This window comes from Amycolatopsis saalfeldensis (genome assembly GCF_900110575.1).
GTDB lineage: Bacteria > Actinomycetota > Actinomycetes > Mycobacteriales > Pseudonocardiaceae > Amycolatopsis > Amycolatopsis saalfeldensis.
This window is the reverse complement of the sequence record NZ_FOEF01000009.1, coordinates 227040-283594: the sequence shown is the minus strand read 5'-3', so window position 1 is coordinate 283594 and position 56555 is coordinate 227040. Positions and strand designations below refer to the sequence as shown.

General features: G+C 69.9%; 54 protein-coding genes and 1 pseudogene (2 of these 55 cut by a window edge). 31 read left to right on the top strand and 24 right to left on the bottom strand.

What is annotated here, in order from left to right:
• Positions 1–622 carry the start of an APC family permease gene (locus tag BMY97_RS22180; RefSeq protein ID WP_245787432.1) on the bottom strand. Its footprint begins 1082 nt before the window's first position, so the window shows 622 of its 1704 coding nt (coding positions 1–622); the start codon lies at positions 620–622; its stop codon lies off the left edge, out of view.
• Between the two features lie 293 nt (positions 623–915).
• Here BMY97_RS22180 and BMY97_RS22175 point away from each other — a divergent pair, with 293 nt between their 5' ends.
• Both BMY97_RS22175 and BMY97_RS22170 read left to right on the top strand, forming a co-directional pair.
• Positions 916–1587: an RraA family protein gene (locus BMY97_RS22175; protein ID WP_091619065.1), complete on the top strand. Its 672-nt coding sequence runs from the start codon at positions 916–918 to the stop codon at positions 1585–1587.
• Positions 1584–2879 carry an MFS transporter gene (locus tag BMY97_RS22170; RefSeq protein ID WP_091619063.1) on the top strand — a complete coding sequence of 432 codons (1296 nt, stop codon included), beginning with the start codon at positions 1584–1586 and terminating at the stop codon, positions 2877–2879. Before BMY97_RS22175 ends, BMY97_RS22170 begins: the two co-directional genes overlap by 4 nt.
• Positions 2880–2908: 29 nt before the next feature.
• On the opposite strand, the gene BMY97_RS22165 is transcribed toward BMY97_RS22170, so the two are convergent.
• Positions 2909–4108 (bottom strand): IS110 family RNA-guided transposase, encoded by a 1200-nt coding sequence (locus BMY97_RS22165; RefSeq protein WP_091619061.1) that lies wholly within the window; start codon positions 4106–4108, stop codon positions 2909–2911.
• Positions 4109–4314: 206 nt separating this feature from the next.
• On the opposite strand from BMY97_RS22165, the gene BMY97_RS22160 reads away from it, so the two are divergent.
• Both BMY97_RS22160 and BMY97_RS22155 read left to right on the top strand, forming a co-directional pair.
• Positions 4315–5130, top strand: a complete 816-nt coding sequence (locus BMY97_RS22160) for a carbon-nitrogen hydrolase family protein (RefSeq protein WP_091619059.1) — start codon at positions 4315–4317, stop codon at positions 5128–5130.
• Positions 5127–5825 carry a GntR family transcriptional regulator gene (locus BMY97_RS22155; protein ID WP_091619057.1) on the top strand — a complete coding sequence of 233 codons (699 nt, stop codon included), beginning with the start codon at positions 5127–5129 and terminating at the stop codon, positions 5823–5825. The genes BMY97_RS22160 and BMY97_RS22155 overlap by 4 nt, the downstream gene beginning before the upstream one ends.
• 360 nt (positions 5826–6185) lie before the next feature.
• Here BMY97_RS22155 and BMY97_RS22150 read toward each other — a convergent pair whose 3' ends face one another.
• From BMY97_RS22150 to BMY97_RS22125, 7 genes are read right to left on the bottom strand one after another with little or no spacing between them, the layout of a single operon-like run.
• A complete protein-coding gene (locus tag BMY97_RS22150; protein ID WP_143086254.1) occupies positions 6186–7781 on the bottom strand; it encodes a M61 family metallopeptidase in 1596 nt (531 codons plus the stop codon).
• Entirely contained in the window at positions 7778–9829 is a 2052-nt protein-coding gene (locus tag BMY97_RS22145; protein WP_177231485.1) for a S9 family peptidase, read from the bottom strand. The genes BMY97_RS22150 and BMY97_RS22145 overlap by 4 nt, the downstream gene beginning before the upstream one ends.
• Complete coding sequence (locus BMY97_RS46070; protein ID WP_177231484.1) at positions 9826–11253, bottom strand: S10 family peptidase; 1428 nt, start codon at positions 11251–11253, stop codon at positions 9826–9828. Before BMY97_RS46070 ends, BMY97_RS22145 begins: the two co-directional genes overlap by 4 nt.
• Complete coding sequence (locus tag BMY97_RS22140) at positions 11250–13286, bottom strand: amidohydrolase family protein (RefSeq protein WP_177231483.1); 2037 nt, start codon at positions 13284–13286, stop codon at positions 11250–11252. Before BMY97_RS22140 ends, BMY97_RS46070 begins: the two co-directional genes overlap by 4 nt.
• Positions 13279–13662 (bottom strand): RidA family protein, encoded by a 384-nt coding sequence (locus BMY97_RS22135; RefSeq protein ID WP_091619049.1) that lies wholly within the window; start codon positions 13660–13662, stop codon positions 13279–13281. The genes BMY97_RS22140 and BMY97_RS22135 overlap by 8 nt, the downstream gene beginning before the upstream one ends.
• 7 nt (positions 13663–13669) lie before the next feature.
• The gene (locus BMY97_RS22130) at positions 13670–14731 is read right to left on the bottom strand and encodes an aminotransferase class V-fold PLP-dependent enzyme (RefSeq protein ID WP_091619047.1); all 1062 of its coding nucleotides are present in this window, start codon (positions 14729–14731) and stop codon (positions 13670–13672) included.
• Between the two features lie 46 nt (positions 14732–14777).
• Positions 14778–15569, bottom strand: coding sequence for a helix-turn-helix transcriptional regulator (locus BMY97_RS22125; RefSeq protein WP_143086252.1), 792 nt, complete (start codon positions 15567–15569; stop codon positions 14778–14780).
• Between the two features lie 89 nt (positions 15570–15658).
• On the opposite strand from BMY97_RS22125, the gene BMY97_RS22120 reads away from it, so the two are divergent.
• The 7 genes from BMY97_RS22120 to BMY97_RS22090 all read left to right on the top strand — a co-directional run bounded on the left by BMY97_RS22120 (position 15659) and on the right by BMY97_RS22090 (position 25037).
• A complete protein-coding gene (locus BMY97_RS22120; protein WP_091619043.1) occupies positions 15659–17296 on the top strand; it encodes an ABC transporter substrate-binding protein in 1638 nt (545 codons plus the stop codon).
• Positions 17293–18258 (top strand): ABC transporter permease, encoded by a 966-nt coding sequence (locus BMY97_RS22115; protein ID WP_091619041.1) that lies wholly within the window; start codon positions 17293–17295, stop codon positions 18256–18258. Before BMY97_RS22120 ends, BMY97_RS22115 begins: the two co-directional genes overlap by 4 nt.
• A gap of 56 nt (positions 18259–18314) precedes the next feature.
• Positions 18315–19121 carry an ABC transporter permease gene (locus BMY97_RS22110; RefSeq protein WP_091619188.1) on the top strand — a complete coding sequence of 269 codons (807 nt, stop codon included), beginning with the start codon at positions 18315–18317 and terminating at the stop codon, positions 19119–19121.
• On the top strand, positions 19118–20932 hold the full coding sequence (locus BMY97_RS22105; protein WP_245787431.1) for a dipeptide ABC transporter ATP-binding protein: 1815 nt from the start codon (positions 19118–19120) through the stop codon (positions 20930–20932). The genes BMY97_RS22110 and BMY97_RS22105 overlap by 4 nt, the downstream gene beginning before the upstream one ends.
• An 813-nt stretch (positions 20933–21745) precedes the next feature.
• Entirely contained in the window at positions 21746–23089 is a 1344-nt protein-coding gene (locus BMY97_RS22100) for an ABC transporter substrate-binding protein (RefSeq protein WP_218156829.1), read from the top strand.
• A 66-nt stretch (positions 23090–23155) separates the two neighbouring features.
• Positions 23156–24124 (top strand): carbohydrate ABC transporter permease, encoded by a 969-nt coding sequence (locus BMY97_RS22095; protein ID WP_218156828.1) that lies wholly within the window; start codon positions 23156–23158, stop codon positions 24122–24124.
• Position 24125: 1 nt separating this feature from the next.
• On the top strand, positions 24126–25037 hold the full coding sequence (locus BMY97_RS22090) for a carbohydrate ABC transporter permease (RefSeq protein WP_091619033.1): 912 nt from the start codon (positions 24126–24128) through the stop codon (positions 25035–25037).
• 126 nt (positions 25038–25163) lie between these two features.
• Here BMY97_RS22090 and BMY97_RS22085 read toward each other — a convergent pair whose 3' ends face one another.
• Positions 25164–26786 (bottom strand): GMC oxidoreductase, encoded by a 1623-nt coding sequence (locus BMY97_RS22085; protein ID WP_091619031.1) that lies wholly within the window; start codon positions 26784–26786, stop codon positions 25164–25166.
• Between the two features lie 152 nt (positions 26787–26938).
• Here BMY97_RS22085 and BMY97_RS22080 point away from each other — a divergent pair, with 152 nt between their 5' ends.
• The 3 genes from BMY97_RS22080 (at position 26939) to BMY97_RS22070 (ending at position 30062) form a co-directional block, all read left to right on the top strand.
• The gene (locus BMY97_RS22080) at positions 26939–27880 is read left to right on the top strand and encodes a sugar phosphate isomerase/epimerase family protein (protein ID WP_091619029.1); all 942 of its coding nucleotides are present in this window, start codon (positions 26939–26941) and stop codon (positions 27878–27880) included.
• Between the two features lie 86 nt (positions 27881–27966).
• Positions 27967–28626: a TetR/AcrR family transcriptional regulator gene (locus BMY97_RS22075; protein WP_091619027.1), complete on the top strand. Its 660-nt coding sequence runs from the start codon at positions 27967–27969 to the stop codon at positions 28624–28626.
• 5 nt (positions 28627–28631) lie between these two features.
• Positions 28632–30062, top strand: coding sequence for a gluconokinase (locus BMY97_RS22070; RefSeq protein ID WP_143086251.1), 1431 nt, complete (start codon positions 28632–28634; stop codon positions 30060–30062).
• 139 nt (positions 30063–30201) lie between these two features.
• Here BMY97_RS22070 and BMY97_RS22065 read toward each other — a convergent pair whose 3' ends face one another.
• Positions 30202–30891 carry an orotidine 5'-phosphate decarboxylase / HUMPS family protein gene (locus BMY97_RS22065; RefSeq protein WP_091619023.1) on the bottom strand — a complete coding sequence of 230 codons (690 nt, stop codon included), beginning with the start codon at positions 30889–30891 and terminating at the stop codon, positions 30202–30204.
• 122 nt (positions 30892–31013) lie between these two features.
• On the opposite strand from BMY97_RS22065, the gene BMY97_RS22060 reads away from it, so the two are divergent.
• The 3 genes from BMY97_RS22060 to BMY97_RS22050 are packed head-to-tail and all read left to right on the top strand — an operon-like array spanning position 31014 to position 34139.
• Positions 31014–31955, top strand: coding sequence for a sugar phosphate isomerase/epimerase family protein (locus BMY97_RS22060; protein ID WP_177231481.1), 942 nt, complete (start codon positions 31014–31016; stop codon positions 31953–31955).
• A 37-nt stretch (positions 31956–31992) separates the two neighbouring features.
• Positions 31993–33063: a lactonase family protein gene (locus BMY97_RS22055; RefSeq protein WP_091619019.1), complete on the top strand. Its 1071-nt coding sequence runs from the start codon at positions 31993–31995 to the stop codon at positions 33061–33063.
• A gap of 38 nt (positions 33064–33101) precedes the next feature.
• Entirely contained in the window at positions 33102–34139 is a 1038-nt protein-coding gene (locus BMY97_RS22050) for an NAD(P)-dependent alcohol dehydrogenase (RefSeq protein ID WP_245787430.1), read from the top strand.
• Positions 34140–34299: 160 nt separating this feature from the next.
• Here the strand turns inward: BMY97_RS22050 and mftR are convergent, their stop codons facing one another.
• Entirely contained in the window at positions 34300–34977 is a 678-nt protein-coding gene (gene mftR, locus BMY97_RS22045) for a mycofactocin system transcriptional regulator (protein ID WP_091619017.1), read from the bottom strand.
• Between the two features lie 131 nt (positions 34978–35108).
• Between mftR and mftA the strand changes: the two genes are divergently transcribed.
• The 8 genes from mftA to BMY97_RS22005 are packed head-to-tail and all read left to right on the top strand — an operon-like array spanning position 35109 to position 41024.
• The gene (mftA, locus tag BMY97_RS22040; RefSeq protein ID WP_425425311.1) at positions 35109–35201 is read left to right on the top strand and encodes a mycofactocin precursor MftA; all 93 of its coding nucleotides are present in this window, start codon (positions 35109–35111) and stop codon (positions 35199–35201) included.
• Positions 35191–35484: a mycofactocin biosynthesis chaperone MftB gene (gene mftB / locus BMY97_RS22035; protein WP_091619013.1), complete on the top strand. Its 294-nt coding sequence runs from the start codon at positions 35191–35193 to the stop codon at positions 35482–35484. Before mftA ends, mftB begins: the two co-directional genes overlap by 11 nt.
• A complete protein-coding gene (gene mftC, locus BMY97_RS22030) occupies positions 35484–36665 on the top strand; it encodes a mycofactocin radical SAM maturase (RefSeq protein ID WP_091619011.1) in 1182 nt (393 codons plus the stop codon). The genes mftB and mftC overlap by 1 nt, the downstream gene beginning before the upstream one ends.
• Before the next feature lies 1 nt (position 36666).
• Positions 36667–37347 (top strand): mycofactocin biosynthesis peptidyl-dipeptidase MftE, encoded by a 681-nt coding sequence (mftE, locus tag BMY97_RS22025; protein WP_091619009.1) that lies wholly within the window; start codon positions 36667–36669, stop codon positions 37345–37347.
• On the top strand, positions 37344–38129 hold the full coding sequence (locus BMY97_RS22020) for a mycofactocin-coupled SDR family oxidoreductase (protein ID WP_091619007.1): 786 nt from the start codon (positions 37344–37346) through the stop codon (positions 38127–38129). The genes mftE and BMY97_RS22020 overlap by 4 nt, the downstream gene beginning before the upstream one ends.
• Positions 38126–39544, top strand: coding sequence for a mycofactocin biosynthesis glycosyltransferase MftF (gene mftF / locus BMY97_RS22015; protein WP_091619005.1), 1419 nt, complete (start codon positions 38126–38128; stop codon positions 39542–39544). Before BMY97_RS22020 ends, mftF begins: the two co-directional genes overlap by 4 nt.
• Entirely contained in the window at positions 39544–40755 is a 1212-nt protein-coding gene (mftD, locus tag BMY97_RS22010; RefSeq protein WP_091619003.1) for a pre-mycofactocin synthase MftD, read from the top strand. The genes mftF and mftD overlap by 1 nt, the downstream gene beginning before the upstream one ends.
• A 32-nt stretch (positions 40756–40787) precedes the next feature.
• Complete coding sequence (locus BMY97_RS22005; protein ID WP_091619001.1) at positions 40788–41024, top strand: hypothetical protein; 237 nt, start codon at positions 40788–40790, stop codon at positions 41022–41024.
• A gap of 575 nt (positions 41025–41599) precedes the next feature.
• Here the strand turns inward: BMY97_RS22005 and BMY97_RS47140 are convergent.
• Entirely contained in the window at positions 41600–41740 is a 141-nt protein-coding gene (locus BMY97_RS47140; protein WP_177231480.1) for a hypothetical protein, read from the bottom strand.
• 211 nt (positions 41741–41951) lie between these two features.
• On the opposite strand from BMY97_RS47140, the pseudogene BMY97_RS49595 reads away from it, so the two are divergent.
• The 3 genes and pseudogenes from BMY97_RS49595 to BMY97_RS48495 all read left to right on the top strand — a co-directional run.
• Positions 41952–42080 (top strand): annotated as a pseudogene (locus BMY97_RS49595) (helix-turn-helix domain-containing protein); the annotation flags it as partial.
• 292 nt (positions 42081–42372) lie between these two features.
• Positions 42373–42594 (top strand): hypothetical protein, encoded by a 222-nt coding sequence (locus BMY97_RS48500; protein ID WP_143086249.1) that lies wholly within the window; start codon positions 42373–42375, stop codon positions 42592–42594.
• Between the two features lie 149 nt (positions 42595–42743).
• Complete coding sequence (locus BMY97_RS48495) at positions 42744–43358, top strand: TetR/AcrR family transcriptional regulator (RefSeq protein WP_143086248.1); 615 nt, start codon at positions 42744–42746, stop codon at positions 43356–43358.
• 4 nt (positions 43359–43362) lie between these two features.
• Here the strand turns inward: BMY97_RS48495 and BMY97_RS21995 are convergent, their stop codons facing one another.
• Positions 43363–44331, bottom strand: a complete 969-nt coding sequence (locus tag BMY97_RS21995; protein WP_091618997.1) for a helix-turn-helix transcriptional regulator — start codon at positions 44329–44331, stop codon at positions 43363–43365.
• 91 nt (positions 44332–44422) lie between these two features.
• Between BMY97_RS21995 and BMY97_RS21990 the strand changes: the two genes are divergently transcribed.
• On the top strand, positions 44423–44890 hold the full coding sequence (locus BMY97_RS21990; RefSeq protein WP_091618995.1) for a nucleoside deaminase: 468 nt from the start codon (positions 44423–44425) through the stop codon (positions 44888–44890).
• Between the two features lie 9 nt (positions 44891–44899).
• Positions 44900–45862: an isopenicillin N synthase family dioxygenase gene (locus BMY97_RS21985; RefSeq protein ID WP_091618993.1), complete on the top strand. Its 963-nt coding sequence runs from the start codon at positions 44900–44902 to the stop codon at positions 45860–45862.
• A gap of 16 nt (positions 45863–45878) precedes the next feature.
• Here the strand turns inward: BMY97_RS21985 and BMY97_RS21980 are convergent, their stop codons facing one another.
• Entirely contained in the window at positions 45879–47066 is a 1188-nt protein-coding gene (locus BMY97_RS21980; RefSeq protein ID WP_245787429.1) for a diguanylate cyclase, read from the bottom strand.
• Between the two features lie 249 nt (positions 47067–47315).
• Here BMY97_RS21980 and BMY97_RS21975 point away from each other — a divergent pair, with 249 nt between their 5' ends.
• Positions 47316–48275: a glycoside hydrolase family 18 protein gene (locus tag BMY97_RS21975; protein ID WP_177231479.1), complete on the top strand. Its 960-nt coding sequence runs from the start codon at positions 47316–47318 to the stop codon at positions 48273–48275.
• 62 nt (positions 48276–48337) lie between these two features.
• Here BMY97_RS21975 and BMY97_RS21970 read toward each other — a convergent pair whose 3' ends face one another.
• From BMY97_RS21970 to BMY97_RS21930, 9 genes are all read right to left on the bottom strand, one after another.
• On the bottom strand, positions 48338–49006 hold the full coding sequence (locus BMY97_RS21970; protein WP_091618991.1) for a cation efflux transmembrane domain-containing protein: 669 nt from the start codon (positions 49004–49006) through the stop codon (positions 48338–48340).
• A complete protein-coding gene (gene cmtR, locus BMY97_RS21965) occupies positions 49003–49332 on the bottom strand; it encodes a Cd(II)/Pb(II)-sensing metalloregulatory transcriptional regulator CmtR (protein WP_091618989.1) in 330 nt (109 codons plus the stop codon). The genes BMY97_RS21970 and cmtR overlap by 4 nt, the downstream gene beginning before the upstream one ends.
• Positions 49333–49520: 188 nt before the next feature.
• Positions 49521–50387 (bottom strand): NAD(P)-dependent alcohol dehydrogenase, encoded by an 867-nt coding sequence (locus BMY97_RS21960; protein ID WP_245787428.1) that lies wholly within the window; start codon positions 50385–50387, stop codon positions 49521–49523.
• Between the two features lie 155 nt (positions 50388–50542).
• Positions 50543–50764: a hypothetical protein gene (locus BMY97_RS21955; RefSeq protein WP_091618987.1), complete on the bottom strand. Its 222-nt coding sequence runs from the start codon at positions 50762–50764 to the stop codon at positions 50543–50545.
• Between the two features lie 141 nt (positions 50765–50905).
• On the bottom strand, positions 50906–51511 hold the full coding sequence (locus tag BMY97_RS21950; protein ID WP_091618985.1) for a TetR/AcrR family transcriptional regulator: 606 nt from the start codon (positions 51509–51511) through the stop codon (positions 50906–50908).
• Complete coding sequence (locus BMY97_RS21945) at positions 51511–52344, bottom strand: SDR family oxidoreductase (protein WP_091618983.1); 834 nt, start codon at positions 52342–52344, stop codon at positions 51511–51513. The genes BMY97_RS21950 and BMY97_RS21945 overlap by 1 nt, the downstream gene beginning before the upstream one ends.
• A gap of 19 nt (positions 52345–52363) precedes the next feature.
• Entirely contained in the window at positions 52364–53530 is a 1167-nt protein-coding gene (locus BMY97_RS21940) for an acyl-CoA dehydrogenase family protein (protein WP_091618980.1), read from the bottom strand.
• A complete protein-coding gene (locus BMY97_RS21935) occupies positions 53527–55509 on the bottom strand; it encodes an acetyl/propionyl/methylcrotonyl-CoA carboxylase subunit alpha (protein ID WP_091618978.1) in 1983 nt (660 codons plus the stop codon). Before BMY97_RS21935 ends, BMY97_RS21940 begins: the two co-directional genes overlap by 4 nt.
• Positions 55510–55519: 10 nt before the next feature.
• On the bottom strand, positions 55520–56555 hold the 3' portion of the coding sequence (locus BMY97_RS21930) for an acyl-CoA carboxylase subunit beta (RefSeq protein WP_177231478.1). Its footprint extends 566 nt past the window's final position; only the last 1036 of its 1602 coding nucleotides appear in the window; its start codon lies beyond the right edge, outside the window; the stop codon is at positions 55520–55522.

The following is a 56555-nucleotide window of genomic DNA, read 5'->3' as shown; positions in this document are numbered from 1 at the left end:
CCACGAGCAGGACCGCGGTCGTGACCGGGATCCCCACTTTGATCGCGGTGACCACGTTGTTCGATTTCGCGAACAACCGCACACCAAAGTAATTCAGCAGGACGAAAAGCCCCATCAACACAATCGCCAGCACGATGCCCGAACCGGTCAGTTTTCCGGCTTTCGCGTCGTAGACCCCACCCAGCCAGGTCGACGCATACTGGACTACCCCCGAAGCCTCGGTCGGCGGGTTCCCCACGAACGCGAGCCACGTCGCGAACCCGACCACGGTCGCGGCGAGCCGGCCGTTCGAGTACAGCGGGTAGCGCACCAGTGCGCCGGATTCGGGGTGCGCCATGCCGAGTTCGGCGAAAACCAGTGCGATCAGCAGCATCAGCACGCCACCGACCACCCAGGACACCAGCGATGCCGGGCCGGCGGCGTTCGCCGCGTACATCGCCGAGAACAGCCAGCCCGAGCCGATCACGCTGCCGACGCCGATCGCCAGCAAGGACCAGAATCCGAGCCGCCGCCGCAGTTTCCCGTCTTCGCCCACCATGGCGTGCGGGTCCGGCGGGCCGGGCTGTCCGAGACTTGCTCGTTGGGGCATCACGTTCGTGCTCACAATCCGGGCGCCGGCCACGACGACGGCATCCCACCGGGACACATTCGGGCTTTTGGTCTCTGTAGTGGCCCGAATATTAAGCGGCGCCCGGCGTCTGGTCAAGGCGCCCCGGCACAAGCACGGGGAAAATCGGCACAGTCCTGCAAAACCGTTGCCCCAGAAGCGATCCGGTTCCGATAACAGCCAAAGCCGGACGCCTGGACTTCGCCGAGCTTGACCGATCCATTGAAACCACGCCTTGCCCGCGCACCGGGAACCATGCTACGCATACTCAACGCATGCGTAACGCATGCACAGAAGGGAGTCCGACCATGTTCGTTCGCCGCCCCGCCCCCGACCCGCTCGAGCCGGCACTCGTCAAGGCTCTTTCGACGGTGTCGACCTCGACTCTCGGACACCTGCGCGACTACGGGTTCCCCCGTGGCCTGGCCCCGCTGCGACGACCGGCGGCCTTCGTCGGCGTCGCGGTCACCGTGCGGATCCCGCACCTGGACTCCACCGCGGTGCACGTCGCCGCGGACGGCCTGCGGCCAGGCGACGTTCTGGTCGTCGACCAGTCCGGGGACAGCCGATCGTGCTTCGGTGGCGTCCTCGCGCACACCGCGGCCGCCCGGGGAGCGGCCGGCGCAGTCCTCGCCGGATCCGTCAACGACGTCGAGGAGATCGTCGAAACCGGGCTACCTGTGTTCTCAGCCGGCGTCTCGGCACGCACGACGCGCATTCTGGGAGTCGAAGGCTCGATCAACATCACGGTGACGATCGGCGGAACCGTCGTCAACCCCGGCGACGTGATCTTCGCGGACTCTGACGGGATCGCGGTGTTCGATCGCTCCGAGGCCTGGGACATCGCGAATCTCCTGAAGGAGAAGGAGGCCGCGGAACCGGATGCGCGAGTGCGGATCAGCCAGGGCGAGCACCTGTCCGACCTCACCGGTGCCGCGAAGCTCTTCGCCGCCGGTCTCTCGACCGACGCGGTCCGATGAAGAGCGCGCCGACGCGACGGGGCGTCGCGCGCAGCTCGCCGGCGTCCGGGCACGGCCGCTGGCTGCTCGCTGGCGGACTGTTGCTGCCCGTGACCTTCGTGATGAGCATGGACCGGACCGCGATGACCGTGGTCGCCCCGGTCTTCGCGCGGGACTTCCACCTCTCGGTCACCCAGCTGTCCATTGTGCTCACGTCGTTCTGGTGGGCCTACGCGTTGTTCCAGGTGCCGGGCGGATTGCTCGCCCGGCGGTTCGGGCCGCGCAAAATGCTGGCGCTGGCCGGGTTGTGGTGGTCGGCCTTCACGTTCATCACCCCGTACGGAGTGCTCTTCCTCGGGTTCGTCGTCATCCGGTTGCTACTGGGCATCGGCCAGGCCGCGGACTGGCCGGCGTCGGTACTGACGCTGCAGCGATGGTTTCCCCAGCGGGAGCAGTCGCGCGGGAACTCCTTGCTGCTGTGCGGGCTCTATCTGGGCAGCATCGTCGGCACTCCGCTGGTCGTGTGGATCACCGATGTCCTCGGGTGGGCAGCGGTCTTCCACCTGTTCGCCGCCGTCGGCGTGGTGCTCGCCGCGCTTTGGTGGTGGCTGGTCCGCGACGAGCCGCGTGCCCACCCCTGGGTCTCCGCCGAGGAGGCCGCCTACATCGAGTCCGGAAAAGCGCCGGCCCGTGGTGGCCCGGCCTTGCGATGGCAGGCGTTCGCCCGCTCGCCGCAATTCTGGGCGATCGGCCTGCAGTACGCGTTCCTGATCATCATCCAGAGCTTCTTCACCACCTGGCTGCCGACCTACCTCGTCGAAGCGCGTGGGGTGTCGTTCACCGCCATGGGCTGGCTGGGCTCACTGCCGTGGATCGCGCTCGTCGCCGGCGTGTTCGGCATGGGCACGCTCAATGACCGGGTCCTGCGCCGCTGGCCCGGCCGGGTCCGCGCCGCCGCGGCGGGCTACCTCGTCGCAGCGGTATTCCTCGTCCTGGGCGCGTTCAGTTCCAGCGTGCCGCTGATGATGGTCTTCCTGTGCCTGAGCCTCGGTTCGGTCGGCACCGTGCAGATCCAGGTGTGGGCCGCCTGCCAGGACCTCGGCGGCGACCACGGCCCGACGGTGGCCGGCTGGACCAACCTGTGGGGCAACTTGATGAGTGCGGCCGGCCCGCTGTTCACCGGCTTGCTGGTGGGCATCGGGGGCAACTGGACCCTCGCCCTCGTCTCACTCGCCGCCGCCGGAGTGCTCGGGTCGGTCTGCTGGGCCTTCGTCCACCCGGAACGTCCGCTGCGCGCACTTGGCGCGGCCTGATTCTCGAGCAAGGAGGCTCAATGAGGTTGTCAAGCCGTCGGTGTGATCGGCTGGGCGGGGGTGAACATTCGGTTGTCGCGCAGCAGTGCCCAGAGGACGTCGACTCGGCGGCGGGCCAGGGCGATGACTGCTTGGACGTGTTTGAGTCCTTGTCCGCGTTTTTTGAGGTAGAAGTCGCGGTTGGGGCCGTCGCGGATGATGCTCGATTGCGCCGACAGGTAGAACACGCGGCGCAGCCGGCGACTGTAGCGCTTGGGGCGGTGCAGGTTGCCGGTGCGGCGGCCCGAATCCCGTGGCACGGGCACCAGTCCGGCGGCCGAGGCCAGGTGCCCGGCGTCGGCGTAGGCGGCCAGGTCGCCCGCGGCGACGACCAGTTCAGCGCCGAGGATCGGGCCGATGCCGGGCAGCGACTCGATGATCTCGGCCTGGGGATGGGTGTGGAAGGTGTCGCGGATCTGAGTCTCGATCACGGTCACCCGGTTGTCCAGCGCGAGGATCTGGCGGGCCAGTTCGGTCACGATCCCGGCGGCGACCTGTTCGCCGGGCAGCGTGGTGTGCTGGGACCGGGCGGCGTTCAGGGCGGTCGCGGCGACGGTGCCAGCGCTGCGGACATGGCGGTTGGTCAGCCAGGTGGTGAGCCGGGTCTGGCCGACCCGGCGGATCGCGGCCGGGGTCTGGTATCCGGTCAGCAGCAGGGCGCCTTTGTGTGCGGAGTAGTCGAACACGCGTTCCAGGGCGGGGCTGATGCCGGTGAGCACGTCGCGCAGCCGGTTGATCAGGCGGACCCGGTCGGCGACCAGGTCGGTGCGGTGGGCGGTCAGCAGCGCCAGGTCCGCGGCCAGCTGCGCGGGCACGTCGATGGCCGCGAAGTCCTTGCGAACGCGGGAGGTTTCGGCGATCACGTAGGCGTCGCGGGCGTCGGTCTTGGCTTCGCCGCGGTAGGCGCCGGTCATGCGGTTGACGGTGCGGCCGGGCACGTAGACGGTGTGCTGGCCGTGGGCGGCGAGCAGGGCCAGCAGCAGCGCGGATGCGGTGCCGGCGATGTCGATCGCCCAGGACACGTGCTCAGCCAAGGCCAGGATGTCGGCCAGTGCGTCGAGGATCGCCGCCTCGTCGTTGGCGATCTTGCGCGACCAGACCGTCGTCCCGGTGTCGTCGACCACTGCGGCCCAGTGGTGGGCCTTGCCCGCGTCGATCCCTGCCCAGACACGGGTGCGTTGCTCGTTCAAACGCGTCTCCTCGAACTGCTCGATTGTCCGTTGGCCCGAGGAACACCCCGCCGTCGTCTCCGTAAACAGCGACCAGCACGCGCATCTCAATCAGCAGCCAGGGCGCCCCGGAGGATCGGACGGCCACTCCTTGGAAGCCACCACGGGCAAGACGTCATCAGCCACATCCGGCCCTCCCGGGCCGCCTAACAACTTACGGAGACACCATGGATTTCCCGGCAGCGGTGGCGCAGTTCGCCAGCGGCCCTGACAAGCAGCTCAACCTCAAGTCGGCGACGGGCGCCGTCGACACCGCCGTCCGAGCGGGAGCCCGGCTGGTCGTCCTCCCGGAGAACAGCATGTACGCGGCGCCCGATCCGGCCGAGGATCTCACCGCCCACGCGGAGGACCTGGACGGTCCGTTCGTCACCGCGCTCTCCGTCGCCGCCCGCGCGGCGGGGATCACGGTCGTAGCGGGGCTCACCGAACGGCTGCCGGAGCCCGCACGCCCCGCCAACACACTCGTGGCGATCGGCGCGGACGGTGCGATCCGCGCCGTGTACCGGAAAGTCCACCTGTACGACGCGTTCGGGTACCGCGAGTCCGATCACATCACGCCCGCCGACATCACCGAGCCCGCCGTGTTCGACGTCGACGGCCTCCGGTGGGGCATGCTCACCTGTTACGACCTGCGGTTCCCGGAGGCCGCGCGGTATCTGGTCGACGCCGGTGCCGTCGCTCTGGCACTGCCGGCCGCGTGGCTGGCCGGTCCCGCGAAAGAAGACCACTGGCAAGTGCTCGCGCGAGCCCGTGCGATCGAGAACACGGCGTACGTGCTCGCCGCCGGCCAGACCGGTCCGGTGTGCTGCGGCCAGAGCATCATCGTGGACCCGATGGGCATTGTCGTGGCAGGTGCGGGTGAAGCACCCGGTGTGGCGGTCGCCACCGTGTCGAGCACCCGGCTCGAGGAGGTGCGCCTCACCAATCCCTCCCTCGGCAACCGCCGGTTCCAGGTCGAACCCGCTAGACTCGCCCCCCGATGACTACTTCGTTCGACGACGACGCCGGCCGGCCGGAGCTGCCCCAGGCAGCCCGGCCGGCGGGCGTCGCGGCCAAAGACTTCGCCTACCAGTACGTCAAAGGCCTCATTCTCGACCTGACGTTGCCGCCAGGGCACATCGTGACCGAGATGGACATCGCTTCCGTCACCGGACTCTCCCGTACCCCGGTCCGAGAGGCGTTTCTGCGGCTCGACGCGGAGAAGCTCATCGAGCTCCTGCCCCGCCGAGGGGCGTTCGTCACCCTCGTGACCGCGCGCCACGTGCGCGAACTGTCGAAGACCCGGCTCGTCCTCGAGCTCCACGCGGCACAGGAAATCGTGACACACCGGATCGAGACGGCTGATCTGCTCTTCCCGCTCATCGAGCGACAGGAAAGCCTGCTCACCGAACGGGCCACCAACCCCGAACTCGTCGCCTGCGACCGCGCGTTCCACACCGCGATCGTCAGCGTGGTCGGCAACACCGTGCTGACCGACGTCTACCGGTCCCTTGGCGATCGCCAGCAGCGAACGGGTGTCACCTCGTTCAGCTTGATTCCCGGCCGGGTGGAAGTCGCCATTCCGCAACACCGCCGCATCGCCGAGGCACTCAAGCGGTTCGAGCTGGAGGAAGCGGAAGACGCATTGCGTGAGCACCTGGAACGGTTCGCCCCGGAGCTTGATCGTTTCCTGCCGTAGCCAAGAGACCAGCGCGCCTCGCCGGGTCAGACCGAGTACGAGCTCGGGCTGGAGGGTCGAAGGTGTCGCCCTTCTCCCACCCGACTGTGACGGGGCGTGGCCGGTACGGATGGAAGTCGCGATCCATCAACGAGGAGTCCCAGTCGGGCCCGAACTCCTCGATCAGCGACAGCGTCGTCTCGGTGAAGTCCCAAACGGGCGAGCGGCAACCCCGCGGCCGGGTTCCGACGTGCTTCTGGTGCTGGGGGAGCTTCACTTCCATCAAGCGGCGCTCCTCGCCTTGGGAGAGTGTGAGCAGGGGGTTCGGGCCAGCGCCCAAAGCCCGAAGCCGAGCTGGGAATGCCCATCGGCCCCGATGGGTCATCCGTCCGAGACTGCCGTGCGGACGGCGCACCACCGGTGGAGTTCGACCTCCTCCCCTTCCGGTGCATACGTCAAGTGAACGCTGCGGGAGCCACGCTCGAGTGTGAGCGAAACTTCACTGATCCGTCCTCGCGCCACCTCAGCGCCGCCAGGTGCGACAAGGATGCGGTCTCCCTCACGTACCCCGGCCCGCTCTGCCCCGGAGCCGGGAATCAGATCCGTGACAACCCCGGTCTCCAGACTTGATATCGCGAAGCCGAGTTCGATTGCCTTGCCCATCTCAGTCTCGCGGATGAATCCCGAACCGAATGCGTCGGATCGTGGCACGATCGGCCGGCCGGCCGACATGGCTTCGAAGTCCGCCTGCCCCGCGTCGCCGAGTTCGCCTCGCACCAGGTCGATCCACTCGGGCACGCCGACCTCCTCCCCCGACCGCTGCCGGTCGAGCACCTCGAGGACCAGGTCGTCGAGGGACCGGCGCTCCTCGGTGCGCGCACGGATCTTCGCATTCAAGTCGACGAAGTAGAACAGTCCACGCCCGTAGGGCACGCGCTGCGCGCGCTGGTCGCGCCAGAACCGCTCGGCTACCTGATCGTTGCTGAGGCGTTGGAGGGGATTCGTGTAGTAGCCGCGGGCACGATCGTTGACCAGGCGGAGGAAAGCGGACTCGTCGACCAGGCCGGCCCGGTACGCCAAGATGATCGAGTAATACTCGGCGGTGCCTTCAGTGTACCAGGCCGTCCTGCCGTGCTCGCCGTCGAGCCGCGGCCAGTTGTGCGCGGTTTCGTGCGCGATCAGTGTGGCCAGATCGTCCACATCCGGGGACTCGAGCTCGCTGTAGCCGAACATGAACGAGCGTGGGAGCGCGGTGCCGCCGTTGCCCGGGTAGGGGTGTTTGCGGATGAATACCCGGTGCCCTGGAGTTGGCTCACGGAAGAACTTGCTCATAGTGCGGTAGATCCGCTCGCAGCGCGCGGCGACGTCCATTGTATCGAACGACGGATCGCTCGACCAGTACGTCACGAAGGTGCTATCGATGGTGTCAGGGTGGCGGCGCACCGGCCCCGCCATGTAGAAGCAGAACGCCAGCCGCTCGGCCGTGGCGGTGGTCCGGACCATCCCCTCGCCGAGCCCGCTGACTCCGGACCCGCCCCCTACGTCCCAGGTCAGCGTGACGTCGTACTCGACGGTGGTGTCCGGCAACGCCAGGAAGGTGACACCGGCGCCGTTGAGGCCGCCGGCTTCGGCTCGCAGGTCGAACAGCGGGCCGTTCCTGGTGGCCCGCTCGACCACGCGCACCGGAGCGAAGTAACGCACGTGCAGGTCGCCGGCCGTGTCCCGGGTGGCCGACCAGCGCCGATAGGTCCCCGACGATGTCGCCGGCTCGTCGGTCTCGACGAGTTCGAGCCGGCCATCGGCGTCGGTGGCCTCGATCTCCGCTGTGGACACCGCGCTGCCGGGGATGCCGACGATGATCCGGGGGAGCCGGAACAGCGTGCCGGCCGCGGGCACGTCCGGTGACTCCACGACGTAATCGACCCGCATACCATCGGGCTGAGGCGACAACGTGAGCTGGAGCCGCGGCGGGGTCACCGAACCACCTCTTCCGCTTCCACGGATTTCCTGTCCACAATGGATTCTCCTGCGGGGAAACCGGCATAGGGGTTTCCTTCGAGGAGCGGGTTACGTTCGGTCGGCAGGTACCTGGCCCACCAGTCCAGCACGTGCCGGAACCGCTCGACCCGGTGCCGCGGCTGGCCGGAGCGGGTCAGATTGTGGTTCTCCCCCGGGAAGATCAGCAACGCGGTCGGCACGTTCCGCGCGAGCAAAGCGGCGTAAAAGACCTGCGCCTGCGCGAAGGAGCACCGCAGGTCCTTTTCGGAGTGGACGATCAGCGTCGGCGTCGTGATGCGATCGACGTAGCTCATCGGACTCTGCTCGACAAGACGGTCCAGCGACTCCCCGTGCGGCCGCGGATCGGCGAGCCAGCCGACATCGCTCGTGCCGACGAAGAGCACCTGGTCGTTGGTCGCCCGCTCACTGATGGCCGCGGCGAACCGATCGGTCCGGCCGATCAGCAGACTCGTCATCGTGCCGCCGTAGCTCCCACCCATGATGCCAACCCGGCCGGTGTCCATGCCCGGCAGCGCCGCGACCTGCTCGACGAACGCGAGCAGGTCGTCGGCGTCGACCGTCCCCAGCTTGTCATCGATGGCCTCGCTGTGCTCCGGCCCGTAGCCGAGCGAGCCCCGCGGGTTGCACAGCGCGACAGCGTATCCGGCCTCGGCGTACACCTGAGCCTCGTCGAACACCGCCGATGTGTGGTGCCAGTGCGGACCGCCGTGGATGTGCAACAGCACCGGGTGCGGTCCGGGACCGCCCGGCCGCACCACCCAGCCGTGGACGGGGTACCCGTCGGACGCCGTGGCGATGATCTCTTCGGGTTCGCGGATCGCGAGGCTTTCGCTCAGCAGGCCGGAAAAGTTTGTCAGTGCCCTGGTCTTGCCGTCGACGTGCAGGACGACCTCTCCGGGTGACGTCGTGGTCGACACACTCACCGCGAGCGCCGGCTTCCCGCCGGCGATTCCGGCGCAGTACCCGCCGACCGTGTACCGGTCGTCCAGAAGGGACAGTTGATCGCCCTCGGCCGTGTAAGACACCAGCCGGGCCACACCACGGTGAGCCGAGCTGAACACGAGCCGATCGCCGGGGAAGCACACGCCGAGCGCGTTCGCGGTGATCGGTGGCATGAGGTCGACGCTGCCTTTCGCGGTCACCCGCTCTGGCGCTTTCTCCCTGACCTCGACGAGGGCCCGCCAGACCCCGAAATTGTGTTCGCGCCAGCGCACACGATCCTCCCGGAGCGAGACGCCGACGAAGAGGACCGCAGTGCCGTCGGGGGTGAAGGCCGGGCGCCCGCCGGACACCGAGCCGTCGGTGAGGACGCGCAGTCCGCTGCCGTCGGGTGCGCACACGTGGATGTCCACTCCAGACTCACGCTCGGCTCCGGCCCGTCGGCGGGCGGCGAAGGCCAGCAGCGTTCCATCCGGATTCCAGACCGGCGCTTCCTCGTCGTGCTCGTCATCGAGGACCACCCAGGGGTCGGCCGGCCTGCCCTCGGCAGGAAGGTCGAGCACGTGCAGCTTGCGGCGCCGGTCGACGGTGTAGCCGAGGCCGTCCGCCTGATAGAACGGCCGGGTAACCAATCGAGGCGGCTCCTGGTCCGCCCCCACGGCCGGGTCGGTGCCGTACCGGCCAGGCTCGGGCAGCAACGCGAGGTAGGCGATCCGGTCCGCGTCGGGGCTCCACACTGGCGCGGCCACGCCCATCGGATGGTGGGTCAGCTGCCACGCATCACCGCCACGGGCCCGCATGACGTGCAGCTGTGGCCGCCCACGCCCATCCGGCCGCACGAACGCTACCCAGCGGCCGTCCGGCGAGTACGCGGGCTCCGCATCACGATCGCCGTGGGTGAACCGCCGCGGCGGCTCGCCATCGGCGGTGGGGATCATCCAGATCCGGCTCACGTGGTCGTTGTGGTCGACCCGGGGCGATCGCCGCGTGACGAGTATGGCGCTCCCGTCCGGGGATAGAGACGGGCGGCCGAGGCTGTAAATGTGGTCGATGTCCTGTGGTTTCACGTGCTCCGTCCAATCAGGTCCCGTACGTCCCCGGCGAGCCGGGTGAGGCTGTCCTGCTCCGCGTACATCATGTGGCCGCCGTCGTAGCGCGCGAGCCTCACCCGCTCGATCGGCCAGCCGCATTGGGCCGCCGCGTGTTCGGCGGCACCGATCGTGGTGGACAGGTCATGGATTCCGGTGCAGACCAGCAACCGGAGGTCGGGCAGCGTGGTCATCGCCCTGGTGAGCGCGTCGCCGTACGGCCAGTCCCCGAACGGCGAGTCCGTCGCCGCCCACGACCACTTCCCCACCATGCCGGTCGCCCGGTGCACGTACTCTTCCGCCCGACCGGCCCCGAGGAAGTCATGCAAGTAAGGATCGATAGCCGCGTCGATCGCACGCTCCACCGTGTCGGCGCCTTCCGGCTGGGGGCCGAGCATCTTTGCCTCGATCGAGCCCGGGTTTGCGGGCTTCGCCGGCGGCCCTGCGAAGCGGCCATCGTACAAGTGCAGCACCAGGTTCTCCTCGGCCAGCAGCTCTGCCCGGAACTCGTGTTTCGTCAGGCGCAGCCCTCGCTCGGCCCAGCGCGTCGAGGGGATGCCGGTCAGCTCGGCCAGCCTCCGCGCGACACGCTTGCGCTGAGCTTCCGGAAGCCGGGATCCCTTCCACAGTGCCGGAAAGTATTCAGTGAGCGCGAACTCGGATGCCTCCTCGACCACCTCCGGCATCGACGGTTCCTGACTGCCGGTCCGCCCGTGGTACCGAGCGATCGCGGCGAACGTCGGCAATGACACAACGTAGCCCGTCAGGTTGCTCCGGCGTCCGGAGGTCTCGATGATGTTGGTGGCCTGGCTGATCAGGCACACCCCGGCGAGCCGCACGCCTCGGGCGGCCAGCTCCGCCGCGACGGTCGCGACCCGGATCGTCCCGTAGCTCTCCCCAGCCAGGTACACGGGCGAGGACGCGCGATCGTGGTCGCGCAGCCACCGCTGAATCCAGGCCGCCATCAGACCCGCGTCGGAGGTCACGCCGGCAAACGCGGCGGCGTCGGTCCCCTCCGCGACACGGCTGTAACCGGTTCCGGGCGGATCGAAGAACACGAGGTCAGCGACGTCCAGCAGACAGTGTTCATTGTGGATGGTCGGTAGATCCGGCGTCGCAGTGGCGAGGTTGTCAGGAAAGCCGACGCGGCGTGGCCCGAACGCGCCGACATGCAACGGTACGGACGCCACGATCGGCCCCCCGTTGCAGAGGAACAGCACCGGCCGGTCCGCCGGATCCCCGGCGTCACTGGCGAGGTAATCGATCGACACGATCTCGGCCGCCGGCCCCCCCGCCCCGGCTGGCGCCACCGTGATTGGCCGCACCGTGGCTGTGTAGCCGACCTCACGACCATTAAACCGTCCACTGTGGTGGGTGATGACCGCCTCCGAGGTGACGCTCACTGTGATACTCCCGTCTGGATCGCCGGGGACTCGCCGAACGGCGCGATGTTCAACTCCGGATAGATCTCCGCCGGGAAGTAGACGTCGCCGCGCTTGACGACCATCCTGATTCGGCGGATCGCGCTGATGTCGAGGGTGGGGTCGCCGTCGAGGAGCACCAGGTCGGCGTCCTTGCCAAGCTCGACGCTGCCGCTGCGCCACCCTCTGCCGAGGTGCTCAGCGCAGTCCAATGTGGCCATTCGGAGCACCCGGGCGGCGGGAATTCCCGCCGCGACGTAGAGCTCCAGCTCGCGGTGCAGCGTGAACCCGGTGCCGTCGTCCGTGCCGGGCCAGAGCGGAACGCCGGCTTCGTGCAGCATGGCCATGACCCGCAACAAGACGGGGAACGACTCCTCGTAGGCCCGCAACTGCTCTTCGTCCTTGGCCGGCACGAAGGTGCGACGGCGGTAGCGCTGGTAGCCGACCGGCGTGTGGTAGAGGTACGGGACGTCGCCCTGCTGCACCTGGCCCGCACGGCTGAGCATCAGCCGCTCCAGGATCACCGCGGTGGTGTCGAGGCCGACGCCGAGCCGCCGCATGAGCCCGAGCGTGCGCCGCACCCTGGCGCCATCGAGGTCGAGGTCGCGGGCCCGGGCCATGGCGGTCAGCCTCAGCGGGGTGCGGGTGTCCTCGTCCTTGTCCAGCAGCCAGCCCAGTACGAGCTGGTTGATGTGGGTGATCTCGTCGAAACCGGCCAGCATCATCTCGTCCGGTGTGGTGAACGCCGGGACGTGCCCCGTGACGCGCAGCCCCAGCCGGTGGGCTTCGGCGGCGATCCGCTCGGGCCACGACGGGTCGACGGAGTTGTAGATCTTGATCTGGTGGTACCCGCGGGCGGCGTACCAGCGGACGGCGTCGATTGCCTCCTCGAGGGTCTCCGGCAGCACGCCGAGTGCGGCCGAGTAGGGGCTGCGCCCTTCGATGAGCCCAGACGGGACGATCGTGGGCCCGGGCAGCTCCCCGCTGTCGACCTTCGGGATCAGGTCTAGCAGCATGGCGTTGTCGTTCCCCATGTCCCGCACGGTGGTGACGCCCGCGGCCAGGAAGAACGATCCGGCCGCGGCCGTGGTGTGAGTATGCATGTCGTGCAGGCCGGCCAGGAGTGTGCCGCCTTGACCGTCAATCTGCACCTCGCCGCTCGTAAGTTCGCTGCCGCGCTCCACCGCGGTGACCCGGCCGCGGAAGAAGACCACCGAGCACGGTCCGGTCAACGTGAGCGTGTGCGGATCGAACACACGTACGTCGCGGACTCGCACCGGGGTGTCGAAGCGGTGTCTGATCCGATGCTGGATCCGCCGTGCGTGATGCGCGCCAAGCTCGCGGTCGAGCGCCACCAGTTCCGGGTAGGCGTCCGCATGGTCCTCACGGACCACGACCTCGCGGACCATGAGTGTCCCGCCCAGTTTGGCGACCATCCGGCGTTGTTCGTCGAGCAGGACGAACTCGGGAAACAAGCCGACGCCGGCGAGCACGTAGGCTTCGAGGTCGGTGCCGGCGAGCCGCACCGGGCGCAGATGCTTGACGGTCAGCTTGCCCGAGGGCAACGCGTCGACTGTGCCGCCCGCCGCCAGTGCCGCCCGTGCGTAGACGCCGGACGCGTACGGGCTGGTGTCGTTGGCGAGGTAGAGCGCGGGGGGATGAGCCGGCCGATCCCCCTCGTCCGCCTGGCTGGTCCACTCACAACGGTTGCCGGCGACGGTGAAACGTTCCCGCACCGCGCCGCCCATCAACGAGGTCCCGTCGATCTCCCAGCGCCGAGGAAGCCCGCTCGGGTCGAGCCCGATGTGCTCGCGCAGCTTCGCGCCCCGGCCGTTGGTGTCGACCCTGTAATCGACGAGCGCCTCAGCGCCGTCATCTCGGACGTCGACCGATCCGACGCGTTCGCCGCCGGAGTAGACAACCCAGCGCTCGGCTCCTGGCAAGCCCTCGAAAGGGACATTCGACCGCTCGTGCGGGCTCAGCGCTTCTTCGTCGCCGGAAGGGTTTTCAGGCATCCTTGCCTCGCCACGCCACGCAGGTGATCTCGAAGCTGGCATTGGCGGGCATGCCGGCGACAACCAGCGAGGCACGCGCCGGCTCGTCCTTGGTGAAGTAGTTGCGGTAGACCTCATTGAGCACCGGCCAGTGTTCGGTGTGCCGGAGGTAGCAGGTCACCGAAACGACGTCGGCCAGCGCGAAGCCGGCCCGCGCCAGCGTGGCCTCGAGGTTGTCCATCGCCTGCCGGATTTCGGCTTCGATGCCGCCGTCGACGATCGTCGAAGTGCCGGGCAGGAACCCGCCGGTGCCCGCGATGTAGCAGTGCTCGCCCGCCACCACTGCCGACGAGTACGGGCCGAGCGCGGAGCCGGTGTTGATGGTCTTCTTTGCCATGGTTCTCCTATCGGACGGCGCTCAGCTCGGCCAGCAAGTGGTCGACGTCGGCGTCAGTGGTGTGCAGGTAAGGCGAAATCCGGAGGCGGCCGCCTCGCGAAGCGACAGCGATTCCCGAGCCGGCAAGCCGGTCCACCGCCGCTGGGACATCGGGCAGCCCGGCCAGGCTGACGATGCCGCCAGTCCTGGCGGCTGAGGCGACAGGCAGGAGCCCGAGTTCGGCGGTCTCAGCGCGGATGCGCTGCGCCAGCTCGGCGACTCGCACCTGGATCTCGGGGAATCCGATGGCCCGCCGGACGGCCGACGCCGCTTCGAGCGCGTACACGCCAGGCAGGTTCAGGTGGCCGTAGGACAGTTTCGCGCTCGGCGGCGGATTGCCATGGCCGAGCAGGGACGGCTTCAACCTGTCGAGGCTCTCGCGCTTCGCGATCACCACCGCGACGCCGAACCCGGCAAGCAGCCACTTGTAGCCGGTGGCGACGTAGAAATCCACCCCACTCAGCTCAACCGGGACGGCACCGGCCGCTTGGGCGCCGTCGCACACCAGCATCGCGCCAGCCCGTGCGCAGGCCGCCCCGAGCACGTCGAGGTCGATCGTGGTGCCGGTGAACGAGCTGACCTGGGACACCGCCACTACCCGGGTGCGCGGCCCGATCGCCGCCAGGAGCGCGCCGAGCCGATCATCACCGGCCAGCGGCGGCACCTCGGCCAAAGTCACCTCGTCCCCCAGCTCGAGCCAGGGGAGGCGGACGGTCGGGAACTCGTCGGAGAGCACCAGGACCTCGTCACCCGGGCGCCATGGTACGGCGTGCGCGAACGCGTTCAGTGCCTCGCCGGTGCTGGCCATGAAACCGATGTCGTCCGCGGTGACCCCGAACTCCGCGGCGAACGTCTCCCGTGCCCGCTCGGTCACGGGCCGCCACCGCAGGGCGCCTCGGGTACCGAGACCCATCGCGTCGTAGCAGTCGGCGACCGCCTGGCGAACCTCACGAGGCACGAGACCGATCGACGCGGTGTCGAAATATCCGGCCGAAGGGCCGCCGCTGAGCCTGCGAATCAGGTCGCCCATGTCGGTTCACACCTCAAAGAATTCTACTACTAGTCGAAATGTTCGACTACATGTCGCCATCATGTTCGCCCTGCAACTCGTTGAGGTAGTTGTAGATCGTGTGCCGGCTGACGCCGAGCTCGTGTGCCGCCTGGTCCACCGCGCCTCGCAGCGCGAAGAAGCCGCGGCGGTTCAGGTCTTCGGTGACGGCGTACTTGTGCACCTTTTTCATCAGCTCCACCGGCACCCCGACCGCCTCGATGGCCCGGCTCAACACGCCTTCGCTCAGGTTCTCGATCGAGTCGGCGAAGGTCTCCATGGGTTCGGCGACGCCCGGTTCGACGCCGGGCATATCGGTCGCGGTGAGTCCGGCGAGGATCTCCTGCGCCTGGTGCAACGCGGTGATGTCGGCGTTCAGGCAGAGACAGGCGACGGGTTTCCCGGACGGCGCATGGAAATAGATGCTCGACGACCGCATCTTCAGCCCGTCGGGCAGCTCAGTCGAGTACCGCAGCCAGTGGTCGGTCTGGCCCTCCTTGAAGCTGCGCAGCCCCAGGTCGGTCGGCGGCCCTCCGACCTCCCGCCCGGTGATGGCGCCGCCGATCGCCGCGATCGTGTTCGGCATGGCAGTCAGGTTGTGCAGGACTACCTCAGTGCGCGGGGCCAGAGCCTGCGCGAGCGCCGGGACGATCGGCCCGACCAGGCTCACCACCAACGCCGCGTGCGCGCACTCGGCGGTGGTGAAGTTCAGCTCCCGGTCTTCGGGTTCGCTCGTCATATCTCGAGCACCTCTCTGTTCACGCGATGAGAGGCCCGGCTCGACCCCGCGGGAAGCAGTACTTACCAGCAACCGTCGCACGACACCTGTCTATCAGATATTTCTACTTCTTGTCTATATCTGCGACAATCTGTATAGTTCTGACTACTTACGTGAAGGGAACCTGAGCTATGCATCAGAGAATCCGGCGTATCCGCCTCGCACTGCCTGCGGCTGCCGCCAGCCTGGTCCTGCTGACTACCGCCTGCACCGGCGGATCCGGTACACCGGCGGGCGCCGCTCCCGCCACGGAGTCGGACATTCCGTCCTTTACCTATGCGATTCCGGCGATGCCTACCTCGCTCACCGGCATCACCACGAAGGTCCAAACCCAGCTGATCACCTCACTGGTGACCGAACCGCTGGAACGGGTCTCCCTCAACGAGGGCACCGCCCAGCTCCAGCCGAATCTCGCCACCTCCGCACGGCAGGTGGATCCCCAGACGCTCGTCTACACCTTGCGCAGCGGCGTCAAATTCTCCGACGGCACTCCGCTGACCGCGGACGACGTCGCCTGGAGCATCAAGGCTGCGGCGGCCAAGACCGCCGAGACAGCGGGCAACATGGCCGGCTTCGCCGGCGCCACGGCGAGCGGTCCGGGGGAGGTGACCGTGAAATGGGCGTTCCCCAGCGTGAACATGCGCGAAACGGTCTCCGAGTTGCCAGTGCTGGAGGCAGCCTTCGCCACCGCTCACCCGGACGATCTGGGTACCTCGGCGGCGCTGCCGGTCGGCAGCGGCCCGTACGCCTATCAGTCGCAGACTTCGCAGGACATCAGTCTGAAGCCCAACCCGAACTACTGGGGTACCCGGCCCAAGGCGCAGAACGTGAAGTTCACGGTCATCGCCGACGGGGCGAGCGCGCAGCTGGCCATGCGGTCCGACTCGATCCAAGGCTCCGGGATCGCCGACCTCAAGACCACCACGCAGTGGCAAGGCATCAACGGCACCACCGTCTACACGGCGCAGAACCTGGTCTCGGACCTGCTTTCGATGGACACCTCCAAGCCGCCCTTCAACGACCTTCACGTACGCCAGGCAGTGGCTTACTCGATCGACCGCAAGGGCATCCTCGCCGCCGCCTTCGGCGGCAACGCCGAACAGCTCCAGACGCTGGTCCCGATCGAGGAGCTGGCCGGTGTGATGCCGTCCCAGGCCGAAGCGCAGCAGTTCCTCGATTCACTGCCGCAGTACGAACTCGATCCCGCCAAAGCGAAGGCCCAGCTCGCCCAGTCCGCCTATCCGAACGGATTCTCGGTGACCGTGCCCTACATCAACGGGTCCAACTGGTCACGGCTGCTGGTGCTCAACCTGCAACAGAACATGAAACCTCTTGGCGTCACCATCACGCCGCAACCGGTCCCGGCCGGCCAGTGGTTCCAGACCTTCTTCAGTCACCAAGCCACCGGGCTCCAGGTTCTCAGTGGATTCAGCACCACCACGACCGACCCCGCCGGCCTGTTGTTCGGCTTCGTCGGCGCGGCGAACATGAAGCCCAACCTGCCCAACTCGGCCAACTTCACCAACGATGTCATCGAGAAGAACTATCCCGCCATCGCACCGGCGACAGCGGGCACCTACTCCAAGGCCGACCGCTGGGCGGCGACCAAGGCGATCCTCACTGACGTGGCCCATCAGTTGCCCTACATCCCGTTGTTCAGTGAGAAGACCGCCTACGCACTCGCCAAGGGGTACACGTTCACCCAGAATCCGAGCCTGTTCGACACTCTCAGCGGCGCCTGGATCGACCTGTTGAGGTCCACCACATGATGTTGTTGTCGTTCACCGCGCGGCGGCTGGCAGCCGCCGCGGTGTTGCTCCTGGTACTCAGCTTCGGTGTCTTCGCGCTGCTTGCGATGACACCTGGGTCGCCGCTGCAGACCCTGATCGGCACGCGCCCGGCGACGCCCGAACTGATCGAGACGCTGAACGCGAAATATCACCTCGACCAGTCCTTCCTCACGCAGTACTGGTCATGGCTCGGCAACGCCGTCCGGTTCGACTTCGGCCAATCGATCTCGGTCCAGGTCGACCGCGGTGTCACCGGGCTGATCGGGGATCGGCTGCTGCTCTCGCTGCAGCTGGCGGTCTACGCCGTGATCCTCGTGCTCGGCTTCGGCGTCCCGCTGGGCATGGCAGCGGGCATCCGGCGCGGCCGGACCACCGACCGGACCGTGTCGCTGCTGGCCACTTTCGGTATAAGCGCACCAGCTTTCGTGCTATCCATCGCACTGCTGTACGTGTTCGGTGTGTGGCTGGACTGGTTCCCCGTGTTCGGTGTGGGTGAAGGCTTCCGCGATCGCGTCGTCCACCTGACACTGCCCGCGATCGCGCTCGCCGGGTTCCTCTCCGCCATCGTCATCCGCCAGACCAGGGCGGCGACGCTCACCGTGATGCACCAGGACTACGTCGCCTTCGCGCGCATCCGCGGGCTGAGCCCGTTCCGAGTACTGGTGCGGTACGCGTTGCGTAACTCGGCCCTGCCGATCGTGACCAGCGCCGGCATGCTGCTCATCGCGGCGCTGTCGGCCGACCTGTTCGTCGAGCAGGTGTTCTCGCTGCCCGGCGTCGCCTCGTTGCTACTGCAGGCCGTGACCGACAAGGACATCCCCGTGGTGCAGGGGGTCGCCGTGCTCCTCGGCATGGTCGTCGTGCTCGTCAACCTACTGGTGGACCTGCTCACGCTGGTCCTCGACCCCCGCACCCGGACCAGCCAGAATCGAGGTGCCTGATGGTGGCCGTCTCCCAGGTTCCGGCGGGCCGAGCGCGCTCGGCCCGCCGGAACCGCATGCCCATCACCGTCCGGCTCGCGACCGGGTGGCTGTTCGTGGCGGTAGTGCTCGCGGTGTTCGGCCGCCGCCTCGCCCCCTTCGACCCAGGTGAGCAGAACCCGCTGCTCAGCGTTTCCCCACCGAGCGGCGCGCACTGGCTCGGCACCGACCAGCTCGGCAGCGACGTGCTGTCCGAGGTCATGGCCGGAGCCGGGACAGCCTTGCTCGGGCCGCTGTGTGTGGCGCTGGGCACGGTACTTCTCGGCGGCGCGCTCGGCCTGCTCGCCGGCTACCGCGGTGGGCTCATCGACTCGCTCACCAACCGGTTCGCGGACCTGATGTACGCCCTTCCCGGTCTACTGGTGATCGTCGTCGTGATCGGCGTGGTCGGCGGCGGCTACTGGGTCGCGGTCGCCGTCCTCACCGTGCTCACCCTCCCCGGTGAGATCCGGTTGTGCCGCAGCGCCACCCAGGTGCAGGCCCGGCTGCCCTATGTGGAAGCCGCGCGCACGCTCGGGCTGCCGGCGGCGCGGATCATGAGGCGCCACATCCTGCCCAACATCATGCCGACGGTGATCGCCACGTTCCTGCTCGACTTCGTCGGCGCGTTGGTCAGCCTGTCCGGGCTGTCCTACCTCGGACTCGGTGCACCACCGGGAATCCCCGACTGGGGCGCCCTGCTGCAGACGGGGCAGAACCTGCTGACCGACAACCCGATGATCTCGCTCGTGCCCGGCGCGCTGATCGCGCTCACCGCCACCAGCGTCACGCTCCTCGGCGACTGGCTCTATGACCGCTACTCCGTAGGTGGGACCCGACCGTGAACCCCTTGCTGACCGTCCAGGACCTGCACGTCCAAGCAGCGCACCGCACCCTCGTCCGCGACGTCTCCTTCGACCTGCGAGCCGGGGAAACCCTCGGCATCGTCGGGGAGTCCGGCAGTGGCAAGACCGTCACCGCTCGGTCGATCGTGGCCATGCTGCCCGAAGGTTTGCGGGCCTCCGGGACCGTGGCGTTCGACGGCATCCCGTTGCTGGGCAAGCGCGAGCGCGAGCTGCGCCCGTTGCGGGGGACGCGGTTCGGCATGGTCATGCAAGACCCGTTCACCACGCTGAACCCGCTTCAGACCACCGGTGAGCACATTCGCGAGTCCTTGCCGCGGGCCCTGCAGCGCTCGCGCTCGACCGCACAGGCCGAGGTCGCCCGCCGGCTGGCCGAAGTCGGGCTCGACCCCGCCGACATCGCCAAGCGATACCCGTTCCAGCTTTCCGGCGGCATGCGCCAGCGCGTGGCCATCGCGGCCGCCCTCGCCGGCGACCCCGAGCTGCTGATCGCCGACGAGCCGACGACCGCGCTCGACGCCACCACCCAGGCCGAGATCCTGGGTCTGCTGCGAAAACTGCAGACCGACCGCGGGATGGCGCTGATCCTGATCACCCACGATCTCCGAGTGACCTTCTCCGTCTGCGACCGCGTCCTGGTGATGTACGCCGGCTCGGTCCTCGAGGATGCGCCGTCAGCCGCGATGACACGGGCGCCGCGGCATCCGTACACGCTTGGCCTGCTGCTCGCGGAGCCTCCGGTCTCGCACGTCGTGGCGCGCCTCAACTCGATACCCGGCAGTGTGCCACTCGCAGACGAGATCGCCGACACGTGTGCGTTCACCGCCCGATGTGAATGGGCGCGACCGGTGTGCTCGGCCGGACGGCCATCGCTCACCGTCATCGATGGCGGCCGGTCGTCCGCCTGCCTGCGCATCGCCGAGATCGGCCAGGAGGTCGACGTCCGGCAAACCACGCTCGGCGAGCCGGCCACCTCGGCCCCGGTGAACGCGGGCGATCCGATCCTTACCGTCACCGGCCTGCACAAGGTCCACCGCACCAGCGGGCTCGGCGGGCGCGCCCGCACCACCCCAGCGGTGGCCGACGTGTCGTTCGAGGTCAAGCAAGGTGAATCAGTCGGACTGGTCGGTGAATCCGGCTCCGGCAAGACGACCATCGCCCGGTGCGTGCTCGGCCTGGCCACCCCGACGTCCGGCACCATCCGGCTCGGGCCGCTCGACGTCAGCGATCCGCGGCGGCTGACCAGGTCCCAGCGTCGCCAGGCCACCCAGCTCGTGCAGGTCGTCTTCCAGGATCCCTACGCCTCGCTCAACCCGATGCTCACCATCGGCGCGACGCTGGGCGAAGCGCTCACCGCGGGCGGCGGCGGCACCGTCGCCGAGCTGCTGCGACAGGTTGGGCTTCCGGCGCCGTACGCCAGACGGAAACCCGCGGCGCTCTCGGGCGGCGAACGGCAGCGGGTGGCGATCGCCCGCGCCATCGCGGTCCGGCCGAAGCTGCTGATCTGCGACGAAGCAGTCGCCGCGCTCGACGTCTCGGTGCAGGCCCAAATCCTCGAACTCCTGCGTGAAGTCCGCCGCACGCAAGGAACCAGCCTGTTGTTCATCACCCACGACCTGGCGGTGGTCCGGCAGATGACCGATCGAGCCGTCGTGTTGCGCCGCGGCGAGGTCGTCGAGGCCGGCCGCACCGAGACATTGCTGGACTCCCCCACCCACCCGTACACGGCGAGCCTCGTCGCGTCAGTACCTGGTGGACAGCCGGAGGCCGTCAACCGCGCGCATGGCGCCTGACCTTCATAAGGCACCGGCTATGACATGTCCGAAGACAGGCACCCGTTCACCGGGCACGTGAGGTGTGGGGTGCCTTCGCGGGCGATCTGTTCGATCAACGACGCCTCGCCGGTGACCGGATGGTCGTTGTCATCGAATGCGGGGTCCTGATCAGAACTACAGGGGCTTCAGATCATCCTCGGCACGGTGCGTCTCTCCATTTCGCACCGCTGAGGGTCACCCAGAGGTTCTGATCATTCCTCCTCTGCCGCGGCGGTGTGGATGGCCTTGAACTCGACCGGGGTGAGCTTGCCCAGGGCCTCGTTGCCAAGCGGTCGCCGAGGAGAAGTCACCGGACCGCAGCAGCGACTCCCACAAGCGGATCATCCGCTCCGTTTCACTCGCCCGCGTTCGCCGCCGACACTCGCCGCCGGGGCCGGACTGCTCGCGGCAGTCTCGCCGGGCGTCCACGGAGAGCCGACCGCAGGGCTCTGACGTGCGGCGGGCTGCGGACCGCGCCGAGCCGAACTCGAACAGTTGTCACCTATTGACTGTTGACGCTTGATTACTTTACGCTCGGCGCCAACCTGGAAAGGCTGGCCGACGGGCTGCGTGCTCCCCGCCCGCAAGCTTGAGCGCACCTCAGTGAGGAGGGATGAGCGCGCGATTTTCCGGCGCGCCGGCCCGGCCCGCGCCCGGCTCCGTGGTGGTGGTCCGTCCCCGCCGCCGGCCGGCTCCGCCCGCGCGCAAAACCCGTGAACATGTCCCACCAACATCGGAGTTGACGTAGCCATGCCATGTTCATCCCCTCGTGTGAAGCCCAAGGCGGCCATGGTGATCGCGGCTTCTCTCGTCGCGGCGCTCGGCCTCAGCGGCTGCGCCAGCCAGCAGCAGGCCGCCAGCACCGGGACCACCGGTGGCGGCACCAGCCTCGACCCGAAGCTGGTGGCCGCCGCGCAGGCCGAGGCCAAGAAGCTGATGGGCAACCAGAAACTGTCCGGCTCGCTCTCGGTCATGGGCGACAACAGCGGCTCGGAAGCCGCGCTGCTGCAGGCGTTCTACAAGCCCTTCACCGACGCCACCGGCGTCCAGGTCAACTTCACCGGCTCGGGCGACAACCTCAACGTCGTGCAGTCCCGGGTCGCCGCGAACAACCCGCCGGACCTGGTCACCACCGCGCCCGGCGTGATGCAGCAGTACTCCGCGACCCACAAGCTGCTCGACCTCTCCAGCTTCATGGGCGAGGAGCTGGCGAACAACTTCACCCCGTCGGTCAACCAGACCGCCTCCATCGGCACCAGCATCTACGGCGTCTACCAGGGCTTCAACAACATGGAGCTGTGGTACGACCCGCAGACCTACAGCGGGCCCAAGGCCGGCTCCAGCTGGCAGGACGTGCAGAACTGGACCGAGCAGCAGGGCAAGCAGGGCAAAACCGCCTGGTGCAACGCCCAGGGTGGCGGCACCTCCAACGGGTACCCGGGAGAGCTGTTCATCGAGGCGCTGTTCGCCAAGAAGTACGGCCCCGATCTGACCGAGCAGTGGGGCGCGGGCAAGCTGCCCTGGACCTCACCGCAGGTCAAGGACGCCTTCCAGATGTTCGGCGCCATCGCGGCCCACGACTCCTACGTCAACGGCGGTGTGCAGGGCTCGCTTTCGCAGAACACCGGCACCGGATCCAACGGGCTGGTGGCGGAGCCGCCGACCTGCCAGGCGGTGATCTGGGGCAGCTGGACCGGCGGACTGATCACCGGATCCGCCCCCGGCGTGCAGCCGGGGAAGAACCTGGCCTCCATGCAGATCCCGGCGTCCAACCCGCAGTACGCCAATAGCGAGACCTATTCCGCCGAGGTCACCTACGCGTTCAAGGACTCGCCCGAGACCAGGGTTTTCCTGCAGTACCTGGCTTCCGATCAGGCCCAGGCGCTGCTGGCCTCGGCGAATCACTGGCCGGTGGCGAACAAGAACGTGCCCGCCTCGATCTACTCCGACCCGACGCTGCAGAACATCGCCAAGACCTACTTCGCGCCCGGTGTCCGGCTCGCCCCGGGACCTGCCCTGCTGGCCAAGACCGCGGTGGTCACCGGGGCGGCCAAGGGTGTGGTGTCCTATTTGGAGAATCCCGCCGGCCTGGATTCGGTGCTGCAGAACATCCAGAACCTGCAGAACGGACAGTAGGAAGCCGATGAGCACGAGACAGCAGCGACTCCGGAAGACACCCGGAGGTGCGCGATGAATGCCCTGATGACAAGTGTCCCCGCGTTGATCGTGATCGGGGCGGTGGCGATCCCGGTGGTCGTCTACCTGTTCCTGGGCGTGGGCGACAGAATGCTGCGGCTGCTGGGCGGCAAGTCCGCCCGGCTGGCCCGGCCGTGGTTCTGGCTGCTGGTGCCGCTGGCGGTCGTGGGAATCATCCTGGTCTACCCGATGATCGAGACGATCGTGTCGGCCTTCCGCAACGCCCAGGGCGACGCCTGGCTCGGGCTGGGCAACTTCGCCTGGGCCTTCGGCGGGCAGATGCGGGGGGTACTGGGCAACAACCTGCTCTGGCTGATCGTGTTCCCGCTCGGCACCGTGCTGCTGGCGCTGATCGTGGCCGTGCTTTTCGACCGGGTCCGCTACGAACGGTTCGCCATGACGCTGGTGGTGCTGCCGACGGCCATCTCGTTCGCCGCGGGCTCGATCATCTGGCGCCAGATCTACGAGTACCAGCCCGCCGGCCGGGACCAGACGGGCCTGCTGAACGCGTTGTGGACGCTGATCCCGGGCACCAAGCCGCTGGCCTGGTTGCAGACCGGTGCGGTGAACAACTACTGCCTGATCTTCGTCGGGGTGTGGTCCAGCCTCGGGGTCGCGGCACTGATCCTGTCCGCGGCGGTCAAATCGGTGCCGGGCGAACTGGTCGAAGCGGCGCGCCTGGACGGGGCAGGTGAATGGCGGATCTTCTTCTCCATCACCCTGCCCCACATCACCGGGGCGGTGCTGGTCGTGATCACCACCGAACTGATCTTCGCGCTGAAGATCTTCGACATCGTCTACGTGATGACCAACGGGAACTTCAACACCAACACCGTGGCCAACCAGATGTACTTCGAGCTGTTCTCCAGCCAGGACCTCGGCCGGGCCAGCGCGATCGCGGTGGTGCTGCTGGTCGTGGCCATCCCGATCATGGTCATCAACATCCGCCAGTTCCGTGCGGAAAGGAGCCGGTGACATGGCCGCCACGCTCACCTCGCGCACATCCGCCCCGCCGGCCCGGCTCCCGGTCACGCGGCCGGCCGCGGGCAAAGCCCGGCGACGCTGGGTCCGGCTGATCGTGCACGTCATCGTCGTGGCGTTCATGGTCGTGTGGTTCACCCCGGTGCTGGGGCTGTTCGTGGGCTCGCTCCGCACACAGAACGACATCGCGGCGTCGGGCTGGTGGCACGCCCTGGTCGCGCCGTTGTTCACCGGCTACAACTACCAGCAGGCCCTGCAGGTGATCGGCCTCGGGCAGAGCCTGGGCACCTCGCTGGCCATCGCCGTGCCCACGACCGTGCTGACCACGCTCATCTCGGCCATCGGCGCGTTCGCGCTGACCCGGATGCGCTTCGCCGGCCGGAGCATCCTGTCCCTGGCCCTGGTCGCGTTGATGGTCACCCCGCCCCAGGTGACGCTGGTGCCGCTGCTGAAGTTCTTCAACGTCACCAAGCTCTACGGCACCGTCCCGGCGATGTGGTTGTACATGGTCGGGTTCACCGTGCCGTTCGGGGTGTTCCTGGTGCGCGGGTTCGTCGCGTCGATCCCGGAGGAGCTGTTCGAGTCCGCGCGCATCGACGGCGCCTCGGATCTGCGCATCTTCGCCTCGCTGGTGCTGCCGCTGTCGGCCCCGGTGCTGGCCTCACTGGCCATCATGCAGTTCCTGTGGGCGTGGAACGACCTGCTGACCCCGCTGATCTTCCTCGGCGGCACCTCGGTGCCGCAGCCCCTGACGGTGAACGTGGCCGGCCTGGTCACCGCGACCGGCCAGGGCGAGGCGCAGCTGATGTCGGCGACAGTGATCTCCATCCTGATCCCGCTGATCGTGGTGATCAGCCTCCAGCGCTACTTCGTCCGCGGAGTGCTCGGAGGTGCGGTCAAGGGCTGACCTGCCGCCGCCGAAGAGGGCGTCCAGTCCCGTGTGGGCTGGACGCCCTCTTCGTGTTCGACCGGCAGCGGACGAACGGCCTGCCGGGAGGATGGCCGGCAGGCCGTTCGCGGTGAAGGGGGAGCTTCAGCCAGCCAGTACGCCGGAGTCGGCGGCAGAGGCCGCGTCCAGCCGGCTGGCGATGTCGCGCGCACCGATGACCGACAGGGCCACGCTGGTCAGCGTCGGGTTGCACGCGGTCTCAGTGGGAATCACGCCGTTGCCCGCCACATAAAGGTTTTCGGTGCCCCAGACCCGGCAGGACGGATCGCACACGCTGGTGCCGTCGTCGGCCGCGCCCATTCGCACGGTGCCCTGGTAATGCAAGGAGCTGCCGGAGGGAAGGATCCACGGGATCTCGCCGTCCACCGGCTTGCCCAGCACGTTGCTCAGCCGCAGCGCCGCGCTTTTGCCCTCTTCCAGAGTGCGGAGGTCCCGCTCGCTGAGCGTGTGGTGGATGCGCATGGCCGGCAGGCCCAGCCAGTCCACTTCGGACTCACTGAACTCCAGCCGGTTCTCGAACCGCAGCTCCTGGGCGGCGAAGAAGTGCACCGAGATCAGCGGCTTCCGCTCGGCGCGGTCGGCGGCCGAACGCGGCACGGTGTCCGGATCGATCTGCGCCAGCATGCCGTGGAACGGGAATCGCTCCGCCTCGTAGGGAATCCACGTGACGCCGCTGGCGGCGACCGCGACAGCCCGGGAGTCGGACATCGCGGTGGAGTTGCCGACCTCGTGGTCGTGCCCGGAGTCCGCGCCGAGGCCGTCGACCTCGGCCATGATGGAGACCTGCGGGTGCTCGTTGAGGTAATGGCCGAGCGCCGCGGGACGCACACCGGAGGCGAACAGCAGCTGCGGGGTGCGCAGGGAATCACCCGCGACCACGACGTACTCGGCCCGCACCGCGTACTCGCGCCGAGCGACGCGGTCCCGCAGCCGCACGCCGGTCACCTTGCCGTCCTGCAGCAGCACTTGCTCGCACAGGGTGTCCGGGCGCAGTTCGAAGTCCTCGTCGGCGCCGGTGAGCAGGTCGTCGAAGATCAGGTTGGGGCCGGTGCGGTGCACCCCGTGCGGGGTCAGGGTGACGGCCATCGGCATCGGCTGCACTTCGCGCCCGGGCGCCCGGCCGGCGTCCAGCTCCTCGCCCAGCACGTGCTCGACGTGCTCGGCGAACTTCGAGCCGAGGAACTGCGTCGCCGAGACCCGCAGCAGCCCTTCGGCTATCGCATAGGCGTCTTCGAGGGCCTCGTCGTCGATCACGCGAATCCGCTCGGCCTCGCTCGGGCGGGGGCAGGCACCGAACCAGTGCGAGCCCATCCCGCCGACGTTGCTCGACTCCTGCGCGGCCGGGAAGCCGTCGCCGTCGATGTCCCCGGAGCCGACCGGGAACAGGCCGGGCCGGGTGACCAGTGCCTCGCTGCGCTGGGCGGCGTCGGCGTTGTGCGCGGTACCGGAGGTGGCGGGCAGGTCGTAGGCGTACTGGTTCGGCCCCTGGCAGGAGATCTGCGCGCGCTCGCGCTCGTCGTCGTCGATGATGTTGGCCATGTGCAGGCCAGGGATCTCGGTCACGACCGGGCCGGCCTCCACCACCAGCACGCGCGTGCACGGCCGGGTTTCGGTGAGCACCCGGGCGTAGGCCGCGCCGTTCGGGCCGCTCCCGACGATGACGACGTCGACGTCTTCGCTGAAGTCCGGCGATAGGGGATCTGGCACTGTGCTGCTCCTCGTCGATGCTTGATAACTCTTCGCGGACGGCTCCAGTGTGCCCGATCAACTGTTTACATCCAAGTACTGTTGCTGTACGTTCACATTTGCCGGGTCGTTGCGGCTTTGGCTTGACGTAACGCAAAAAGGGGTTGACGACGATGAGGTTCGGCGCATCTGTCTGGCCGTGGCGCTGGGACGCCCCGTATGACACCGGCATCACGCGCATCGCGGACGCCGGGTTCCGGGCGACCGAGCTGATCGCGTGGAACCGGACCGTGCTGGACGAGTACTACACGCCCGCAACCATCGCCTCGCTGCGCAAGCTGCTGGCCGGCCGCGACATGGTGCTGTCCCAGTTCATCGTGGACAACCGGGGCATGGCCAGCGCGGATCCGGCGGTGCGCGGACCCGCGGTGGACATGTTCAAGAAAGGCGTCGAGGTCGCGGCAGAACTCGGCGCGGGCATCATCAACACGGTCACCCACCTGCCGTTCGAGATCCAGTTCCCGTTCATCACCGACCGGCCGCACATGCAGACCTTCTCCCAGCCGGTGCCCTCGGACCTGGACTGGAAGCGCAACTACGAGGAATACGTGCAGACGCTGATCGAGTGCTGCGAGCACGCTGGGGCGGCCGGGCTCAAATACAGCCTGGAGCCGCACCCGTTCCGCTACGGCGCGAACATCGAAGGCCTGCTGCGCCTGATCGAGGCTGTGGACTCCCCCGTGCTGGGCGTGAACCTCGACCCCAGCCACCTGTTCCCCGTGGGCGACCTGCCACACATCGCCGTCTACCGGCTGGCCCCGCACGTCCTGCACTGCCACTTCTCCGACAACGACGGGGAGACGAACGTCCACTGGCGTCCGGGAATGGGCAAAATCAACTGGGCACACCTGATGCAGGCATTGAAGGACACCGGGTTCGACGGCGTGATCTCACTGGAGTTCGAGGACGTGCCGGGGGTTTCGCGCGGCGTGGAAGACGTCCCCGGGGTGTACAAGGGCAATGCCGACGCGACCGACGAGTTCGTCGGCGAGTACGAGACGGCGCTGGCGTTCCTGACCGGTCTGGCCGAGAAGGTCGGGCTGAAGGTCGAATGACGGCGCCAGGGATGCGTCAAAAGTTTGCATGTGATAACTTTTAGGTTGTCGCAGGCGCTGCGGTACTGCACAGAGCGGGGAACATCATGGTGGATGCGCAGGAGATCGGCGCCAAAGTGGTGCGCGGTCCTTACCAGAACGGGATCCGCCGGCGCCGGGAGATCATCGAATCCGCCTCCCGGGTGTTCGCCTCCTACGGGTTCGTCAGCGGTTCGCTGCGCCAGATCGCCGAGGAGGTCGGGGTCACCCCGGCCGCCCTGACCCGGCACTTCGGCAGCAAGGAAGGCCTGCTGTCGGCCGTACTGGAGAACTGGGACGCCGACGCCGAGGCGCGCAACCCGCCGGACGTTCACGGCCTGGACTACTTCGTGCGGTTGCGCGATGCCGTGCTGTACAACCAGGCGCATCGCGGGCTGATCGAGCTGTTCCTCACCCTCTCGGCCGAGTCCACGCACCCCGAGCACCCGGCCCGGCAGTTCGTGCGCAACCGCTACGACCGGGTCGTCTCGACGGGGGTCCAGCACCTGCGGGAGGCCCGGGACGCGGGCGATGCGGTGTGGCTGGCCGACGAGCTCATCGAGGCCGAGGTCCGTTCGCTCTTCGCGATGATGGACGGCGTCCAGTTGCAGTGGCTGATCGATCCGGGTCTCGATCTGGTCGGGGTGTTCAGCCGGGCGCTGGGGCAGTACCTGCACCGGTGGACCGGCCGGGCGGATCTGGTGCCCGGGCAGGACGGGCAGGACTGAGCCTGGTGACCGACGTCGTGCTGGCGCTGGACATCAGCTCCAGCGGTGTCCGCGCCCGTGCTCACGACCGGGATCTGCGCGTCGTGGCCGAGCGGGCCCTCGACCTGGACACCCGGGTCGCCGCGGACGGCACCTCCGGTCACGACCTGGACGAGGTGCTGACCGCGGTGCGGGCGGTGCTCCGTCCGTTGGCCGCCGATCCCCGGCTGCGGCCGGTGGCGCTGGCCGCCTCCGGCACCGCCAGCAGCCTGGTGGCGATGGAGCCCGGGGAGCAGGCGCGTTCGGAGGTGCTGCTGTGGTCGGACACGCGAGCTGCCGGGCACTATCCCGAGCTGGCCGAGGCGCTGGCCGAGGCCTATCCCCGGACGCTGTGTCCGCCGGATGTCAGTTACTGGCCGGCGAAACTGCGCTACCTGGCCGAGCGCGGCCTGCGCGCCGACGGGCGGCTGGCCGGCATCAAGGACGTGGTGTTCGCCTGGTTGACCGGTGCGCTGTGGACCGATCCGATGACCGCGGCGTCCTCCGGAGTGTTCGACAGCGCGGCCTGGCGATGGGACACCGCCCTGCTAAGCCGACTCGGCGTGCCCAGTGCGCGGCTGCCCGAAGTGCGCGGCGCGACCGATTCGGCTCCACTGCGGGCCGGGGTCGCGGCCGAACTCGGCCTGCCCGCAGGGCTGCCGGTCGCCGCCGGCGGGATGGACGGGCCGCTGAGCCAGCTCGGTGCCGCCGGTACGCGGGAGCAAGTGGCCTCGTGCACGGTCGGCACCAGCGTTGCGGTGCGCGCCGCTTCCGGCACGCGCGTGGGCGACCCGCGGCAGCGCACCTGGTGCTACCCGGTCACCGAGCGGCTGTGGGTCACCGGCGGCGCGGGCAGCAACGGCGGCAACCTGCTGACCTGGCTTCGTGATCGGGTCGGTATGGGCGGCAGCATCCCAGAACTGGCCGATGCCGCCTTCGGCGTGCCCGCCGATCCGGAACTGCTGTTCGTGCCCTACCTCAACGGTGAGCGGGCGCCGTGGTGGCGTTCCGAACTGCGCGCGGCCTTCCTCGGCCTCGCCGCTCACCACGGTTCGGCCGACCTGGCGCGGGCCGTGCTCGACGGCCTGGCCGCGGCCGTGCAGGATCTGGCCGCCGCCGTGCAGTCGGTGGCCGGCCGGCCCGGACAGGTGGTGTTCACCGGCGGATTCCTGCAGGACAAGCGGTGGGTCCAGCTGATGACCGACGCGCTGGGCCTGCCTGCCGCCGCGCCGGACCCGGATTGCGCGACCTCCGTCGGGGTGGCGATGCTGGGCTGGGCCGTGGCCGAGCAAGCCGGTCTCGACGAGGTGTTCACCCCGGCGCTGCGCCCCGTCGCCGAACCGGACCCGGCCGAGCACCGGCGTCTGCGGACGGTGTCCGGGCGGATCGCGGAATGCCGCCGCCTGCTCTGGCCCTGAACCCCGGCCCGCACGTCCGCCGAGCCCAGTGACCCGCGGTGTCCCGGAAGCAAGCGGAGCGCACCGGCCGGGTGGACCGGAATCGCCTGTGGCGCCGGGGATCCGACGGATTCCCGGCGCTGCGGCGATGGGGTCCGGATCAGCCCGGCCACCGCCAGGCCCGGGCGATCTCGCGGCGGAACTCCGCCCATACGGCGGCGGGGTCCGCGGCGTCGGCGACCGCCCCGCCCACGATCAAGGTGCCGAATCCGGCAGTCAGGGCCGGGCCCGCCTCCGCCGGCGCGAGTTTGCCGGCCACCGCCAGCGAGGCGAAGCCGGGCACGTGGTCGTTGACCGGTTGGATCAGCTGCGTGAACCCGGGTGAGCCGACCTTCGGGCGGTGCACGCACAGTTCCACCGGCACGCCGCTTTCCTTTGCCGCGGCGAGGAATCCGGCCAGCGCGGGCAGGTCGAGGGACGGGCCGATGGTATCTAGCACGACCGAGGCCGTGCCGCCGTCGCGGTCGGCCGCGGCGCGCAGCACCCCGCGCCAGGTGACATCGTCGATCGCGGTGGCGACCACGGTGAGCACGTCGGCCCCGGCGGCCACCGCACTGCGCGCGATCTTCTCGCCGGCGTCGCAGATCTTCACATCCGCCACCACCGTGGCCGATCCCCCGGCCAGCGCGCGGACGCGGGCCACCATGCCCAGTCCTGCGGCCAGCACCAGCGGAGTACCGACCTCCACCCTTCGCAAGGTCGGGGCGAGCAGCTCCACCAGGCGTTCGGCCGGCGCCGGATCGGTGTGATCGAGGGCCAGCTGCAGGTGTGTTTCCGGGGCCGCGGACATGGCCGATCCTCCAGGGATTGACGTCTTCACGAAATGTAAACCATGTGCTACGTTTCAACTGTAGTCAAGTGTTCACTATTGGGCCAGTGGCCACCGCCCGGTGGAACGAGGAGGTACGTGGCGTGCGATTCGGAGCATCGATCTGGCCGTGGAAGTGGGATGAGCCCTACGACTCGGCCATCCGCCGCATCGGGCGCGCGGGGTTCCGCGCCACCGAGCTGATCGCCTGGGACGAGGTCAGCTTCACCGAGTACTACACCGACCGGACCGTGCGCGAGCTGCGGCAGGTCCTCGACGACGAGGGCATGGTGCTGTCCCAGTTCGTCGTGAAGACGCCCGAGCTGGCCAGCCCGGACGCGGACCGGCGGCAGGCCGCGACCGACCTGTTCAAGCGCGGCGTCGAGAAGACGGTCGCGCTGGGTTCGCCGATCATCAACACCGTCGTGCACTACCCGTTCGCCCTGGAGCACCCGGCGTTGATGGATCGCCCGCACATGCAGACCTTCTCCCGCGCCGTACCGTCCGATTTGGACTGGAAGCGCAACTGGGCAGACTACGTAGCAGCGCTGCGCACCTGCGCGCAAGCAGCTGAGGACGGCGGGATCAAGTACAGCCTCGAACCGCACCCGTTCCGCTACGGCGCCAACACCGAAGGCCTGCTACGCCTCATCGAGGCCGTCGACTCCCCCGCACTCGGCATCAACCTCGACCCCAGCCACCTCTTCCCCGTCGGCGACCTGCCCCACATCGCGGTATACCGCCTGGCCCCGCACGTCCTGCACTGCCACTTCTCCGACAACGACGGCGAAACCAACGTCCACTGGCGACCAGGCATGGGCAAGATCAACTGGACCCACCTGCTGCAAGCACTGAAGGACACCGGTTTCGACGGCGTGGTCTCGTTGGAGTTCGAGGACATCCCCGGCGTTTCCCGGGGCACCCGCGACGATCACGGCGCCTACCACGGCAACGTGGAAGCCACCCCCGGGTTCGAGGACGAGTACCGGATCGCACTGGCCCACCTGACCGAGGCCGCCCGCGAAGTCGGCCTCACCGTCGAATGACCGTCGCACAGCACAGCACGTACAGGAGAAGGAGCGCATGAGCGCAGCACGCTCGCTGATCATCGGGACCTACACCGAGAAACTGCCGCACGTGGACGGGCACGCGACCGGGATCCTCGGCGCGTCCTGCGACGCCGAGGGGCTCACCGGCGTCACGGTGACCGCCGAGGTGCGCAACCCGTCGTGGGTGACCACCACGGCCGACGGCCGCTTCCTCTATGCGGTGGTGGAAACCGTCGAGTTCGAGGACCGGCCCGGCGGCGGTGTGGCCGCCTACGCCCGGGACCCGGAAACCGGGGCGCTCACCGCGCTCAATACAGCCTCCTCACGCGGGGTGGAGCCCGCGCACCTGGACCTGGACCCGGCCGAGCGGTTCGTCCTCGTGGCCAACTACCGCACGGGCTCGATCTCGGTGTTCCGCCGGGAACCCGGCGGACAGCTGGGCGATCTGGTCGAGCACGTGCAGCACGAGGGCTCCAGCGTGCACCCGGTCCGCCAGACCGGCCCGCACGCACACCAGATCCTGTTCGACCCGGTCACCGGTGAGCTGCTGGTCCCCGACCTCGGCCTGGACGCAGTGCTGGTCTACCGGCTGGGCGAGGACGGCCACCTGACCGAGCGCCCGGAGGCCCGCATCGCCTGCGCCCCCGGCGCCGGGCCCCGGCACCTGGCCTTCCACCCTGACGGCGAGCACCTGTTCCTGCTCAACGAGCTGGACAGCACGCTGGCCGTGCTGCGCCGCAACGGCGACCGCTTCACCCAGGTCCAGCTCGTCTCCACGCTCCCCGACGACTTCGCCGGGCACAACCAGACCAGCGCCATCCGGGTGTCGGCATCCGGCCGCTCGGTGCTGGTGTCCAACCGGGGCCACGACAGCATCGCCGTGTTCGCCTTCGACGGCTCGACGGTGCAGCTGAAGACCACCGAGCCCACTCGCGGCCGGGAGCCGCGCGACTTCGTGCTGACGCCCGACGGCACTCAGCTGCTGGTGGGCAACCAGGACAGCGACACCGTGCAGCTGTTCGCCTTCGACGAGGCGGAACCCCGTCTCGCGCTGGTGTCCGGCACTGCGGTCCCCACTCCGGTCTGCCTGCGGTTCGCCGGCTGACTACGGGATTCGAGAACTGTGAAAAGGAACGTGATCCGGTGACCGAGACCAGCGCCGCGCCGCCGAAGACCATGCGTGCCAGCGTCCTGACCGGCGCCGGGTCCGTCATGCTCGAGCAGCGGCCGGTCCCGGCAGTGGCTGCCGACGAGGTGCTGATCAAGGTATCCGCGGTCGGCGTGTGCGGTTCGGACGTGCACTACTACCGCGAAGGCCGGATCGGCGATTTCGTGGTGGATTCCCCGCTGGTGCTCGGGCACGAAGCGGCAGGCACGATCGTCGCGGCCGGCGCCGGGGTCGACCCGGCGCGGATCGGCCGGCGGGTGGCGATCGAGCCGCAGCGGCCTTGCCGGGTGTGCGCCCAGTGCAAGGCCGGCCGCTACAACCTGTGCCCGGACATGCAGTTCTATGCCACCCCGCCGATCGACGGCGCGTTCTGCGAATACGTCACCATTCAGGCCGATTTCGCCCACGCAGTGCCGGATTCGGTGTCCGACGAGGCAGCGGCACTGTTCGAGCCGTTGTCGGTGGGCATCTGGGCCTGCCGCAAAGCGAAGCTGACGGCGGGCTCCCGGGTGCTGATCGCCGGAGCCGGGCCGATCGGGGTGATCACCGCGCAAACCGCGCGGGCGTTCGGGGCGACCGAGGTGATCGTGTCCGACCCGGTGCCCGAGCGGCGCGACTTCGTGTCGCGCTTCGGCGCGACCCAGGTCGTCGACCCGCGCACCGAGGACGTCACCAGCCTGGCGGTGGACGCGTTCATCGACGCCTCCGGAGCCACCCCCGCATTGGTCAGCGGGATCAGGGCGGTGCGCGGTGCGGGCACGGTGGTACTGGTCGGCATGGGTGCCGACGAGATCGCGCTGCCCATCCCGGTCATCCAGAACCGGGAGCTGGTGATCACCGGGGTGTTCCGCTACACCGGAACCTGGCCCACGGCCGCCGGGCTGGTCGAATCCGGGCAGGTCCGCCTGGACGAGCTGGTGACCGCCCGCTACGGCCTGGCCGCCGTGGGAGCCGCTCTCCGCGCCGACGAGCAGCCGGACAGCCTCAAAACGATCGTCCTCCCGGCCGAGTGATCCCGCTCCGGCTCTGCTGGACGAACTGTTGAGCCACCGGCCGGCCCGGTTGGCGCAGCGCGATCGAAACCACGCGCTTGGGCGCGGCCTTTGCGGCGCCACGGGGCCGGACTGCACGACTCGACTGCCGGCGGCGGAGGTAGTCGCCGCGGAATCCCGCCTAGGAGCCAGGATCGGCGGGCCGGCGGCCGTCGTCTTCGACACCGCTCGCAGGTGCGGCGGTCAAGGCCTGGTCGGTGAAACCGGTGGCGAGCACCCGTAGCGCGGCATCGAGGTAGAGCGTGAGGTCCGCGTCCGCGCGGGCTGCCCAGCGGTCGTAGCCCGCGCGGCAAGCGGCCAGAACCGCCTGGCCCACGACCAAGGGGTACAGCGTGTTAGCGGGGTGGCCGGTGCGGTGGGCGACGTAGGCGCTGATGGCCCGCTCCCAGGCGTCGTAGTGGATCGCCGCGCTCGCGGCCAGTTCGGGAACGGAGTTGAGCAGGTGCATCCGCGTCCGGAGTTCGGGGACGTCCTGGGCGCGGTAGTGGTTGGCGGCCAGGACTGCGCTTCGGATGGCGTCCATGATGCCGAGTTCGTCGGAGATCTCGGCGAGCAGTGTGCGGATCGTTTCGACTTCAGCGTCGAATTCGTTCCACAACACGTCGGATTTCGCGTCGTAGTAACGGAAAAACGTCCGTCGGCTAACGCCGGCTAACGCCGCGATCTCATCTACAGTCGTCTGGTGGAAGCCCTGCTCGGCGAACAGTCGCAGCGCGATGACCTCCAGCTTGCGGGCGCTGGTACCGGGCGGGCGGCCGCGGCGTGCACTGGGCGTGCCGGCGGGGGCGTGTTCGGTCATCCAGACGCCGTTCCTTCGGGAGGGGCTTGTTTCTGACACTGCGTGACATTACTCTGCTGGATATTCGTCACAGAGTGCCGAAAAGCCTACGTGTCACGGGAGTCACGATGACCGAGAAGACCGCAGAGTCGATGAGCAACATTTCCGCTGGTGAGGAGCCTGTTGTCGCCGAAGAACTGCTCGTCGAGGAGGTTTCGATCGACGGGATGTGCGGTGTCTACTGAGGTCGCGGCCGCAGCGTTCGAGCTGGACGGCGCCTGGCAGCTGGACCACCGGGTGTCGATCCGGCCGGAGCGGTTCGGCGCGCTCCTCTACCACTTCGGGTCGCGGCGGCTTTCGTTCCTGAAGAGCCCGGTGCTGCTGGCCGTCGTGCGGTTGCTGGCCGACCTGCCGAGTGCGCGGGAAGCCTGTTCCGCGGCCGGGGTCACCGCCGCCGAACTACCCCGCTATCGCGAAGCACTGGCCGCGCTGGCCACGTCGCGGATGATCGAGCCGAGGAGCGTGTGATGTCGCTTGTGGACGAATTCCAGTACGGGCTCGACGCGCCGATCTGCTTGACCTGGGAACTGACCTACGCCTGCAATCTGTCCTGCGTGCACTGCCTTTCCTCGTCCGGGCGGCGGGATCCGCGTGAGCTGAGCACGGCGGAGTGCAAGGCGCTGATCGACGAATTCGAGCGGATGCAGGTGTTCTACGTGAACATCGGCGGTGGAGAGCCCACGGTGCGGCCGGATTTCTGGGAGCTGGTCGACTACGCGACCGCGCACCACGTGGGGGTCAAGTTCTCCACCAACGGCGTCAAGATCACCCCCGGCGTGGCGAAGCGACTGGCGGCGAGTGACTACGTCGACGTCCAGATCTCCCTCGACGGCGCCACCGCCGAGGTCAACGACCGCGTGCGCGGGCCCGGCTCGTACGCCACGGCGATCCGCGCGATGCAGCACCTGGCGGACGCCGGCTTCGGGAACTTCAAGATTTCCGTCGTGATCACCCGGGAGAACGCCGGTCAGCTCGACGAGTTCAAAGCGATCGCCGACCGCTACGGCGCTCAGCTGCGGATCACCCGGCTGCGCCCGTCCGGCCGCGGCGCCGACGTCTGGGACGAGTTGCACCCTACCGCGGCGCAGCAGCGGGAGCTGTATGACTGGCTGGTCGCGCGTGGCGAGAACGTTCTCACCGGTGACTCGTTCTTCCACCTCGCCGGCTACGGCGACGGTGGGCTGCCGGGGCTGAACCTGTGTGGCGCCGGGCGGGTCGTGTGCCTGGTCGACCCAGTCGGTGACGTTTACGCGTGCCCGTTCGCCATCCACGACACCTTCCTCGCCGGCAATGTCCGCGGCGGTGGTGGCTTCGCCCACGTGTGGCGGGAATCGGAGTTGTTCACCGAGCTGCGGAGCCCGCAGTCCGGTGGCGCCTGCACGTCGTGTTCGGCCTTCGACGCCTGCCGCGGCGGCTGCATGGCCGCGAAGTTCTTCACCGGCCTGCCCCTTGACGGACCGGACCCGGAATGCGTCCGCGGCGAAGGTGAGCGCGCCCTCGCGGGTGTCGCCGCCGGCAGCGTCCCAAAGCCGTCGCTGGACCACTCTCACCGCCGCCGCCCCGTGCCGGTCACCATCGGGATGCGCCGCCCACCGGAACGTGCCTGCGACGAAAACCCGCTCGCCGGTTTCACTCCATCGGGCCGCTGAGGTGCGGCTCGCCGATCTGTCTTCGCCGGACGTCGCGGAACGAGCGGCGGCCGGGGCGATCCTCGCCGTCCCGATCGGCTCGACGGAGCAGCACGGCGCTCACCTGCCGCTGACGACGGACACCGACATCGCTCAGGCCCTGTGCGACCGGCTTGCCGCCGAGCGGCCCGACGTCCTCGTGGCGCCGACGGTGGCATACGGCTCCAGCGGTGAGCACGCCGGGTTCGCCGGGACCCTCTCGATCGGACAGGAGGCGACCGAATTGGTCCTGGTGGAGCTGGGTCGCTCGGCCGTGGAGACGTTCGCACGTCTGCTGTTCGTCTCCACGCACGGCGGCAATGCGGGACCTGTGGCGCGGGCGGTGGCAAGGCTGCGCGCGGAGTCGCGGGACGTCCAGGTGTTCCAGCCGCGGTGGGACGGTGACCCACACGCCGGAGCACCGGAAACCGGGCTGCAGCTCGCCTTGCGGCCGGAGGTGGTCCGGATGGACCGGGCGGTGCCGGGTGACCGGCGCCCGCTCGGCGAGCTACTGCCCGTGATGATCGAGGGCGGGGTTCGCGCGGTGACCGGGACCGGGGTGCTCGGCGACCCGACCGCCGCCACGGTAGCGGAGGGGCGGGCGTTGCTGGACAAGCTGACCGCGCAACTGGTGTCTCAAGTAGACGGTTGGAGAACACGATGACCACGCGAACAGCCCTTGTCACGGGTGCGTCCCGCGGGATCGGTGCCGCGACGGTCGTGCTTCTGGCGAAGCAGGGCTACTCGGTGCTCGCCGTCGACGTCGCGGCCGACGACCCCGCGCTCCCGTACCCGATGGGCAGCGGAGCCGAGCTGTCCGCTGTCGTCGAGCAGGCAGGGGAGCACGTCGAGGCCTTCATCGCCGACGTTCGGGATCCGGCCGCGATCGCCGCCGCGGTCGCCGAAGCCGAACGCCGATGGGGCGGGCTCGACGTCGCCGTCGCGGCCGCAGGTGTCATCGCCGGCGGTGTCCCGCTGTGGGAGGTTCCGCCGGAGCAGGAGCAAGCTGTGCTGGAGATCAATCTGAACGGCGTCGTGAACCTGGCCCGCGCGGCGGTTCCCGCATTGCTGCGGCGGCCGGAGCCCCGGTCCGGGCGGTTCCTCGCGGTCGCTTCGGCCGCCGCCACCCGCGGTCTGCCGATGCTCGCCGCCTACTGCGCCGCGAAAGCGGGCGTCGCCGGGCTGATCCGCGCACTCGGAGCGGAGCTGGGGCGGACCGGTGTGACCGCGAACGCCGTCAGCCCCGGCTCGACCGACACCCCGATCCTGGCGGAGAGCGCCCGGCTCTACGACTTGCCCGGGGCGGAGTCCTTCGCTGCCCAGCAGCCGCTCGGCCGGTTGCTCGACGCCGGTGAAGTCGCCGCAGCGCTGGCGTTCCTGGCCGGGCCGGACAGCGGCGCCATGACCGGTGCGGTGGTGCCGGTGGACGGAGGGCTGGCGCTGTGACGCCTTTGCCGTGTGGATTCCGGGTCGAGCTCGATCAGGACACCCGTCGCCTGACCGACGATCTCCTGTTCGGCGGCTCCCCGGCGCGGGTGCTGCGGCTGACCGCCGCCGGGCAGGCCGCGTGGCGGGAACTCGCCGACGGACCGATCACCTCGGCCGCCGGAGGAGCACTCGCCCGGCGGCTCACCGACGCAGGACTCGCCCACCCGGTGCCGCCCGAGCCGTCGGCGCTCCCGAGGCTGACGGTCGTGGTCCCCGTCCGCGACCGCGCGCAGCTGCTCGGCCGGTGCCTGGCCGGACTCGACGGGCGGCACCCGGTGCTCGTCGTCGACGACGGGTCCCTCGATCCCGCGGCCATCGCCGCCGCAGCCGCGTCGTACGGCGCGAAACTCGTCCGTCGTGACGTCAACGGCGGCCCCGGCGTCGCACGGAACACCGCCCTGGAACACGTTTCGACCGAGCTGGTGGCCTTTGTGGATAGTGACTGCGTGCCAGGCCCCGGCTGGGCCGATCAGCTCGCCGCGCACTTCGCGGACCCGCTGCTCGCCGCGATCGCCCCGCGGGTGCCGGCCCTGGCGCCGGACACGGCGGCCGGGCGGTACACCCGTGTGGCCGGCAGCCTCGACCTCGGCGACCGCCCGGCGCGGGTCGCGCCCGGGACCCGGATGCCGTATGTACCGACCGCCGCGCTGGTGGCCCGCCGGTCGGCGCTGGCACACGTCGCCGTGGACGGCGACGTGTTCGACCCGCGGCTGCGGGTGGGCGAGGACGTCGACCTCGTCTGGCGGCTGGACGGTGCCGGCTTCCGGGTCCGCTACGCCCCCGACGTCCGCGTCGAGCACCACGAACCGGTTACCTGGTCCGGACTTCTCCGGCGCCGGGCCCGGTACGGCACGTCCGCGGCCCCGCTCGCGAAACGGCACCCTGGCAAGGTGGCGCCGCTCGCGCTGCACCCATGGCCGACGCTCACCGTTGCCGCGCTGCTGACCCGTCACCCGCTCATCGCCGCGCTGGCGTTCGGCGGGTCGGTGGGCAGCATGGCCCGCACCCTGCGGGCGCAAGACATCCCGACGGCCGGCGTCGTGCGCGCGATGGCCACCGCCGTCCACCAGACTTGGCTCGGCTGCGGTCGTTACGGCACGCAGTTCGCCGTGCCGCTGCTCGCGGCCCTCATGGCCCCGCGCGGGTGGGGGCGCCGCGCCGCAGTGGCGTCATTGCTGCTCGGCCCACCGTTGACCGCCTGGGCGAAGAACAGGCCGCGGCTCGACCCTTTCCGCTACACCGCCGCCGCGATCGCCGACGACGTCGCCTACGGAGCCGGTGTCTGGGCCGGCTGCCTCACCCATCGCACGACCATGCCGGTCCGCCCGGCCCTCGTCCGGCGCCCCCTGCGCTTCGATCCGAAGGGAAAATGATGAGCACCACCTGGTTCGAGTCCGTCATCGAGGCGCAGCGGCGGGCCAAGAAGAGGCTGCCCGGCTCCGTGTACTCGGCCCTGATCGCCGGTTCGGAGAAGGGCCTCACCCTGGCCGACAACCTCAGCGCCTTCGAGGAACTGCGGTTCGCCCCGCGCACCGCCGGGCACGCGCCCGAACGTCAGCTGGGCACCACCGTGCTCGGCCGTGACGTCGCGCTGCCCGTGCTGATCTCCCCGACCGGAGTGCAGGCGGTGCACCCTGACGGCGAGGTCGCCGTGGCGAGGGCGGCTGCCGCACGTGGGACGTCGATGGGCCTGAGCTCGTTCGGCAGCAAGCCGATCGAAGAGGTCGTCGCCGCGAACCCGAACACGTACTTCCAGATCTACTGGACCGGAACCCGCGACGACATCAGGCGCCGCCTCGACCGAGCTCGTGCAGCCGGGGCGGTCGGGATCATCCTCACCCTCGACTGGTCGTTCTCCCACAGCCGCGACTGGGGCAGCCCGCGCATCCCGGAAAAGCTCACGGTCAAGGAGATGCTGCGCTTCTCGCCCGAAGCGCTGACCCACCCACGCTGGCTGCTCGACTACGCCCGCACCCGCCGTCTGCCGGACCTGAGTGTGCCGAACATGGCCGAGCCGGGCACGCCGATCCCCACGTTCTTCGGCGCGTACGGCCAGTGGATGCAGACGCCGCCGCCGGCCTGGGACGACGTGCGCTGGCTGCGCGCGCAGTGGGACGGGCCATTCCTGCTCAAGGGCATCATCCGCGTGGACGAGGCCCGCCGCGCCGTGGACGCCGGAGTCAGCGCCATCTCGGTCTCCAACCACGGCGGCAACAACCTCGACGGCACCCCCGCCACCATCCGCGCGCTGCCCTCGATCGCCGACGCCGTCGGCGACCAGGTGGAAGTGCTGCTGGACGGCGGCATTCGCCGCGGCAGCGACGTCGTGAAGGCTCTCGCGCTCGGCGCCCGCGCCGTGCTCATCGGCCGGGCCTACCTCTGGGGGCTGGCCGCCAACGGCCAAGCGGGCGTGGAGAACGTCCTCGACGTCCTGCGCAACGGCATCGACTCGACCCTGCTCGCCCTCGGCCGCCGCAGCGTGCAGGATCTCAGCCGTGACGACGTGATCGTGCCCGCTGGATTCACGGCGGAGCTCGGGCGCGTTCAGGGTCAAGAGGCTGATGGGCTTACGCCTCAGCACTGATCAGGACTGATCAGGAGCAGCTCCGCTCGACGATGAGCGCGAGGCGCGGTAACAGCGGCACCCGCCAAACGGGCGACATCGCGCTCGAGAACCTACGAAGCGCCATCGGCGCCAACACAAACATGGAGCAGCAGCCGGCCGACCTGCTGACTGACCCGTGGCAACACCGGTCGCCACTGAACTGGACGAAAGCCGGCGGGTGGCTGAGGTTTGCCACGAAAACCGGTTCGTCATCGTTCATCGCCCACGTTCTGCGAATGGCCCTGTGATCGGCGGGACCGCGCGAGACCTCCGTGGCCACGCCGACTGCGCTGCCCCGCGGCAGGTCGGCACCCGGCGCGAATGTGTTCAGGCGGGCATGAACCGGTGGAACCACTCGACGACGCGGGCCGGCGAGTCCGTCAAAGCCGGCTGGGCGCGCACGCCGTGTCCCTCCGGCGGGTAGATCACCAGCTCCGACACCGCGCTGTGCGACCTCAGTGCGCGATGGAACTCCTCGGCCTGTTCCGGGCGACCCGGCTCGCGTGCAGGACCGGGCTTCGCCGGCACAGGGACCTGCCGGGCGGCTCCGGGTCGGCGCCTGCTCGGCCTGGTTCCACAGCGAACAAGCCCGGGGCGCGCCCTGCGCTGCCGCTTGGGCGGCGAGCCGCTCGTAATCGGGATTGACGATCCCGGCGAAGTTCTGCCCGTTCGGCGGCTGCGGTCCGGACACGAACGGCACTGCCTGGGTGGGCAGGCCGAAACCGAAGCCGGCCCCGTAGGCGTCTCAGTTCCCGGTCTGGAACCTCGACACGGTGAGCCCGTTGGCGTCGTCACCGGTGGTCGTGGTCTGGACGCCGATCGCTTAGCGCAGATCGATCTTCAGCGGCTTCCCGGCCTTGCTGCGGTTGCCGTCCGGTCCCTTGGCCCAGCCGGCCTGGTCGAAGACGGCGGCGGCCTGCGCCGGGTCATGCGACGGGAGAAGGCGTCGCCGTCCTCGATCCACCCGGGCCGCACCGCTGCACGCAGGACCAGCCGCGGCCGGTGGTGTGGCAGCAACCGCTCAGCACGCTCGTGGACAACGGAGGGAAGAGGGTCCACGGACATTGGCGTCCTTCCGTCGGGCAGTCATGTACTGCCGGACGAACTCTGAGGACAAATGCCGTCGCGACCGGCCAAGACACCGCGCGCCTCGGGGCGCACTCAGCCGCTAGGCCATCGTCGAAGCCGCCGCCCAGCTGATCGACAGCGTGGGGCTGGCCGCCCTCACCACCCGCCGCCTCGCCGACGAGCTGGGTGTGCCGCCGATGTCGCTCTACACCCATTTCCGCGACAAGGAAGCCATCTTGGCCGCGGTGGCGGAGAACCTGCTGTCCCGGTTCGAATGGCCGGAACCGGAACTCGACGACGTCGAGTGGCTGCGGCCGGCGATGCGGGCCTACTTCCGCCTGCTGACCGATTCCCCGGGCGCTGCTGCAGATGCACGCGATCGCCGATCACGCCAGCAGAACCGAGGCGCAGCTGTCCGAGCAGGTCTACACCGCCCCGTGAACCCGGAGTTGGACCACCGGCGAGCCGCCGCACTGGGAGGAGGTCCGGCAACGGCTGGCCGGCCTGCCCCCCGAGAGTTACCCGACCATGCGCGGATTCACCGGCGGCTTCCCGGTGTTCACCCAGGCCGACACCTTCGAATTCGGGCTCGACCTGATCCTCAGGTTGCGCGCCGCACCGGTCCGGGCACGCACCCTGCAGAGGGAGCGCAAGGCGGCAAACGACAAGGCCCACCGGCAAGCCATCGAGGCCGACGCGCCGCACCCGGCCTGCACTCTTCATGGGCGCTGTCGCTTCCGCCACCGGTGAACTCTCCGGAATACGCCGACCTGGACGCCACCGCCCTCGGAGTCGCGACCTTCCTGCCGGCCTCTGCGTCCACGTTCGCGAGACTGAGCCCCCGCCGGCTGAGCAAGCGCTTAGAATGGCCGCGACGGTGGATCAGGAAGGATCGCGGGATGACGATGTCGCTCTCGGCCGAGTTGTGGCCCGACGTGCAGCCCGAGACCGCGCGGCGGCTGATGCTGGCCGGGGTGGAGTCCTTCGCGCGGCGGGGGTACCACGCCACCACCACTCGCGACATCGCGGGCGCCGCCGGGATGAGCCCGGCGGCGTTGTACGTGCACTTCCCGTCGAAGGCGGCGCTGCTGTTCGCCATCAGCCGCAGTGGTCACGAGCAGACGCTGGCGCTGGTGCGGAACGCGGTGGCGAAGGTCCAGGACCCGGTGGAGTGCATCCGCCTGCTGGTGGCGGACTTCGTGGCCTGGCACGCGCGGCGGCACACCATCGCGCGGGTGGTGCAGTACGAGCTGAACGCCTTGCCGGAGCAGGAACTCGAGGTCGTCACCGAGCTGCGGCGCGAGATCGAGCGCCTCGTCCGCGAAGTGATCACCGAGGGCTCGGCCGGCGGCGCCTTCACCGTCGCCGACCCGCGCACCGCGGCCCGCGCCGTGCTGTCGCTGGGGGTCGACGTGGCCCGCTGGTACAGCGAGCGCAGCCGCCAGACCCCGGAGGCGCTGGGCAAGGAGTACAGCGAACTCGTGCTGCGCATGCTGGGCGCCCGCGCCGCCTGAGCGCTCACGGCGCCGAGCCCGCGGCGGCGCGGGAAAACCGTTCCGCGATCCGGGTCAGCCGCTCGACCAGCCCGGGCGGCGCCTCCTCCACCACGAAGTCGTAGTCCCACTGCGCGAGATAGAACGGCACCGCGTCGAGGTTGTGGGCGCCGGTGCGGAGCCGGCAGCTGTGCTCGTCGACCGGCTCCACCACCCCGGCCGTCGGCGGGACGCGCTCGGCCAGCACCGAGGCCGGCACGGCCACGCGCACCACCACCTGATGCGCGTACGGCGCGGTGGAAATCGCGCGCGAGACGTACGCCGCGAGGTCGGCCGCGGGCGGTTCCCTTGGGGTGAAACGGAAACCGGGCGCCGGGACGCCGTCGACACGGTCCACGCGGAACGTGCGCCAGTCCTCGCGGCCCAGGTCGTACGCCACCAGGTACCAGCGGCGTCCGGTGTGGACCATCCGCAGCGGCTCGACGTTCCGCTCCCCGACGTCGCCCGCGTGCGTGCCGTAGGTGAAGCGCAGGCGCTCGTGGTCGCGGCAGGCGGCGGCGATCACCGTGAGCACCTCCGCGTCCACCACCGGACCGCCGCTGCCCAGCGTCAGCGTCCCGGTCTGCAGCGCGCTCACCCGGTGCCGCAGCCGCGCGGGCAGCACCTGCTCGAGCTTGGCCAGCGCGCGCACGGACGTCTCCTCGATCCCGGACACCGTGCCGTTGGCCGCCGTCCGGAGGCCGACGGCGACGGCCACGGCCTCGTCGTCGTCCAGCAGCAGCGGCGGCAGCGCGGCCCCGGCGCCGAGCCGGTACCCGCCCGCGACCCCGGGCGTCGCGTGCACCGGGTAGCCCAGGCCGCGCAGCCGTTCGACGTCGCGCCGGACCGTGCGGACGTCCACGCTCAGCCGCTCGGCCAGGTCCGGCCCCGGCCAGTCGCGCCGGGCCTGCAACAGGGACAGCAGGCGCAGCAGCCGCTCGGAAGTTCCGTACATGCGCCTCACTCTGCCAGACAACGCGGACAGTTCCGGTCCGCGTTGCCGGGCAGGACTTGCCGTCACCCGCCGCAGCCGGTGAGAGTGGCGCATGCAGATCGACCCGCTGAAGCTGCTCGCCGTCGCCCGCGCGGAGGCCGAGCTGGGCCAGGCCGAGGGCGGCGTGCCGATCGGCGCCGCGCTGTTCGGCCGCGACGGCACCCTGCTCGGCCGCGGGCACAACCGCCGCGTGCAGGACGGCGACCCGTCGCTGCACGCCGAGACCACGGCCTTCCGCAACGCCGGGCGCCGCCCGCACTACCGCGACACGATCATGGTCACCACGCTCTCGCCGTGCTGGTACTGCAGCGGGCTGGTGCGCCAGTTCGGCATCCCGCACGTGATCATCGGCGAGGCCGAGACGTTCCACGGCGGGCACGACTGGCTGGCTGGCCACGGCGTCACGATCGAGCTGCTGGACGACCCCGCGTGCACCGCGCTGATGACCGATTTCATCTCCCAGCGCCCGGAACTGTGGTTCGAGGACATCGGAGTTCCGTCCACTTCGGACAATCCATAGGAGACGACCATGCCCGCCGCCGTCCCGCTCGTCGACCTGTCCCCCTGGTATGCCGGCACGCCCGAAGGGCAGGCCGCGGTGGCGGCCGAGATCGACCGCGCGCTGCGCGAGTCCGGGTTCCTGCTCGTCACCGGCCACGGCGTGCCTTCGGAATTACGCGATGGCACGCGGGAGCTGGCGCGCCGGTTCTTCGCGCTGCCAACCGAAGTGAAGCAGCGGTACGCGGTGACCGTCGGCGGACGCGGCTGGCTGCCGCCCGGCGTCGAGGCCAACGGTTACGCCGAAGGCACCGAAACGCCGCCGGACCTGAAGGAGTCGTACTCGGCCGGTGCGGACGCGGGCGTCGGCGACCCGGAAGTCGACGGCTTCTGGTTCCAGCCCAACGTCTGGCCCGCCGAGGTCCCCGGCCTGGCCGCCACCGCGCGGGAGTACATGGCCCGCATGCGCGCGCTGTCCGACGACCTGCTGCGGGTCTTCGCGCACGCGCTCGCCCTGGAGCCGGACCACTTCACGCGGCACACGGGCCGTCCGACCTACACCTTCAACATCAACCGGTACCCGCCGCTGACCAGCGTCGGCCCGCCCGAGCCGGGCCAGTTCCGGATCGGCCCGCACACCGATTTCGGCACCGTGACGGTGCTCGACCGCCAGTCCGGCGCCGGCGGCCTCCAGGTCTGCACGGCCGAGGGCGACTGGGTCGACGCGCCCTTCGACGAGGCCGCGTTCACCGTCAACATCGGCGACCTGATGGCCCGCTGGACCGGCGACCGCTGGCGCTCCACCCGCCACCGCGTGCTGCCCCCGCAGGCCGCCGCCCCCGACGAAGACCTCGTCTCGCTGATCTTCTTCTACGAAACCGACCACGACGCGCGCATCACGTCACTGGCGCCGCCGCTGGGCCGCGCCGCCTACCCGGAAGTGCTCGCTTCGGCTTACCTGAAGGAGAAACTGGACGCGATCACGATGTCGTGAAGAACCTCGTGAACGCTCAAGACGCGCGAACCGTCCGATTGCGGCCGCTCTCCTTGGCCTCCCGGACGGCCGCGCCGGCCGCCGCGAAGACCGCCGCCACCGGGTCGCCGTGATCAGGGCGCGCGGCGACGCCCACGGAGACCGTCGCCCAGGCGAACTGCGGGCTGCCGTAGGCCGCTTTCAGCGCGACGGCCGTCGAGGCGACGCGCAGGCGGATGCGCTCGGCGATGGCCAGCGCGTCGAAACTGCCGGTGCCGGGCAGGAGCACGGCGAACTCGCCGCCGCCGGAGCGGCCGACCAGGTCGGCGGACCGGACCTCGGCGCGCAGGGTGTCGGCGATCGCGCGCAGGACGGCGTCGCCGACGCGGCGGCCGTGCCGGGCGTTGAGGCCGCCGAAGTCGTCCAAGTCGAGCACCAGCACGGCGAACGCGGGCGCCGGCGCCTCCCGCGCGGCGTCCCACCAGGCGACGGCCGTGAGCACGCCGGTGCCGGGGTCCACAGAGGTCTCGTCGCGACCCGCGCGGCCGGACTCGCCGCGGTAGAGCACCACCAGCCCGGCCGTGAGCGGCAGCAGCACCCACGGCGAATCCGTGACGGCCCAAGCCAGCGCGACGCCGAGCGCCAGCATCGCGCCGTCGAACAGCACCGCCGAAGCGCCGCAGGACGGGCGGCCGTCGACGGCGGCCGGGAGCCCGGCGTCGACCACCCCGAACACCAGCGCCGCCACCACGGCCAAGACGATCGACGCCGGCCCGGTCAGGATCAGGAACCCGGCGGCCAAGAGCACGGCCACCGCCGTCGCCGCGATGTCGAACACCTGCCGGTACGCCGGCAGCCGCCGGATCCGGGCCCAGCGGTGCAATCCGGACACCACCGCCAACGCGACCGCGAGCAGTGGCGGCAGCACCACCGCGCCGGCCAGCAGCCAGGGCGTGCCGAAACCCGGTCCCAGCAACGATTCCCCTCGGCCGCGTTCCACTGAGCGGCACATTTCGGCGGACGCGAGCAGCCCCGCGAGCAGCATCGCGAACGCTTCCGCGGAGGTGAGCGAAACCGGCACCAGCAGTGCGGCGGCGACGGTCCCGGCCAGCGCGGCGAGGTCGGCCACCAGCACCAGGGCCCGGCGGGGATGGCGCCACAGCGCCCAGCCGGCGAGCGAGGGCAGCCGCCGGCGCCGGGCGGCCGGCGCCGAATCCCCCATCATTTCGGCAAATTAGCCCACCCGGACGCCGCTGTCACTCCGCCTACCGTGGCACCGTGGCCCGGCGACGGCGGTGACCTACTTTCGTACTGTCTGTCTTTTTCCGCCCGCGCGGGGACCTTGACACTTCCTAATGGTCTAGTCCACCGTGAGCTGGCACACAACCCGCCTCCTGGTTGATACCGCCGCATCATCTTCGGAGGTACTCCGCACCGCACGCCCCGGCGTGCGTCCCCACCGCTGGAGGACCTTATGCAATCCCTGCGCCGCCTGGCCACGCTCGCGCTCGCCGCGGGTGCCGCGCTGGCCACCACGGCCGGCCTCGCCCCTTCGGCGATGGCCGCGCCCGATCCCGTGCTCGCCTCGCCCTACCTGTACCAGTGGGGCGGCCAGTCCGACCCGGCCGCGGCCATGTCCGCGACCGGCGTCAAGTCGTTCACCCTCGCGTTCATGCTGTCCAACGGCACCTGCAACCCGCAGTGGGACGGCAACCGCGCGCTCGACGGCTCCGACGCCTCGCTGATCAAGACCATCCGCGACGCCGGGGGCGACGTGATCCCGTCGTTCGGCGGCTGGTCGGGGAACAAGCTCGGCGCCACCTGCGCCTCGCCCGAGGACCTGGCCGGCGCGTACCAGAAGGTGATCGACGCCTACCAGCTCAAGGCGATCGACCTCGACATCGAGAACACCGACGAGTTCGAGAACCCGACGGTGCAGGACCGGATCCTGAACGCCGTCAAGATCACCAAGGACAAGAACCCCGGCCTGCGGGTCGTCGTCACCATGGGCACCGGCACCACCGGTCCCACCGACACCGGCAAGCGGCTGATCACGCAGGCCAAGGCGCTCGGCGCGGACATCGACGTCTGGTCGGTCATGCCGTTCGACTTCTCCAGCGGCGGCGACATGGCCGCGATGACCGAGTCCGCCGTCGACGGGCTGGCCGCCGAGCTGAAGTCCACCTTCGGCTGGGACGACGCCACCGCGTACAGCCGCAGCGGCCTGTCCTCGATGAACGGCAACACCGACAACGCCGGCGAGACCGTGACCGTGGACAACTTCACCTCGATCCGCGACTACGCGACAAGCCACCACCTGGGCCGCTTCACCTTCTGGGCCACCAACCGCGACTGCAGCGGCAGCGGCGACTGCAGCGGCATCGACCAGGAGCAGTACGCGTTCACCAAGATCGTGGCCGGTTACAACGGCTGATCGCTTTGCCGTGAAGGCCCCCTTCCCCGCGTTCGACGCAGGGAGGGAGGCCTTCACGGCGTTCAGCAGCAGTGGTCACCACGCCAGGCTTCGCGGCCTTCCTTCACCGCGACGGCCGCGATCACCAGCGCGACGGCGGGGTCGGCCCAGGACCAGCCGAAGAGGCTGTTGAGGAGCAGGCCGACCAAGAGCACACCGGAAAGGTAAGTGCAGAGCAGGGTTTGCTTCGAGTCGGCCACGGCGCTGGCTGAGCCGAGTTCCCGGCCGGCGCGCCGCTGGGCGTAGGAAAGGCCCGGCATCACCAGCAGGGACACTGCGGCCAGCACGATGCCGACGGTGGAGTGTCCCGCGGCCTCGGACCCGAACAGCGACCCGGCCGCGTCGGCCGTCACATAGGCCGCGAGCGCGAAGAACGACAGCGCGATGACCTTCAAAGCCGTGCGTTCACGGGCTTCGGGATCGGCGCCGGAGAACTGCCAGGCGACCGCGGCGGCCGAGGCGACCTCGATGACGGAGTCCAGCCCGAAGCCGATCAGCGCGGTGGACGACGCCGCCGAGCCGGCGGTGATCGCGATGACCGCCTCGACGACGTTGTAGGTGATCGTCGCCGCGACGAACCAGCGCACTCGCCGCGACAGCACTGCCCGCCGGGCCTCGTTTTCCACCGCGGGCGAGGCGCAGCAGGCGTCCTGGGTGGACGGTGCCGTGAGGTTCTCCGGCCGCTCGGTCATCGGGCCACCTTGTCGTCGACGCAGGGCTCGGCGGTGTCGACCGCGAGCACGACCTTGGCCAGCTCGTCGAGCGCCTTGGCCAGATGCGGATCGGCCAGGGCGTAACGCACCTGGCGGCCCTCGTACGCCGCGACGACCAGCCCGCACCCGCGCAGGCAGGCCAGGTGATTGGACACGTTCGACCGCGAAAGCCCCAGCTCGGCGGCAAGTGCGCCGGGGTAACGGGTCCCGTCCAGCAGCGCGACCAGGATCCGGCACCGGGTCGGGTCGGCCAGCGCGCGCCCGAGCCGGGCCAGCGCGTCCCCTCGCGTCTCACACTTCAGCACAGGGGCGACAGTACATCATCAGCTGAACTATTAATCGCCCGCTCCGGTCCTGCCGATCATCGGCGGCGACGCTGAGCCTGGACGCGAGCCGAGGACATGACACGCGTCCCGCAGCTTCTTCCGCACCACCGACTTCTCCCCGATGCCCCCCCCCCCGGCGCGGAGGACGGGCTCGGCGGGGTCTCGGGCTACGACGTCGCCGAGACCACGGACGTCAGGCGCGCCAACGGGTTCAGGCGAGCCGCACGACGATCTTGCCCCGCACGCCGCCCTGTTCCAGCGCCCGGTGCGCGGCGGCGGCGCACCGCGTTGGCGGCGATGTAGCCCAGCGAGCGGACGGGGTGGTCGAGGTCGAACGCGATGGTCACCATCCGCCCGTGCGCGGTGAGCAGCCGGTGGAAACCGGGCAGGCCGGAGCCGACCGTGTCCAGGATGACGTCGAAGCGGCCCAGGCCTCCGGGCGCGCGGTGGTCGATGGCCTCGTCCGCGCCCAGTTCCTCGGCCAGGTCCAGGTTTCCCGCGCTGGTGAGCGCGGTGACGTGGGCGCCCATCGCCTTCCCGAGCTGCACCGCGACGTACCCGACACCGCCGGTCGCGCCCCGGACCAGCAGCCGTTCGCCGGGCGCGAGTGCCGCCATGTCCCGCAACGCGGTGATCGCCGTGGTCCCGACGGGCAGCGTGACGGCCTGCACCGCGTCGAGCCCGGCCGGCACGTGGTCGAGCCGCTCGGGCCGCACCGCGACGTACTCCGCGGCCGACCCCATCCTCCGGCCGATCTGACCCCAGACCAGGTCGCCGGCGGCGAACCGGCTGTCCCCGGCCGCGACCACCTCGCCGGCCAGGTCGATCCCCACGCGCTTCGGGAATCGCTTGCCGCTGAAGGGAAGCAGCCGCCCGGCGCGCATGGCCAGCTCGCCGCCGTTGACCGAAACCGCGTGCACGCGCACCAGGACTTCGCCGGGGCGCGGTCGTGGCATGGGCGCGGTGGTCACGGAGAGGACGTCGGCGGGGCCGTACCGGTCGTAGGTGACGAGCCGCATCGAAGGGGAGGTCATGTCCCCGTTGTAGCCGCGGAACCGGGTGGGGTCATCCGCTTCGGCGGAAGTGAGGGAAGCCCGGACGGCACCGCATCGCTTGCGGCCGTCGCCGGCTCAAAGCCTCATCGAACGCGCGAGCGAGACCGCGACGCGCGGTGACCGATGGTGTTCGTTCAGGCGGCCTGAGTGATCAGCAAGGCGGCGTGCCCGGCCTCGGTCAGCCGGGCGGGCACCAGGCCGACGGAGACCTCGACGGCGGGGCGGATGTAGCCGCCGTGGGCCAGCAGGTGCGCGGTCATCTGGTCACAGCAGGCGAATCCGTCGACGAAGAGGTCGGGCTCGCAGCTCGACGACATCTGGGCCCGGTCCGCGGCGACGGCACGGAGCATCGCCATCGCGCGGTGGGTGAGTTCGACCTCTGCCTCTGCTGAACCTGAACCTGAACCGGACACCGGAACCGACCTTCTTCCAAGAGCGCTTACTACGGGTTATCGCCCGCTGCTCCAATAGTGTTAGCAACACCACTGAGACGTTGACTAGACCTCTGCCGTTCCTTCGAGCCGGGCTTCCAGCGTTCGTGCCCATTCGCACACGATCTGGTCCCGGCGGCGGGCGTCGTCGGTCAGCAGATTGGCCAGGCCGAGGCCGCGGGCCAGGTCGAGCGTGGCCTGGATCAGCTCGCGGACGCCGGGCCGGCTCTCGTCGGCGCCCAGCAGCTCCACCGTCACCCGGTGCGCCTCCCGGCCGACCCGCGCCTCCAGCGGCACGATCACGCCGCGCAGCTGCTCGTCGGTGGAAGCGACCGACCAGAGCTGCAACGCGGCGCGGAACATCGGCCCGGTGTAGAGGTTGAGCACCATCCCGACCACCCGCTCGATCCGCGAAGGCCCGCTCGGCAGGCCCGCGGCCCGGGTGCGCAACTCGTCGAGCTGGGCCTCCCCGAGCAGCTCCACGGCCGCCGCGACCAGCGACTCCCGCGTCGGGAAGTGGTGCTGGGCAGCGCCGCGGGACACGCCGGCGCGCTCGGCGATCACGGCCACCGTGACGCCGTGCCAGCCCCGCTCGCCGATGCAGTCCATGGCGGCCTCGATCAGCCGGCGCCGGGTGGTGCGGCTGCGCTCCTGCTGCGGTTCCCGGAGCATCAGGCCGGATCGACCCAGAAGTCGAGCTGCAGGTCGGCCTCGGTGCCGCCGATCCGGTACTTCGAGAGGTCCGTGACGCCTTCCTCGCGCAGCACCTCGTCGTCGAGGAAGAAGTTCCCGGTCGTCTCCCGGCTGGGGCGGGTGAGGATCGCGTACGCGGCGTCGGCCATGATCTCCGGCGTCCGGCTGCGGTCCGCCAGCTCGGCGCCGACGACGTTGCGGATCGCCGCGGTGTCGATCGTGGTGCGCGGCCACAGCGAGTTCGCCGCGATGCCGTCCGCCTTCAGCTCCGCGGCCAGGCCGACGGTCACCAGGCTCATCGAGTACTTCGCGATGCTGTACGCGAGGTGCCCGGCGGTGAACCACTTCTCGTCGAGGCTGATCGGCGGCGAAAGCGTGAGCACGTGCGGGTTCGCCGCCCGGCGCAGGTGCGGGATGGCCAGTTTGGACAGCAGGAAGGTGCCGCGCGCGTTGATGTCCTGCATCAGGTCGTACCGTTTCATGCTGACCTGCTCGGTGGGCGTCAGGTCGATCGCGCTGGCGTTGTTCACCACGATGTCGATCCCGCCGAACTGCTCGACGGTCTTCGCCACCGCGTCCGCCACGCCCTCGTCGTCGCGGACGTCGCCGAGGATGGGCAGCGCGCGGCCGCCCGCCTTTTCGATGGCCGCGGCGGCGGTGTAAATGGTGCCGGGCAGCTTCGGGTGCGGTTCGGCGGTCTTGGCCAGCAGCGCGACGTTCGCGCCGTCGGCGGCCGCGCGCAGGGCGATCGCCTCGCCGATGCCGCGGCTGCCCCCGGACATGATGATCGTCTTGCCGGCCAAGGTGGCCATGGGAAACCTCCGTTGCGGGTCAGTAGGACTTCGGCAGCCCGAGGCTGTGCTGCCCGACGAAGTTGAGCACCATCTCCCGGCTGACCGGCGCGATCCGGCCCAGCCGCACCGCGGTGACCAGCGAGCCGAGGCCGTACTCGGTGGCCAGCCCGTTCCCGCCGTGGGTCTGCACCGCCTGGTCGACGGCGTGGATCGCGGCCTCGGCGGCGGCGTACTTGGCCATGTTGGCGGACTCGCCGGAGGCGAAGTCGTCGCCCGAGTCGTAGAGCGAGGCGGCCTTCTGCGTCATCAGCTTGGCCATCTCGAACTCGATCTTGATCTGCGCGAGCGGGTGCGCCAGGCCCTGGTGCGCGCCGATCGGCGCGCCCCACACCTGGCGCTCGTTCGCATAGGCCACGGCCTTGTCCAGCGCGTACCGGGCGGTGCCGAGCGAGAACGACGCGCCCATGATGCGCTCCGGGTTGAGCCCGGCGAACAGCTGCGCGATCGCCGCGTCCTCGTCGCCGACCAGCGCCTCGGCGGGCAGGTGGACGTCGTCGAGGAACAGCGAGAACTGGTTCTCCGGCGAGACCAGGTCCATCTCGATCTTGGTGAACTCGAAGCCCGGCGCGTCGGTGGGCACGATGAACAACGCCGGCTTGAGCCGCCCGGTCTTGGCGTCCTCGGTGCGCCCGACGACCAGCACGGCGTCGGCCTCGTCGACCCCGGAGATGTACACCTTGCGCCCGCTCAGCACCCAGTCGCCGCCGTCGCGCCGCGCGGTGGTGGTGATCTTGTGCGAGTTGGACCCGGCGTCGGGCTCGGTGATCGCGAAGACCATCTTGCGGCTGCCGTCGGCGATGCCGGGCAGCCACTGCTTCTTCTGCTCGTCGGTGCCGAAGCGGGAGATCACCGTGCCGCAGATCGCCGGCGAGACGACCATCAGCAGCAACGGCGAGCCCGCCGCGGCGAACTCCTCCAGCACCGCGCCGAGGTCCGCGATCCCGGCGCCGCCCCCGCCGTACTCCTCGGGCAGGTTCACGCCGAGGTAGCCGAGCCGTCCGGCCTCGTTCCACAGCTCGACGGTCTTCTCGCCCGAGCGGGCCTTCTTGGCGTAGTACTCGTGGCCGTACTTGCGCCCCAGCTCGCCCGCCGCCTTGCGCAGCGCGGCGCGCTCCTCGGGCTCGACGAAGTTCATCGCGTTCATGCGCTCTCTCCCAACACAGCGTCTCCCACCACGGCCAGAATCGTGCCGACCTCGACCTGCAGCCCGACCTCCACCGGCAGCTCGGTGACCACGCCGTCGGCGGGCGCGGCGATCCGGTGCTCCATCTTCATCGCCTCCAGCCACAGCAGCGGGTCGCCCGCCGCCACGACGTCGCCCGCGGCCACGGCGAGCCGCACGACCGTGCCCGGCATGGGCGCGACCAGCGAGCCCGCCGCCAGCGCCGCGGCCGGGTCCGCGAACCGCGGGGCCACGCCGAAGGTCACCGGCCCGAGCGCGGACTCCACAAAGGACTCCGAACCGTGCCGCGCGACGGTGAACGCGCGGCGCACGCCGGAAACGTCCAGCACCACCCGGCCGGGGTCGGCGCTGACCAGCTCGACGCCGTCGTAGCCCTCGGCCCGCAGGCCGTCCCGGGTCAGCGCGTAGACGACCTCGTACTTCGTGTCGCCACGGCTGAACTCCTTGCGCTGCCCGGCCGAACGCACGTTGCGCCAGCCGCTGGGCAGCCGGCCGAGCGTCCGCGCGCCGGCCCGGTTGCCCGCCGCGTCCGCCAGCGCCGCGGCGAGCACGGACAGCCGTTCGGCGTCCACAGTGGCCAGCGGCTCCGCCAGCGTGGCCAGGCCGTGCCGGTCGAAGAACGCGGTGTCGGTCTCCCCGGCCAAGAACGCCTCGTGGCGCAGGACGTTCACCAGCAGGTCGCGGTTCGTGACCACACCGTGGATCTTCGCGCCCGCGAGCGCCGAAGCGAGCCGCCGGGCCGCCTCGTCGCGCGTCGGGGCCCAGGCGATCACCTTCGCGAGCATCGGGTCGTAGTGCACGCCGACGACGGAACCGGACTCGACGCCGGAGTCCAGCCGCAGACCGGCGCCGGGGGTGAATTCACGGTCGACGCCGGGGACCTCGAAGGTGTGCAGCGTGCCGCTCTGGGGCTGCCAGTCGGCGACGCCGTCCTGGATCGTCACGGTCTCGGCGTACAGCCGGACCTCGATCGCATGTCCTTGCGCCGCAGGCGGTTCCGGCGGCAGCTTGGCCCCTTCGGCGATCGAAAGCTGCCAGGCCACCAGGTCCAGCCCGGTCACGTTCTCGGTCACCGGGTGCTCGACCTGCAGGCGGGTGTTCATCTCCAGGAAGTAGAACCGCCCGTCCGGCCCGGCGAGGAATTCGACGGTGCCCGCGCCGACGTAGTCGATGGCCTGCGTCGCCTTGCGCGCGGCTTCGAACAGCTCCGCGCGCATCGCCGTGTCGACAAAGGGAGAAGGCGCCTCTTCCACGACCTTCTGGTGCCGCCGCTGGATCGAGCACTCCCGCTCCCCCACCGCCCACACCGTGCCGTGGCGGTCGGCGAGCACCTGGACCTCGATGTGCCGCCCGGTCTCCAGGTAGCGCTCGCAGAAGACGGTCGGGTCGCCGAACGCCGAGCCGGCCTCGGCCCGCGCGCCCTCGATGGCTTCCGCCAGCTCGCCCAGCTCCCGCACCACGCGCATGCCCCGCCCGCCGCCGCCCGCGGACGCCTTGACCAGCAGCGGCAGCTCGGCCTCGGTCACCCCGGCCGGGTCCAGCTCGGCCAGCACCGGCACCCCGGCCTCGGCCATCAGCCGCTTGGACTCCACTTTGGAGCCCATCGTCGCGATCGCCTCCGGCGGCGGGCCGACCCAGGTCAGGCCCGCGTCCACAACGGACTGGGCGAAAGCGGCGTTCTCCGACAGGAAGCCATATCCCGGGTGCACGGCGTCGGCGCCCGCGTCGGCCGCGGCCTTCACGATCAGCTCGCCGCGCAGGTACGTCTCCCCCGGCGCGCTGCCCGGCAGCCGCACGGCGACGTCGGCCTCCGCGGCGTGCGGGGCGCCGGCATCGGCGTCCGAGAACACCGCCACGGTGCCGATCCCGGCGTCACGGCAGCTGCGGAACACCCGGCGGGCGATCTCGCCGCGGTTGGCGACCAGCAGGTTTCGCATCACGAATCCACCCCTACATCCGGAAGACGCCGAAGCCACCCTCGGCGCCCTTCACTGGTCCATTGTGGATCGCGGACAGGCTCAGGCCGAGCACGGTGCGGGTGTCGCGCGGGTCGATGATGCCGTCGTCGTAGAGCATGCCGGAGAGGAACATCGGCATCGACTCGGCCTCGATCTGGGCCTCGACCATCGCGCGCATGGCCGCGTCGTTCTCCTCGCTGTAGTCCTGCCCCCGGTTCGCGGCCGCCGCCCGCGCGACGATCGACAGCACGCCGGCCAGCTGCGCCGGGCCCATCACCGCCGATTTCGCGCTGGGCCAGGCGAACAGGAACCGTGGGTCGTACGCGCGCCCGCACATGCCGTAGTGCCCGGCGCCGTAGGACGCTCCCATGAGGACGGACAGGTGCGGCACCTTGGAGTTGGACACCGCGTTGATCATCATCGCGCCGTGCTTGATGATCCCGCTCTGCTCGTACTCCTTGCCGACCATGTAGCCGGTGGTGTTGTGCAGGAAGACCAGCGGGGTGTCGATCTGGTTGGCCAGCTGGATGAACTGCGCGGCCTTCTGCGACTCCTCGCCGAACAGCACGCCTTGCGCGTTCGCGAGCACGCCGACCGGGTAGCCGTGGATGCGGGCCCAGCCGGTGACCAGGCTGGGGCCGTACAACGGTTTGAACTCGTCGAAGTCGGAGCCGTCGACCACGCGGGCGACGACCTCGCGCGGGTCGAAGGGGATCTTCAGGTCGCTCGGCACGATGCCGAGCAGGTCCTCGGCGTCGAACAGCGGCTCGGCGTAATCCGGTTCGGGCAGCGGGCCCTGCTTGCGCCAGTTGAGCCGCTTGATGATACTGCGGCCCAGCCGGATGGCGTCCTGCTCGTCGGCGGCCAGGTAGTCGGCGAGGCCGGAGGTGCGCGCGTGCATCTCCGCGCCGCCGAGCGACTCGTCGTCGGACTCCTCGCCGGTCGCCATCTTGACCAGCGGCGGCCCGCCGAGGAACACCTTCGCGCGCTCCTTGACCATCACCACGTAGTCCGACATGCCGGGCAGG

Bases quoted from the DNA above. Each gene is read 5' to 3' on its own strand.
- BMY97_RS22175 (WP_091619065.1), top strand. From the start codon at position 916: ATGTTCGTTCGCCGCCCCGCCCCCGACCCGCTCGAGCCGGCACTCGTC.
- BMY97_RS22170 (WP_091619063.1), top strand. From the start codon at position 1,584: ATGAAGAGCGCGCCGACGCGACGGGGCGTCGCGCGCAGCTCGCCGGCG.
- BMY97_RS22160 (WP_091619059.1), top strand. From the start codon at position 4,315: ATGGATTTCCCGGCAGCGGTGGCGCAGTTCGCCAGCGGCCCTGACAAG.
- BMY97_RS22155 (WP_091619057.1), top strand. From the start codon at position 5,127: ATGACTACTTCGTTCGACGACGACGCCGGCCGGCCGGAGCTGCCCCAG.
- BMY97_RS22140 (WP_177231483.1), bottom strand. From the start codon at position 13,286: ATGCCTGAAAACCCTTCCGGCGACGAAGAAGCGCTGAGCCCGCACGAG.
- BMY97_RS22135 (WP_091619049.1), bottom strand. From the start codon at position 13,662: ATGGCAAAGAAGACCATCAACACCGGCTCCGCGCTCGGCCCGTACTCG.
- BMY97_RS22130 (WP_091619047.1), bottom strand. From the start codon at position 14,731: ATGGGCGACCTGATTCGCAGGCTCAGCGGCGGCCCTTCGGCCGGATAT.
- BMY97_RS22120 (WP_091619043.1), top strand. From the start codon at position 15,659: ATGCATCAGAGAATCCGGCGTATCCGCCTCGCACTGCCTGCGGCTGCC.
- BMY97_RS22115 (WP_091619041.1), top strand. From the start codon at position 17,293: ATGATGTTGTTGTCGTTCACCGCGCGGCGGCTGGCAGCCGCCGCGGTG.
- BMY97_RS22110 (WP_091619188.1), top strand. From the start codon at position 18,315: ATGCCCATCACCGTCCGGCTCGCGACCGGGTGGCTGTTCGTGGCGGTA.
- BMY97_RS22095 (WP_218156828.1), top strand. From the start codon at position 23,156: ATGACAAGTGTCCCCGCGTTGATCGTGATCGGGGCGGTGGCGATCCCG.
- BMY97_RS22090 (WP_091619033.1), top strand. From the start codon at position 24,126: ATGGCCGCCACGCTCACCTCGCGCACATCCGCCCCGCCGGCCCGGCTC.
- BMY97_RS22080 (WP_091619029.1), top strand. From the start codon at position 26,939: ATGAGGTTCGGCGCATCTGTCTGGCCGTGGCGCTGGGACGCCCCGTAT.
- BMY97_RS22075 (WP_091619027.1), top strand. From the start codon at position 27,967: ATGGTGGATGCGCAGGAGATCGGCGCCAAAGTGGTGCGCGGTCCTTAC.
- BMY97_RS22065 (WP_091619023.1), bottom strand. From the start codon at position 30,891: ATGTCCGCGGCCCCGGAAACACACCTGCAGCTGGCCCTCGATCACACC.
- BMY97_RS22055 (WP_091619019.1), top strand. From the start codon at position 31,993: ATGAGCGCAGCACGCTCGCTGATCATCGGGACCTACACCGAGAAACTG.
- mftR (WP_091619017.1), bottom strand. From the start codon at position 34,977: ATGACCGAACACGCCCCCGCCGGCACGCCCAGTGCACGCCGCGGCCGC.
- mftA (WP_425425311.1), top strand. From the start codon at position 35,109: ATGAGCAACATTTCCGCTGGTGAGGAGCCTGTTGTCGCCGAAGAACTG.
- mftC (WP_091619011.1), top strand. From the start codon at position 35,484: ATGTCGCTTGTGGACGAATTCCAGTACGGGCTCGACGCGCCGATCTGC.
- BMY97_RS22020 (WP_091619007.1), top strand. From the start codon at position 37,344: ATGACCACGCGAACAGCCCTTGTCACGGGTGCGTCCCGCGGGATCGGT.
- mftD (WP_091619003.1), top strand. From the start codon at position 39,544: ATGAGCACCACCTGGTTCGAGTCCGTCATCGAGGCGCAGCGGCGGGCC.
- BMY97_RS22005 (WP_091619001.1), top strand. From the start codon at position 40,788: ATGAGCGCGAGGCGCGGTAACAGCGGCACCCGCCAAACGGGCGACATC.
- BMY97_RS48500 (WP_143086249.1), top strand. From the start codon at position 42,373: ATGCGCGGATTCACCGGCGGCTTCCCGGTGTTCACCCAGGCCGACACC.
- BMY97_RS48495 (WP_143086248.1), top strand. From the start codon at position 42,744: ATGACGATGTCGCTCTCGGCCGAGTTGTGGCCCGACGTGCAGCCCGAG.
- BMY97_RS21995 (WP_091618997.1), bottom strand. From the start codon at position 44,331: ATGTACGGAACTTCCGAGCGGCTGCTGCGCCTGCTGTCCCTGTTGCAG.
- BMY97_RS21990 (WP_091618995.1), top strand. From the start codon at position 44,423: ATGCAGATCGACCCGCTGAAGCTGCTCGCCGTCGCCCGCGCGGAGGCC.
- BMY97_RS21985 (WP_091618993.1), top strand. From the start codon at position 44,900: ATGCCCGCCGCCGTCCCGCTCGTCGACCTGTCCCCCTGGTATGCCGGC.
- BMY97_RS21980 (WP_245787429.1), bottom strand. From the start codon at position 47,066: ATGATGGGGGATTCGGCGCCGGCCGCCCGGCGCCGGCGGCTGCCCTCG.
- BMY97_RS21975 (WP_177231479.1), top strand. From the start codon at position 47,316: ATGCAATCCCTGCGCCGCCTGGCCACGCTCGCGCTCGCCGCGGGTGCC.
- BMY97_RS21970 (WP_091618991.1), bottom strand. From the start codon at position 49,006: ATGACCGAGCGGCCGGAGAACCTCACGGCACCGTCCACCCAGGACGCC.
- BMY97_RS21960 (WP_245787428.1), bottom strand. From the start codon at position 50,387: ATGACCTCCCCTTCGATGCGGCTCGTCACCTACGACCGGTACGGCCCC.
- BMY97_RS21955 (WP_091618987.1), bottom strand. From the start codon at position 50,764: ATGGCGATGCTCCGTGCCGTCGCCGCGGACCGGGCCCAGATGTCGTCG.
- BMY97_RS21950 (WP_091618985.1), bottom strand. From the start codon at position 51,511: ATGCTCCGGGAACCGCAGCAGGAGCGCAGCCGCACCACCCGGCGCCGG.
- BMY97_RS21945 (WP_091618983.1), bottom strand. From the start codon at position 52,344: ATGGCCACCTTGGCCGGCAAGACGATCATCATGTCCGGGGGCAGCCGC.
- BMY97_RS21940 (WP_091618980.1), bottom strand. From the start codon at position 53,530: ATGAACGCGATGAACTTCGTCGAGCCCGAGGAGCGCGCCGCGCTGCGC.